At 56.2% G+C, this 57,671-nt stretch carries 44 protein-coding genes, 3 tRNA genes and 2 pseudogenes (1 of these 49 running past the window's edge); 25 read left to right on the forward strand and 24 right to left on the reverse strand.

Annotated elements, in window-relative coordinates; genetic code table 11:
• Window positions 1–240: 240 nt before the first annotated feature.
• The 7 genes from uvrY (at window position 241) to nadB (ending at window position 5,609) form a co-directional block, all read left to right on the forward strand.
• Window positions 241–891: a UvrY/SirA/GacA family response regulator transcription factor gene (uvrY, locus tag L1249_RS07095; protein WP_058576295.1), complete on the forward strand. Its 651-nt coding sequence runs from the start codon at window positions 241–243 to the stop codon at window positions 889–891.
• A 46-nt stretch (window positions 892–937) separates the two neighbouring features.
• Entirely contained in the window at window positions 938–2,752 is a 1,815-nt protein-coding gene (uvrC, locus tag L1249_RS07100) for an excinuclease ABC subunit UvrC (protein ID WP_228168701.1), read from the forward strand.
• 99 nt (window positions 2,753–2,851) lie between these two features.
• Window positions 2,852–3,400 (forward strand): CDP-diacylglycerol--glycerol-3-phosphate 3-phosphatidyltransferase, encoded by a 549-nt coding sequence (pgsA, locus tag L1249_RS07105; protein WP_044628106.1) that lies wholly within the window; start codon window positions 2,852–2,854, stop codon window positions 3,398–3,400.
• 99 nt (window positions 3,401–3,499) lie between these two features.
• A tRNA-Gly gene (locus L1249_RS07110) sits at window positions 3,500–3,574 on the forward strand.
• A gap of 25 nt (window positions 3,575–3,599) precedes the next feature.
• Window positions 3,600–3,673 (forward strand) — tRNA-Cys (locus L1249_RS07115).
• A 39-nt stretch (window positions 3,674–3,712) separates the two neighbouring features.
• Window positions 3,713–3,799, forward strand: a tRNA-Leu gene (locus L1249_RS07120).
• A gap of 202 nt (window positions 3,800–4,001) precedes the next feature.
• Entirely contained in the window at window positions 4,002–5,609 is a 1,608-nt protein-coding gene (nadB, locus tag L1249_RS07125) for an L-aspartate oxidase (protein ID WP_228168700.1), read from the forward strand.
• 370 nt (window positions 5,610–5,979) lie between these two features.
• On the opposite strand, the gene L1249_RS07130 is transcribed toward nadB, so the two are convergent.
• Window positions 5,980–6,273 (reverse strand): FAD assembly factor SdhE, encoded by a 294-nt coding sequence (locus tag L1249_RS07130; RefSeq protein WP_044628108.1) that lies wholly within the window; start codon window positions 6,271–6,273, stop codon window positions 5,980–5,982.
• A gap of 220 nt (window positions 6,274–6,493) precedes the next feature.
• Here L1249_RS07130 and L1249_RS07135 point away from each other — a divergent pair, with 220 nt between their 5' ends.
• The 3 genes from L1249_RS07135 to lapB all read left to right on the forward strand — a co-directional run bounded on the left by L1249_RS07135 (window position 6,494) and on the right by lapB (window position 8,395).
• Entirely contained in the window at window positions 6,494–6,790 is a 297-nt protein-coding gene (locus L1249_RS07135; RefSeq protein ID WP_044628109.1) for an integration host factor subunit beta, read from the forward strand.
• Window positions 6,791–6,889: 99 nt separating this feature from the next.
• Complete coding sequence (locus L1249_RS07140) at window positions 6,890–7,195, forward strand: LapA family protein (RefSeq protein ID WP_044628110.1); 306 nt, start codon at window positions 6,890–6,892, stop codon at window positions 7,193–7,195.
• Window positions 7,196–8,395 carry a lipopolysaccharide assembly protein LapB gene (gene lapB, locus L1249_RS07145; protein ID WP_044628111.1) on the forward strand — a complete coding sequence of 400 codons (1,200 nt, stop codon included), beginning with the start codon at window positions 7,196–7,198 and terminating at the stop codon, window positions 8,393–8,395.
• On the opposite strand, the gene pyrF is transcribed toward lapB, so the two are convergent.
• Window positions 8,396–9,100, reverse strand: a complete 705-nt coding sequence (gene pyrF, locus L1249_RS07150) for an orotidine-5'-phosphate decarboxylase (RefSeq protein WP_058576291.1) — start codon at window positions 9,098–9,100, stop codon at window positions 8,396–8,398.
• Between the two features lie 283 nt (window positions 9,101–9,383).
• Between pyrF and L1249_RS07155 the strand changes: the two genes are divergently transcribed.
• Entirely contained in the window at window positions 9,384–9,668 is a 285-nt protein-coding gene (locus L1249_RS07155) for a ComEA family DNA-binding protein (protein WP_044628113.1), read from the forward strand.
• Between the two features lie 69 nt (window positions 9,669–9,737).
• On the opposite strand, the gene prpF is transcribed toward L1249_RS07155, so the two are convergent.
• The 5 genes from prpF to L1249_RS07180 form a co-directional block, all read right to left on the reverse strand.
• Window positions 9,738–10,916 carry a 2-methylaconitate cis-trans isomerase PrpF gene (gene prpF, locus L1249_RS07160; RefSeq protein ID WP_044628114.1) on the reverse strand — a complete coding sequence of 393 codons (1,179 nt, stop codon included), beginning with the start codon at window positions 10,914–10,916 and terminating at the stop codon, window positions 9,738–9,740.
• A 79-nt stretch (window positions 10,917–10,995) separates the two neighbouring features.
• On the reverse strand, window positions 10,996–13,635 hold the full coding sequence (gene acnD / locus L1249_RS07165; RefSeq protein ID WP_044628115.1) for a Fe/S-dependent 2-methylisocitrate dehydratase AcnD: 2,640 nt from the start codon (window positions 13,633–13,635) through the stop codon (window positions 10,996–10,998).
• Window positions 13,636–13,666: 31 nt separating this feature from the next.
• Window positions 13,667–14,794, reverse strand: coding sequence for a bifunctional 2-methylcitrate synthase/citrate synthase (gene prpC, locus L1249_RS07170; protein WP_228168699.1), 1,128 nt, complete (start codon window positions 14,792–14,794; stop codon window positions 13,667–13,669).
• Window positions 14,795–14,873: 79 nt separating this feature from the next.
• Complete coding sequence (gene prpB, locus L1249_RS07175; protein WP_058576287.1) at window positions 14,874–15,776, reverse strand: methylisocitrate lyase; 903 nt, start codon at window positions 15,774–15,776, stop codon at window positions 14,874–14,876.
• A 14-nt stretch (window positions 15,777–15,790) separates the two neighbouring features.
• Window positions 15,791–16,534 carry a GntR family transcriptional regulator gene (locus tag L1249_RS07180; protein WP_044628118.1) on the reverse strand — a complete coding sequence of 248 codons (744 nt, stop codon included), beginning with the start codon at window positions 16,532–16,534 and terminating at the stop codon, window positions 15,791–15,793.
• A 250-nt stretch (window positions 16,535–16,784) separates the two neighbouring features.
• On the opposite strand from L1249_RS07180, the gene pabB reads away from it, so the two are divergent.
• Both pabB and L1249_RS07190 read left to right on the forward strand, forming a co-directional pair.
• A complete protein-coding gene (pabB, locus tag L1249_RS07185; protein WP_054640880.1) occupies window positions 16,785–18,143 on the forward strand; it encodes an aminodeoxychorismate synthase component I in 1,359 nt (452 codons plus the stop codon).
• Window positions 18,144–18,261: 118 nt separating this feature from the next.
• Window positions 18,262–18,882 (forward strand): phosphoadenosine phosphosulfate reductase domain-containing protein, encoded by a 621-nt coding sequence (locus L1249_RS07190; protein ID WP_044628120.1) that lies wholly within the window; start codon window positions 18,262–18,264, stop codon window positions 18,880–18,882.
• A 71-nt stretch (window positions 18,883–18,953) separates the two neighbouring features.
• Here the strand turns inward: L1249_RS07190 and cysB are convergent, their stop codons facing one another.
• Window positions 18,954–19,928, reverse strand: coding sequence for an HTH-type transcriptional regulator CysB (gene cysB, locus L1249_RS07195; RefSeq protein ID WP_062375744.1), 975 nt, complete (start codon window positions 19,926–19,928; stop codon window positions 18,954–18,956).
• 267 nt (window positions 19,929–20,195) lie between these two features.
• Between cysB and L1249_RS07200 the strand changes: the two genes are divergently transcribed.
• Both L1249_RS07200 and trxA read left to right on the forward strand, forming a co-directional pair.
• Window positions 20,196–21,452: an ISL3 family transposase gene (locus L1249_RS07200; RefSeq protein WP_193061152.1), complete on the forward strand. Its 1,257-nt coding sequence runs from the start codon at window positions 20,196–20,198 to the stop codon at window positions 21,450–21,452.
• A gap of 123 nt (window positions 21,453–21,575) precedes the next feature.
• Window positions 21,576–21,959: a thioredoxin gene (trxA, locus tag L1249_RS07205; protein ID WP_074210775.1), complete on the forward strand. Its 384-nt coding sequence runs from the start codon at window positions 21,576–21,578 to the stop codon at window positions 21,957–21,959.
• A 60-nt stretch (window positions 21,960–22,019) separates the two neighbouring features.
• Here the strand turns inward: trxA and L1249_RS07210 are convergent, their stop codons facing one another.
• Complete coding sequence (locus tag L1249_RS07210; RefSeq protein WP_228168698.1) at window positions 22,020–23,153, reverse strand: AI-2E family transporter; 1,134 nt, start codon at window positions 23,151–23,153, stop codon at window positions 22,020–22,022.
• Window positions 23,154–23,534: 381 nt separating this feature from the next.
• Entirely contained in the window at window positions 23,535–24,395 is an 861-nt protein-coding gene (locus L1249_RS07215) for a hypothetical protein (RefSeq protein ID WP_137094483.1), read from the reverse strand.
• A 672-nt stretch (window positions 24,396–25,067) separates the two neighbouring features.
• Between L1249_RS07215 and L1249_RS07220 the strand changes: the two are divergent.
• Window positions 25,068–25,198, forward strand: a pseudogene (locus L1249_RS07220) (IS1380 family transposase); the annotation flags it as partial.
• Window positions 25,199–25,265: 67 nt separating this feature from the next.
• On the opposite strand, the pseudogene L1249_RS07225 reads toward L1249_RS07220, so the two are convergent.
• The 4 genes and pseudogenes from L1249_RS07225 to L1249_RS17675 all read right to left on the reverse strand — a co-directional run.
• A pseudogene (locus L1249_RS07225) lies at window positions 25,266–25,913 on the reverse strand (IS630 family transposase); the annotation flags it as partial.
• 504 nt (window positions 25,914–26,417) lie between these two features.
• Window positions 26,418–27,593: a porin gene (locus L1249_RS07230; RefSeq protein ID WP_228168697.1), complete on the reverse strand. Its 1,176-nt coding sequence runs from the start codon at window positions 27,591–27,593 to the stop codon at window positions 26,418–26,420.
• Between the two features lie 224 nt (window positions 27,594–27,817).
• Window positions 27,818–28,036: a di-heme oxidoredictase family protein gene (locus L1249_RS17670; RefSeq protein WP_390903883.1), complete on the reverse strand. Its 219-nt coding sequence runs from the start codon at window positions 28,034–28,036 to the stop codon at window positions 27,818–27,820.
• Window positions 27,991–28,143, reverse strand: coding sequence for a di-heme oxidoredictase family protein (locus tag L1249_RS17675; protein WP_197746112.1), 153 nt, complete (start codon window positions 28,141–28,143; stop codon window positions 27,991–27,993). Before L1249_RS17675 ends, L1249_RS17670 begins: the two co-directional genes overlap by 46 nt.
• A gap of 1,172 nt (window positions 28,144–29,315) precedes the next feature.
• On the opposite strand from L1249_RS17675, the gene L1249_RS07235 reads away from it, so the two are divergent.
• The 3 genes from L1249_RS07235 to L1249_RS07245 all read left to right on the forward strand — a co-directional run bounded on the left by L1249_RS07235 (window position 29,316) and on the right by L1249_RS07245 (window position 33,745).
• A complete protein-coding gene (locus L1249_RS07235; RefSeq protein WP_235253467.1) occupies window positions 29,316–31,457 on the forward strand; it encodes a TonB-dependent receptor family protein in 2,142 nt (713 codons plus the stop codon).
• A gap of 268 nt (window positions 31,458–31,725) precedes the next feature.
• Complete coding sequence (locus L1249_RS07240; RefSeq protein ID WP_044628127.1) at window positions 31,726–32,397, forward strand: response regulator transcription factor; 672 nt, start codon at window positions 31,726–31,728, stop codon at window positions 32,395–32,397.
• 25 nt (window positions 32,398–32,422) lie between these two features.
• Window positions 32,423–33,745: an ATP-binding protein gene (locus L1249_RS07245; protein WP_054640873.1), complete on the forward strand. Its 1,323-nt coding sequence runs from the start codon at window positions 32,423–32,425 to the stop codon at window positions 33,743–33,745.
• Between the two features lie 52 nt (window positions 33,746–33,797).
• Here L1249_RS07245 and L1249_RS07250 read toward each other — a convergent pair whose 3' ends face one another.
• The 3 genes from L1249_RS07250 to L1249_RS07260 are packed head-to-tail and all read right to left on the reverse strand — an operon-like array spanning window position 33,798 to window position 39,535.
• The gene (locus tag L1249_RS07250) at window positions 33,798–36,995 is read right to left on the reverse strand and encodes an efflux RND transporter permease subunit (RefSeq protein WP_062359136.1); all 3,198 of its coding nucleotides are present in this window, start codon (window positions 36,993–36,995) and stop codon (window positions 33,798–33,800) included.
• Between the two features lie 14 nt (window positions 36,996–37,009).
• The gene (locus L1249_RS07255; RefSeq protein WP_062359137.1) at window positions 37,010–38,293 is read right to left on the reverse strand and encodes an efflux RND transporter periplasmic adaptor subunit; all 1,284 of its coding nucleotides are present in this window, start codon (window positions 38,291–38,293) and stop codon (window positions 37,010–37,012) included.
• 21 nt (window positions 38,294–38,314) lie between these two features.
• Window positions 38,315–39,535, reverse strand: a complete 1,221-nt coding sequence (locus L1249_RS07260) for a TolC family protein (protein WP_235253468.1) — start codon at window positions 39,533–39,535, stop codon at window positions 38,315–38,317.
• A gap of 251 nt (window positions 39,536–39,786) precedes the next feature.
• Here L1249_RS07260 and L1249_RS07265 point away from each other — a divergent pair, with 251 nt between their 5' ends.
• Window positions 39,787–40,617 (forward strand): SIMPL domain-containing protein, encoded by an 831-nt coding sequence (locus tag L1249_RS07265; RefSeq protein ID WP_137094479.1) that lies wholly within the window; start codon window positions 39,787–39,789, stop codon window positions 40,615–40,617.
• Here L1249_RS07265 and serS read toward each other — a convergent pair.
• Window positions 40,559–41,836: a serine--tRNA ligase gene (gene serS, locus L1249_RS07270; RefSeq protein ID WP_137094477.1), complete on the reverse strand. Its 1,278-nt coding sequence runs from the start codon at window positions 41,834–41,836 to the stop codon at window positions 40,559–40,561. The two genes, L1249_RS07265 and serS, sit on opposite strands and share 59 nt — an antisense overlap.
• Window positions 41,837–42,082: 246 nt before the next feature.
• Here serS and L1249_RS07275 point away from each other — a divergent pair, with 246 nt between their 5' ends.
• From L1249_RS07275 to ydiJ, 3 genes are all read left to right on the forward strand, one after another.
• Window positions 42,083–43,336 carry a dicarboxylate/amino acid:cation symporter gene (locus L1249_RS07275; RefSeq protein ID WP_044628133.1) on the forward strand — a complete coding sequence of 418 codons (1,254 nt, stop codon included), beginning with the start codon at window positions 42,083–42,085 and terminating at the stop codon, window positions 43,334–43,336.
• 111 nt (window positions 43,337–43,447) lie between these two features.
• Window positions 43,448–44,038: a DUF4202 domain-containing protein gene (locus tag L1249_RS07280; protein ID WP_137094475.1), complete on the forward strand. Its 591-nt coding sequence runs from the start codon at window positions 43,448–43,450 to the stop codon at window positions 44,036–44,038.
• Between the two features lie 88 nt (window positions 44,039–44,126).
• Complete coding sequence (gene ydiJ, locus L1249_RS07285) at window positions 44,127–47,228, forward strand: D-2-hydroxyglutarate dehydrogenase YdiJ (protein ID WP_235253469.1); 3,102 nt, start codon at window positions 44,127–44,129, stop codon at window positions 47,226–47,228.
• Between the two features lie 42 nt (window positions 47,229–47,270).
• Here ydiJ and trpC read toward each other — a convergent pair whose 3' ends face one another.
• The 5 genes from trpC to L1249_RS07310 form a co-directional block, all read right to left on the reverse strand.
• The gene (trpC, locus tag L1249_RS07290; protein WP_044628136.1) at window positions 47,271–48,074 is read right to left on the reverse strand and encodes an indole-3-glycerol phosphate synthase TrpC; all 804 of its coding nucleotides are present in this window, start codon (window positions 48,072–48,074) and stop codon (window positions 47,271–47,273) included.
• Window positions 48,075–48,082: 8 nt separating this feature from the next.
• Window positions 48,083–49,102 (reverse strand): anthranilate phosphoribosyltransferase, encoded by a 1,020-nt coding sequence (trpD, locus tag L1249_RS07295; protein WP_044628137.1) that lies wholly within the window; start codon window positions 49,100–49,102, stop codon window positions 48,083–48,085.
• 36 nt (window positions 49,103–49,138) lie between these two features.
• A complete protein-coding gene (locus L1249_RS07300; RefSeq protein WP_058577632.1) occupies window positions 49,139–49,744 on the reverse strand; it encodes an anthranilate synthase component II in 606 nt (201 codons plus the stop codon).
• Window positions 49,745–49,830: 86 nt separating this feature from the next.
• The gene (gene fdhF / locus L1249_RS07305; RefSeq protein WP_235253470.1) at window positions 49,831–52,647 is read right to left on the reverse strand and encodes a formate dehydrogenase subunit alpha; all 2,817 of its coding nucleotides are present in this window, start codon (window positions 52,645–52,647) and stop codon (window positions 49,831–49,833) included.
• Window positions 52,644–54,380: an NADH-ubiquinone oxidoreductase-F iron-sulfur binding region domain-containing protein gene (locus tag L1249_RS07310; protein WP_235253471.1), complete on the reverse strand. Its 1,737-nt coding sequence runs from the start codon at window positions 54,378–54,380 to the stop codon at window positions 52,644–52,646. Before L1249_RS07310 ends, fdhF begins: the two co-directional genes overlap by 4 nt.
• A gap of 291 nt (window positions 54,381–54,671) precedes the next feature.
• Between L1249_RS07310 and L1249_RS07315 the strand changes: the two genes are divergently transcribed.
• Window positions 54,672–55,589, forward strand: a complete 918-nt coding sequence (locus L1249_RS07315; protein WP_044628194.1) for a metal ABC transporter solute-binding protein, Zn/Mn family — start codon at window positions 54,672–54,674, stop codon at window positions 55,587–55,589.
• Between the two features lie 3 nt (window positions 55,590–55,592).
• Here L1249_RS07315 and L1249_RS07320 read toward each other — a convergent pair whose 3' ends face one another.
• On the reverse strand, window positions 55,593–56,261 hold the full coding sequence (locus tag L1249_RS07320) for a phosphoglycolate phosphatase (protein WP_044628195.1): 669 nt from the start codon (window positions 56,259–56,261) through the stop codon (window positions 55,593–55,595).
• Between the two features lie 134 nt (window positions 56,262–56,395).
• Between L1249_RS07320 and L1249_RS07325 the strand changes: the two genes are divergently transcribed.
• Window positions 56,396–57,671: the 5' portion of an NAD(P)/FAD-dependent oxidoreductase gene (locus L1249_RS07325; protein WP_062359145.1), read on the forward strand. 23 nt of this gene lie beyond the right edge of the window; 1,276 of the gene's 1,299 nt are visible here — the first part of the coding sequence; its start codon is at window positions 56,396–56,398; its stop codon lies off the right edge, out of view.

The raw sequence follows: 57,671 nt of genomic DNA on the forward strand, positions 1-57,671 counted from the left end.
GTTCATGGTGTTAGGGGTAACAACATGATACCGGCGGGAAAGCCCCCGATCTCGTTGATAGCACTGAAATTTTCAACGCTATTCAGGCAGTTACAGCACCACCTGTGGAAAAGTGGGGAGACGCTAGTTAAAGCAAACCAGCATCATCTAATTCTCCTTTGCTGAGAGCTGTGGCACTCTATAGGTTCGCAGCGTGCGTATCGCTTGAGTCCACGATGATTACCTGCAGGAGCCAGACCTTTGATCAACGTTTTAATTGCCGATGATCACCACCTGGTGAGAACCAGCATCGCCCACCTGCTAAACGAAGAGTCCGATATTAAAATTGTGGGCGAAGTGGATGATGGAGAGAGCGCCGTCGCCCAGTGCCGACAACTAAAGCCCGACATTGTCCTCATGGATATTCGTATGCCGGGTATCGGCGGGCTAGAAGCCACACGGCGTATTCATCGCACCCTGGCTGACATTAAGGTTATCATTCTTACCGCCCACTTAGAGGACAGCGTCCTGAGGCGCATGCTTGAAGCCGGTGCATCGGGCTTTTTAAGCAAAGGGGCTGATGCGGTGGAAATGACCGATGCCATTCGCCAAGTCTTCCGCAACGGGCGCTATATAAGCCAAGAAATTGCACAGCGGCTAGCACTCGCCCACTTCACTGACGAAGATAGCCCATTTAACCAGCTCTCTGATCGCGAGCTACAAATTGCTTTGATGATCGTCAACTGTCAGCGAGTACAAGATATTTCTGACCGTCTACACCTTAGCCCTAAAACTGTTAACACTTACCGTTATCGCTTGTTTGATAAGCTACATGTCACCAGTGATGTCGAGTTGACCCATCTCGCCTTACGCCACGGTCTAGTCGAAGGTTTTGACGCCACTATGGGATAGACCTACCATCGCAACTTCTGCCGTTTAAGAGCTCCAATGCCCAGCTATGACTTTTGATGCCAAGCAGTTTTTAAGCTCTGTCAGCACTTCACCCGGTGTTTACCGCATGCTGGATGAGGAGCAAAACACGCTCTATGTCGGCAAAGCGAAGCGTTTGAAAGCACGACTGGCAAGCTATTTCCGCGGCCAGCTCAATACCAAAACCCAGGCGATGGTGGCACGCATTGCCGATATTCAAATTACGGTCACCCGTAGCGAAACCGAAGCACTGCTGCTTGAACAAACATTAATTAAGGAGCTTCGCCCGCCCTACAACATCCTGCTACGGGATGATAAATCCTACCCGTTTGTGTTTGTCACTGACCGCCACCCCTACCCCGCTTTGGAATATAAGCGAGCACGCCAGCGTCGCGACGATGGCCGCTACCTGGGTCCCTACCCCAGCAGCGGGGCCGTAAAAGAGAGCCTGACACTGATGCAGAAAATTTTTCGCATCCGTAACTGCGAAGACAGTGTTTTTGCCCACCGCTCTCGCCCTTGCTTGCAGTATCAAATTCAGCGCTGCAGCGCCCCTTGTGTTGATTACATCTCAGAAGAGGAGTATCGCCGGGATGTGGAACATGCGGTGATGTGCCTAGAAGGCAAAAGCGAGCACGTGACCCAGCTATTAACCCAAGAGATGGAAGTAGCCAGCCAAGCGCTCCACTTTGAAGAGGCCGCACGCCTGCGTGACCAAATCCAGCAGCTACGCCAGCTGCAGCAGCGCCAGTTTGTGGATAACGAGAGCGGCGACGCAGACGTTTTCGCCTTAGCCCAACGCACTGGCGCACTCGGCATCTCCATATTGAGCGTGCGTGATGGTCGTCTACTGGGCGCTCGGCACCATACGCCAAAGAATGATCTAGACCTGCCGCCAGAAATGCTGCTGACCGAAGTGGTTAGTCAATACTATTTTGGCCAGCCGCATAACGTACCCCGAGAAGTAATTACTAGCCTCCCGCTGGAAGATAGCACTCTGATTGCCGATACCCTCTCTCAGCAAGCAGGCAAAAAAGTCAGAGTAGCAAGCCAAGTGCGCGGGCATCGCGCCCAATGGCAGCACCTCGCCATGACCAACGCCGAGCAGCAGCTTGCATCACAGCTGGCCAATAAAACCCAGCTCACTCAGCGGTTTGAGGCACTGCAAAAAGCGCTGGGACTGGAAAAACTGCCAGAGCGGCTTGAGTGTTTCGATATCAGCCACAGCCAGGGCGAAGCCACCGTGGCGTCTTGCGTGGTGTTTGACCACCAAGGCCCGCGTAAAAGTGACTATCGCCACTTCCGCATTGAAGGCATCGCAGCAGGGGATGATTACGCCGCCATGCAACAAGCGCTGACGCGGCGCCTGAAGCGGGTAAAAAACGGAGAAGCAGTGGCCCCCGATATTCTGATTGTGGATGGCGGCAAAGGGCAGCTCAATATGGCACGCGAGGTACTAAACGACCTTTCGGTCACCAACATCATCCTACTAGGCGTTGCCAAAGGAACCACTCGCAAGGCCGGGCTGGAAACTCTCTTCTTAGAGACCAGCGATAACCCGCTACCTTTAGATCCGGCTTCGCCGGCACTGCATTTAATCCAGCATATCCGCGATGAGTCCCACCGCTTTGCGATTGCAGGCCACCGGGCAGCGCGAGACAAAGCGCGACGCACGTCTACTTTGCAGGATATTCCTGGCATAGGCCCTAAACGGCGGCGTGAACTTCTGCGCTTTTTTGGTGGCCTACAGGGCGTACAAAAGGCCAGCCGTGATGAACTAGCCAGGGTGCCCGGAATTAATGCAGCCCTCGCAGAGACCATTTATACGGCACTGAATGGATAAACTTGTTCTTAACATGGATGCAATGCGCTAAGGGGGATAGAATAACCCGCACATTACACTCCGACTTTCATGATTCTCCGGCAAGGATCGCGCCCTGCGATGAATATACCCAACATACTTACACTGGCAAGAATCGTCTTTATCCCTCTACTGGTAGTACTGTTTTATCTACCTTTCAGTTGGAGCATGCCGGTTGCCGCTGGTTTATTTGCCCTAGCATCGGTCACCGACTGGCTCGATGGCTACCTGGCCCGCCGCTGGAATCAGTCGACACCCTTCGGCGCCTTTTTAGACCCTGTGGCAGACAAACTTATGGTCGCCGTGGCGCTTGCACTGTTAATTGAGCGTTTCGACACGCTGATCCTGACGCTGCCCGCACTGGTGATTATCGGTCGTGAGATCGTTATTTCAGCCCTGCGGGAGTGGATGGCCGAAATGGGTAAACGCGGCATGGTGGCTGTCTCTTGGGTTGGCAAACTAAAAACCACGCTGCAGATGGTCGCCATTCTGGTACTGCTGGCCTTCCCGCCAGGGCACGAAATCGCGCTACTGGGCGTGGTTGTTCTGTACGCTGCCGCTGCTCTCACGCTTTGGTCAATGGCTCAGTATCTAAAAGCTGCTTGGCCGCACCTTAGTCGCTCAATGTAGGCAGCATAAATGTCAGCAGCACAGTAGCTCTTTGAACCCGTTGATAAATTGATTGTTTGACAAGCGCGCAGCGATGCGTATAATTCGCCCTCGAGTCGAGCGGGAATAGCTCAGTGGTAGAGCATCGCCTTGCCAAGGCGAGGGTCGAGAGTTCGAATCTCTTTTCCCGCTCCATTTGGTTAACGCCAATGACTTGTTAGGCTGGATGGCAGAGTGGTTATGCAGCGGACTGCAACTCCGTGTACGCCGGTTCGATTCCGACTCCAGCCTCCATTGTCAGTGTAGCGATTGCTGCTAAAGCGCCGATACACTGCCCGGATGGCGAAATTGGTAGACGCAAGAGACTTAAAATCTCTCGGGGGCAACCCCGTGCCGGTTCAAGTCCGGCTCCGGGCACCATGAATTGTTAGTAAGAACATGACGCTGCGAGATCTTCTGATCTACGCGGCTTTTTTGTGTTTAACGCCCACCCGATCAGTTACCTTTCGCTTTTTTGCCTACACCATCGCTAAGCGCCAGTGGTCACGCTATGATGCCATCCTCCCTGTGAAAGCGTGTTGCGCGCGCAGCTTTTGATAGCAAAAAGAAGGAGCGGGCCCCTATGAGCACGCCAACAACCGACCTACTTATTATCGGCGGCGGCGTCGCCGGCCTCACCCTAGCGCTAGAAGTTGCTGACCACTTGTCAGTCACGCTGGTACGTCCGGCACTGGATGATCAAGGAGCCAGCCGCTGGGCACAGGGCGGCATTGCGGCAGTGCTCTCTCCGGATGACAATCTCGACGACCATGTACGCGATACCCTCATCGCTGGCGATGGACTATGCGATGAAGACGCCGTTCGTTTTACCGTCACCCATGGTCCTGAGGCGATTCAATGGCTCATTGACAACGGTGTGCCGTTTACGCCCGACCCGGACCCAAGTGCCCGCTACCCCTACCACCTGACCCGAGAAGGTGGGCACAACGCGCGACGCATTATTCATGCCGATGACGCCACCGGTCGTGCGGTAGTTGAAACCTTGGTCAATAAAGTCTCCGCCCACCCTGGCATTACTCAGCGCAGCGACCTGACCATTCTCACCCTGCTGAGTAACGCTGAGGGCCACTGCATTGGCGCCCAAGGTGTCGATAGCGAGCAGCGCCGACAAGCGTTTTATGCCCATCACACCGTTCTCGCTACCGGCGGCGCAAGCGGGTTATACCGGCACACCACCACCCCAGCACCCAGCAGCGGCGAAGGTATGATGATGGCGGCTGAGCTGGGAGCAACGCTTGCCAATCTTGAGTTTCAGCAGTTTCACCCTACCTGCCTATTCGACCCGGATGGCCCAGCCTTTCTGATTAGCGAGGCGGTGCGCGGTGAAGGCGGCCACCTGCTTAACGAAGCTGGCCATCGTTTTATGCCCGACCTCGATCCACGTGCCGAGCTAGCGCCTAGAGATGTGGTGGCCAGAGCCATTGATGCACAGATTCAGCAAGGCACGCTGGGGCACGTCTGGCTAGATATACGCCACTTAGGGGAAGCCTCTATACGCCATCACTTCCCTACAATTTTGGCTCATTGCGCCTCGCGGGGAATGGATATTACGCGCCAACCGATCCCCGTTGTGCCCGCCGCCCATTATAGCTGTGGCGGCGTCGCTACCGACCACGCTGGCGCTACCGACGTTGCCAACCTTTATGCCATTGGCGAAACGGCCTACACCGGCCTCCACGGCGCAAACCGTATGGCTAGCAATTCGCTGCTTGAGTGTTTGGTTTATGCGCGTAGCTGCGCCCGGCATCTGCTCTCCTTGCCCTCGCCACCCAATGAGCCGCTGAATACAGGGGGTGATCATCAAGCACCTATCATTCAGCCCAGCATTAACGTGGAACTAGAGGCACTTAGAAAGCTCCGCTTTAAGATGCGCAGCGTCATGAGTCAATACGTATCGATAGTAAGAAGCGACCAAGGCCTTGCTGCCGCCAGTGAAGCACTGGCAGAAATCAAAAAAGAATTGGAAAAGCTAGATAAAGCGATGTCGCACCCAGAAAGTATGCGACTAAGGCAAGCCATTATGCTTGCTCAACTCACTGTGCTGGCCGCCTCTCAACGCCACGAGTCTCGGGGCTTGCATTACTCTATTGACTGGCCAGAACATCAGGCCACCTCCAGCCCTTCTCAGCTGACACTAGATAGTTTACGTTTAGCAGGGCTTCCGCACTAACGCCCTGCCAAACTATCGACCAGGCCGATGGAAACATCGGCGCAGGGCGCGCTGACTGTCGCCTGGGAGACTGTCTGGCCATAACCAGAGACGCTGTGATCCCATACGAAGCCCTACTAGCCAAGGCCCTAGATAGTCACAGCTAACTCCTAATGTCGGCCCCGCCTCTCCAGTGGCTAGCAACCAGCATCCCTCTATCTGGCTGCCGTTCTTGGTGAGCTGCAGCGCCCCACATGGCTGCGCACTATAGGAGCAATACACTAACGCCATTCCAATGCTTAGCGTTAATCCCCCTAACCAATGGCCTATCGCCCAACCTATTAGTATCGCCAGCCCCAGCACCAACGCCCCGTAAAGCCCGCCTGCCAGCTTAGAGCGTGCGATAAGCAGTGTTATCGGTGGTTTCAGCATGCTCAACGATCATTTGCACAAGATGGCGCAAGTCCGGATCTTCAGGCCACTCACGATGCATCAGCCAAACGAACAAATCTTGATCCTCTTCTTCAATCAAACGCTGATACGTCAACTGCTCCTCTTCGCTCAGCGTGTCGAAGCGTTTTTCTAAAAAGGGAATTAACAGCAGATCCAGCTCCCACATACCGCGCCGGGAGTGCCAGTAAAGCCGCTTACGAAGCACAGCGGCGGGGGAAGTATCGTCGCTCAACGTCAGCCTCTCCGAGTAGATGAAAATGAAAAGCCAGTATACCGAAGCTGTGGGGTCGCGCCAGGGCCAAGCTTCGCCTATGCTGTTAATCAGCTTCGTACTAACTTGCCTAGTACCTTGTTTTATCTGAATTGTTTTATGCGGTTATGCGCAGTATGCTGATTTCAAAGTTATCGAGGTCGCATGTGCATTACGGCCTTTAAACGCAGGGAGCCAACCGATGACCAAGTCTGAACTAATCGAACAAATTGCGATGCGTCAACCGGAGCTATCCGCCAAGGATGTCGAAACAGCGGTGCGTATTATCCTAGATGATATGACCGATGCTCTCGCCACTGGAGGACGAGTAGAGATCCGTGGTTTTGGCAGCTTTTCGCTTCATTATCGCAAGCCGCGCACGGGGCGTAATCCTAAAACCGGCGACCCGGTAGATTTAGACGGCAAATACGTACCGCACTTTAAACCGGGCAAGGAGCTGCGCGAACAAGTCGATGCGAGCCGCGCTTTAGGTTACTAAAGCGAGTTAATAGCGCCATCCGACCTTCTGCGGGATGACGTCGCGCCCAGACTCAGACACAATAGCATCATCGTGAACGTCACTGATTAGGAAACTCTCATGCGTTGGATCAAAGGGCTGATTCTGGCCGTCATTTTATTGGTAGTGATGCTGGTGGGCATTCTGTTTGCTGTGAATAACCAGCAAGCCATTGCCTTAAACCTAATTTGGGCTGAACTGCCTGCCGTATCACTCTCCGTATGGCTACTAGCCACCCTAGCGGTGGGCGTCATTGTCGGCATGCTGGCCATGCTGGGTGTTTATGTTCGCCTGAAAGCACGGCTTGCCCGCAGTGAGCGTCACAATAAACAGCAGCGCAAAGAGCTAGACCGGTTACGCACTCAGGGGTTGAAGGAACTGGCGTAAATGCATGATGCTGTGCTGCTAGGCGTACTCTTGGCAGCCATTGCCATCGGCTTTGGCCTAGGCATCCGTTACGCCTACCGCCGCCAGCAGCACTCCCCCGCCTCGCGTACTCCCGGCTTATCACGGGAATACTTCGTCGGGCTGAACTATCTGCTGAACGAGCAGCCCGACGAAGCGATTAACACCTTTATCCATGCATTGGATGTTAATAGCGACACCATTGATACTCATATTGCCCTTGGCAAGCTTTTCCGTGCCCGCGGTGAAGCAGATAAAGCCGTTAGCATTCATCAAAACCTGCTAGCCCGCCCAGCACTCTCTACCACGACTAATGAAATCATTCAGCTTGAGCTCGCCCGCGACTTTATCGCCTTGGGTGTGCACGACCGAGCCCAGCGGCTACTGCGCAGCCTGCTAGAACACTCGGTGAACGAAGCGCTCCGTCTAGAAGCGAAGCGGCTGCTGATTGATTTACTTGAGCGAGAAAAAGAGTGGCAAGACGCGCTAGACGTTGTTCAACCGCTGATTAAGCAGCAACCCGCCATGCGCCGCCCTGCATCACACTGGCTCTGTGAACTTGCCCAACAGGAAATTGATCAATCTAGCCGCGCAATGGCGCGTAAGCACCTCAAAAAAGCGCTCCAGTTGGATGAGCGCTGTATTCGCGCCACCTTAATGCTGGCTGAATTAGAGATGGATAATGGTCACTATGCAAAAGCTATCGAGCGGCTTAATCATATACCCCAGCAGGATATCGCTCACGTACCGACCATGCTACCAGCGCTCCAGCGCGCTTATACCCGCAATAACAACTTACCCGGTCTGGAAAGCCACCTGTATAAACTACTAGGCCAAGCGCCGTATACCAGCGTCATTGTGACGCTAGGGGAACTCGTTCATCAAAGAGATGGAGTAGACAGCGCTATCGAGCGAACCGGCGAGTGGCTGAGTGAAGCGCCCAGCCTAGGAGGGCTTGATTACCTAGTTGATCTCTACCTGGAAAGTGAACGGCTCGCTGGTAAAGCCACACCGGATACCCGACTCCTCTTACTAAAACACCATACCGATGCCCTGCTGAAGGGACGCCCCCGCCATCGCTGCCGCCGCTGTGGGTTTAGTAGCGACAGCCTGGCTTGGCAGTGCCCCAGCTGCCGCCGCTGGGGCACTATTAAACCAATTACCGGCGTCGAGGGCGAATAGCTATTGCCCACCTACCAGCTCGGCCTCAATAGCCGCTAATGCTGCCATAGGGTCTTCTGCTTGCGTGACCGGACGACCTACCACTAAATGCGTGCTACCCGCCTGCATTGCGTCAGCAGGCGTCATGATGCGCTGTTGATCGTTCGCCGCCGCAAAGCTAGGACGAATACCGGGCGTTACTTTTAAGAATGCGCTGCCGCACTGCGCCTCGATCTGCGCCGCCTCCTGCGCCGAGCACACCACGCCGTCTAATCCGCTTTGCTGGGCCAGGGCTGCCAAGCGCATGACGTGCTCAGCAGGGCTTGCAGTAATGCCCACATCCGCCAAGTCTTCCGCCTGCATGCTAGTCAGCACCGTGACCGCAATTAAGTGCGTAGTAAGCTGATGGTCGGATAAGCGCTTTGCCGCTGCCTCCATCATTTTGCGCCCGCCAGAGGCGTGAACGTTTACCATCCAAACACCCTGCTCTGCCGCCGCCTGAACAGCACTGGCCACGGTATTAGGAATATCGTGAAATTTAAGATCCAGGAACACATCGAAACCACGTCCATGGAGCGCTTCCAGTACGGCAGGGCCACTTCGCGTAAACAGCTCTTTACCGACTTTGAGACGGCACCGAGTAGGGTCAAGCTGGTCTGCCATGCACAGAGCTGCATCAAGCGAAGGGTAATCCAGGGCAATAATCAGTGGGGAATCGGTGGACACGCGCTTACTCCGTGTTCGTGAACGCTTAAAGGGAAATTGCGCCATTGACGCGATGGGTATTGATTAGTGTACCAGCCCCACAGAGCTTGCAGTGTAAGCGATTGGCCATTTCCCTGTAGCAAAAGGCTTACAAAAACCATCGTCGATGACTTACAGCATTCACTGTTCTAAATGCTAATTTCAACTAAGGCGGCGAATAAAGCTTCACTCCTATCGCTGCGCTCATGGCCTTTCGTGCTGAGTACGCGACTGGCTCAATGGAAAAAACAGAAGGATGTTAACGATGCAGACAACGTTTAAGCGTATCGCAGCCGCACTACTTATTAGCCTCAGCCTTGGCCTATCAGGAACAGCGATGGCTCAAGCCATTGCGCCGATTAACGTCAACAGTGCCGATGAGGAACTGCTTGCTGAGCTGCCCGGTATTGGCCCAAGCCGCGCGACAGCGATTATTGAAGAGCGCGAAGCCAACGGTGCCTTTGAAAATGCCGATGACCTGACCCGCGTGAACGGCATTGGGCCAGCCACCGTTGACCGTATGCGTGATCAAATCAAATTTGAAGAGTAAATTTAAAAAGCAACCCACCACATGCCACCGCACGGTTACACATCGGCGGTGGCGGTGCTGACAAGCCGCTTAAATTGTATCGCCGGGCACTCGCACTCGCCCTTCCATTAACACTCGTGCACTGCGGCTCATTACCGCCTGATCAATCTGCCAGCGCCCGTCTACCAGGCTGGCTTTCGCCCCAACCCGAAGTGACCCTGAAGGATGGCCAAACGTCACCGCTTCACGCTCAATGCCACCGGCCGCTAAATTCACCAACGTACCCTGAATCGCCGCTGCCGCGCCAATAGCGACCGCCGCCGTGCCCATCATGGCGTGGTGTAGCTTGCCCATCGAGAGCGCCCGCACCACTAGGTCAATATCTTCAGCATTGACGGCTTTCCCACTCGATGCCATATAGCTAGCTGCGGGGGCCACAAAGGCCACTTTGGGAGTATGCTGACGGCTGGCAGCCTCCTCCACATGGCTAATCAGCCCCATGCGGACGGCCCCGTGGGCGCGAATCGTTTCAAACATCTCCAGCGCCTTGGCATCCCCGTTAATCGCCTCTTGCAGCTCACACCCGGTGTAGCCCAGCGCCTCAGCATTGACGAACACCGTTGGAATACCGGCATTAATCAACGTTGCTTTCAGCACACCAACACCCGGCACCTCTAGGTCATCGACCACGTTACCGGTGGGAAAAATCGCGCCCTCACCATCGGCAGGGTCTATAAACGCGACGGGGATTTCTGCCGCCGGAAAGGTCACGCCATCCAGCTCGAAATCACCGGTCTCTTGCACTTCACCCTCCGCCATGGGTACTTGGGCAACGATGGTTTTCTGAATATTGGCCTGCCAAATACGCACTTCCGCGATGCCGTTTCGAGGCACCTTAGCGGGATCGACCAAGCCATTGGCGATAGCGTAAGGCCCTACCGCCGCGGATAGGTTGCCACAGTTGCCGCTCCAATCCACAAAGGGTTTATCGATCGAGACTTGGCCGAATAGGTAATCCACATCGTGATCGGGCGAGTCACTCTTCGAGAGAATCACCGTTTTGCTGGTGCTGGACGTGGCGCCCCCCATGCCATCAATTTGTTTTTCATAAGGGTCGGGGCTGCCTATCACCCGCAGCAGCAGCTTATCCCGCGCTTCACCCGGCACCTGAGCGGCGGTGGGCAGGTCACTCAAAGTGAAAAACACCCCTTTACTGGTGCCGCCCCGCATATAGGTGGCGGGAATACGCATTTGTGCTTGATGAGCCATGACGCACCTCTTAAACAATAGCCTGGCTACGGCCAGGCTATTCGCTATTCATTACCCCCTTACCATCGCGCTGAGACGACTAGGCAACGGAGGATTCCAAAAAGTCCTGAGCAAAACGCTGCAGCACGCCACCGGCAGAATAGATGGTCACTTCTTCGGCCGTATCCAATCGGCAAACCACTGGCACGCGCTCGGTGCTACCACTGGTGCGGTGAATGACTAGGGTGAGCATGGCGCGCGGTTCGGGCGTGCCTTCCACATCGAAGACTTCCGTGCCGTCCAACTCTAGGGTTTTCCGCGTGGTCCCTTCCTCGAACTGCAGCGGCATAACACCCATACCGATCAGGTTCGTGCGGTGAATACGCTCAAAGCCCTCGGCGACGATGGCCTCTACCCCCGCAAGGGCAACGCCTTTGGCCGCCCAGTCACGGGATGAGCCTTGGCCGTAATCCGCTCCGGCAATAATAATCAGCGGCTGCTTGCGGGCCATATAGGTCTCGATGGCTTCCCACATGCGGGTCACTTTACCCTCCGGCTCGATCCGCGCCAGCGACCCCTGCAGCACCTTGCCCTGCTCGTCGTGGACCATTTCGTTGAACAGTTTCGGGTTCGCCAACGTTGCCCGCTGGGCGGTCAGGTGATCACCGCGGTGGGTGGCGTAGGAGTTAAAGTCCTCCTCCGGCAGGCCCATTTTGTGCAAGTACTCCCCCGCTGCGCTATCGAGCATGATGGCATTGGAGGGCGAGAGGTGGTCGGTGGTGATGTTGTCCGGCAGAATCGCCAGCGGGCGCATGCCCTTCAGCCCACGCTCTTTCGCCATGTTGCCTTCCCAGTAGGGCGGGCGGCGAATATAGGTGCTCTGGGGCCGCCATTCGTAGAGCGGGCTTACCTGCGTGCGCGCACTTTTATCCAGATCGAACATCGGGATATAGGTTTGGCGGAACTGCTCGGGCTTCACCGACGACTTCACGATGGCATCGATTTCGCTATCGTCGGGCCAGATGTCCTTGAGGGTGATCGGATTACCCTGCGTGTCATACCCCAGCACGTCTTTTTCGATATCAAAGCGAATGGTGCCTGCGATGGCATACGCCACCACCAACGGCGGTGAGGCCAAAAACGCCTGCTTGGCGTAGGGGTGGATACGCCCGTCAAAGTTTCGGTTGCCGGAGAGCACTGCCGTGGCGTACAGGTCGCGGTCAATGATTTCCTGCTGGATGTGCGGCTCCAGCGCACCAGACATCCCGTTACAGGTGGTACAGGCGTAGGCCACCACACCAAAGCCGAGGTTTTCCAACTCATCCATCAAGTGCGCTTCTTCTAAGTACATCTTGACGGTTTTGGAGCCAGGGGCCAGCGACGACTTCACCCACGGTTTGCGGGTCAGCCCTAACCGGTTGGCGTTGCGAGCAATCAACCCAGCCGCCACCATATTGCGCGGGTTAGACGTGTTGGTGCAGCTGGTGATGGCGGCAATAATCACCGCACCATCCGGCATTCTGCCTGCCTGCTCATCGGCCCGGGCTTTATCCAAGTCGATGGCGATACCCCGCTTTGCCAGCTCGGAAGTAGGCAGGTGGGCATGGGGGTTAGAAGGGCCAGCCAACGTGCGCTCCACGCTTGAGAGATCAAACGTCAATACCCGTTCGTAATAGGCACTCTTGAGATCATCTGCCCATAGCCCAGTATGCTTGGCATACGCTTCCACCAGCGCGACTTGCTCATCTTCACGCCCAGTGAGCTTGAGATACTCAATGGTTTGGTTATCGATGTAGAACATCGCCGCCGTAGCACCATACTCCGGCGTCATATTGGAAATCGTGGCGCGGTCGCCCACGGTCAGCGCGTCAGCGCCTTCGCCGTAGAACTCTAAGTAAGCGCCCACTACGCGCTCTTTACGCAGAAACTCGGTAATCGCCAGCACCATATCCGTGCCGGTAATCCCCGGCTGTAGTTTGCCGGTAAGCTCGACCCCGACAATATCCGGCAGGCGCATCATCGAGGCGCGGCCCAGCATCACGCTTTCCGCCTCCAGGCCACCGACACCTACGGAGATCACCCCTAGCGCATCCACCATCGGCGTATGGCTGTCGGTACCCACACATGTATCTGGATAGGCAATACGCACGCCCTGCTCATCAGGGCGGCACTGCACCACTGGGGACATCTTCTCCAGGTTGATCTGGTGCATGATGCCGTTGCCGGGGGGAATCACATCGACGTTTTCAAATGCCAGCTTGGTCCAGTTAATAAAGTGGAAGCGGTCGTCGTTACGACGATCCTCTACTTGGCGGTTTTTCTCGAAGGCATCCTTCTCAAAGCCCGCATGTTCGACGGCCAGCGAGTGGTCGACGATAAGCTGAGTGGGCACGACCGGGTTGACCTTGGCCGGGTCACCGCCTTTATCGGCAATGGCATCACGCAGGCCAGCTAAATCTACCAGCGCGGTTTGGCCAAGAATGTCGTGACATACCACCCGTGCCGGGTACCAGGGAAAATCTAAATCCTGCTTGCGCTCAATGAGCTGTTTTAGAGCATCGGTGAGCAGCTCAGGGTCACAGCGACGTACCAGCTGTTCGGCCAATACACGCGAAGTGTAGGGCAGTTTGGCATAGGCGCCGTGCTGGATATCCTCGACCGCTTGGCGTGCATCGAAGAACTCTACCGGCTCGCCCTCTACCAGAACGCCCGGTAGCGGCTTGCGATAATTCGTGTTCATAACGCCTCTCACTTAGTCACCTCGCAACCGATCAGTCGCGCGCTTCGATGGGTACCCATTCGTTCTTCTCAGGGCCGATATAATCAGCACTGGGGCGAATAATTCGATTATTGGCACGCTGCTCGAACACATGCGCTGCCCAGCCAGTCACCCGGGACATCACGAAAATCGGTGTAAACAGCTTGGTCGGGATATCCATGAAGTGGTAAGCGCTGGCATGGAAGAAATCGGCGTTGCAGAACAGTTTCTTCTCACGCCACATCACCTCCTCACAGCGAACGGACACCGGATAGAGCACGGTGTCGCCAACATCATCCGCCAGCTTCTTCGACCACTCTTTGATAATGGCATTACGCGGATCCGACTCCCGATAGATCGCATGGCCAAAGCCCATGATTTTCTCTTTACGCTCCAGCATACCGAGCATTTCCCGCTCTGCTTCCTCTGGCGATGCCCAGTTCTCGATCATCGCCATGGCCGCTTCGTTGGCGCCACCGTGCAGCGGGCCGCGCAGTGAGCCAATCGCGCCGGTGATACAAGAGTGCATATCGGAAAGCGTAGAAGCGCATACCCGAGCGGTGAAAGTTGAAGCATTGAACTCGTGCTCGGCATACAGAATCAGCGAGACGTTCATCACCCGGGCATGCAGTTCGGAGGCGGGCTCGCCGCGTAGCATATGTAGGAAGTGGCCACCTACCGAGGCATCATCGGTTTCGGTATCAATACGCACGCCGTCATGGCTGAAGCGATACCAGTAGCAAATAATCGAGGGCAGCACCGCTAGCAGGCGATCCGCCACGTCCTGCTGCTCGTCAAAGCTCTCTTCAGTTTCCAGGTTACCCAGCATGGAGGCCCCCGTACGCATCACGTCCATCGGGTGAGCGTCTTTAGGAATCTGCTCCAGCACGGTTTTCAGCGCATCAGGCAGGCCACGCAGGCCTTTTAGCTTGGCAATGTAGTGGTCAAGCTCCGCCTGGTTGGGCAGTTTGCCTTTCAACAGCAGGTAGGCGACTTCTTCAAATTTGGCTTTTTCAGCCAGCTCCTTAATATCAAAGCCGCGATAGGTGAGGCCGGAACCGGTTTTACCCACGGTACATAGGGCCGTCGCACCTGCGCTCTGCCCCCGAAGTCCTGCGCCTGCTAGCGGTTTATCAGCCATGTTATCTCTCCTGACGTACTTATTAGTTTTATAAGTGTTGTTAGTAAATTAGCGCTGTTAGCTAAAGAGCTCGCTTTCGTTAAACGTCTTTTTGCTCGGCAAACAGCGCGTCAAGCTTTTGCTCAAAGTCGTGGTAATTCAAAAAGTCGTACAGCTCATCGCGGGTCTGCATGGTGTCGACCACCTCACGTTGATGACCGTTATCTAGAATGCTCTGGTACACCTTCAACGCGGCGGCATTCATGGCCCGGAACGCCGAGAGCGGGTAGAGCACCATGCGGCAACCCACTTCACCCAGCTCCTGCTGGCTAAACAGCGGCGTCGCGCCGAACTCGGTAATGTTGGCCAAAATGGGAGCATTTACTCGCTGGCAGAATGCCTTATAGTCATCCAGCGTATGTACCGCTTCGGCAAAGATAGCGTCGGCACCTGCTTCCACGCAGGCGTTCGCCCGCTCGATGGCAGCGTCCAGCCCCTCTTTTTGGAACGCATCGGTGCGTGCGATGAGGTAGAAATCGGGGTCCAGCTTGGCATCGGCGGCGGCTTTGATGCGGTCTACCATTTCCTGCTGCGAGACAATGGCTTTGTTCGGCCGGTGGCCGCAGCGCTTTTGCGCTACTTGGTCTTCCAAGTGAACAGCCGCCACGCCTGCCCGCTGCATCTCTTTCACAGTGCGGGCAATATTAAACGCACCGCCCCACCCTGTATCGATATCCACCAGCAGCGGCAACTCAGTGGCGCCACAGATGCGGTGTGCATCTTCCACTACGTCGTTCATGGTGGTCATACCTAGATCCGGCAGGCCAAACGATGCATTCGCCACACCACCACCCGAAAGATAAATGGCTTGATGGCCTACACGCTCAGCCATCATGGCCGTATAGGCGTTGATGGTGCCTAAAATCGGCAGCGGGCGATTGGCTTCAAGCGCGGCACGAAACCGTGCCCCAGGGGTAAGCTTGGATGATGGTGTGGTAGACATGGGCGTTAGCTCCTTTAGTCGGCAGATGTTGTTGATTGTTGTTCGAGAATGGCGGCATAGCGGTCAGCGACATTGGCACGAGAAGCGCTGACATGGCGGCGCATCAATAGCTCGGCAAGTTCAGCGTCACCGGCTTCAATAGCGTCCACAATACGGTGGTGCTCTACAAATGCCCGCTGGGGGCGCGTACCGCTGGCACTAAACTGGGTACGATAGAGGCGCACTAGGTAGTAAAGGTCATCGCAAAGCAGGTTCATCAGCATCTTGTTGTGGCTGCCTTGAACAATGCAATAATGGAAATCCAGGTCGCCTTCACGCTGGTAATAGGCTTCACCGCGCTTTAAGTCGCCCTGGCTTTCATGCACCGCCAGTACATCGCGTAAGCCCTGAATCTCCTCAGGCGACATATGCTCGGCGGCCAAGCGGGCAGCCATGCTCTCTAAGGCTTCGCGTACGTCGAAGAGCTCCAGCAGCTCTTTCATGGAGAGTTTGACCACCCGCGCGCCTACGTGGGGCACGCGTTCAATCAAGCGGTGAGCTTCCAGGCGTCGCATGGCTTCACGCAGCGGCCCACGGGAGATACCGTAGGTTTTGGATAGCCCTGGCTCGGTAATTTTACTGCCTGGCGCTAGCTCGCCGCGCACAATGGCGCTTTGCAGCTGATGAAACACGCGCTCTGCGAGCGTACGCACCTCAGGTGAGACCGGCTCGGACGAGGCTTCATCGGAAGGCGAGGATGTTGTAGCAAGTAACGTCATGGCTAATTGTCGACAATTAAGGAATAGAGGAACTTTAGCCCTCTCTATTTCCCTCGTCAACCATGCAAAATAGGCGTTTTTATACGTCTTTCGTTGCAAGCGGGTATGGACCCGGGAAACAACTGTCAACAATCAAATAAATTAGGATAGCTCGCACCTCAAGCGTGAGAAAGTCGTCGATGGCTTCTGCTGGTGCGATGGTGGTACGACCTATAAAATATGGCGCCCTCACTGGCCTGGCGTTTGCTTCATGACAACGGCGTTGACGATTACAGCCCTGCCCTACTCTTCCGACCCTTTGGCACTGTTTGCCAAACTCAGGCAACGCCCCGGTGCGGTGTTGCTCGATAGCGGCCGTCCGAAGGCCACAACCGGGCGTTACGACATCCTTAGCAGTGACCCCCTCGCTACGCTAAAAATATCGCCAGATGGCCACACAGCGTTTGAGTCTGACACGCTGACACTCCCCCCATCGTTGATGGGCAACAGCCATGCACAGCAGCAGTGGCTTTTAGAGCAGCTACCCACAGCCAACCTCAAGAGCGAGCTCCCCTTTTTAGGTGGCCTGATGGGTTACTGGAGCTATGACCTTGGCCGCAACCATGCAGACATACCCAGCCAGCACCCGCCCGTCACCCAGTTACCTTTAGCGCGTTTAGGGCTGTTTGATTGGTGTATCACATTTGACCACGTCATCGAACAAGCGTGGCTGGTAGGCAGCGAACAGCGGCGCAAGCAGGTAATGGAGTGGTTAAACGAACCAGCAACACCTAGCCACGCCTTTCGGCTCACACAGCCGTTTATAGCCGAACTTAGCCAGGCAGAATATACCGAGCGTTTTGCGGCGGTACAGCGCTATATCCTTGCGGGGGACTGCTACCAAATCAATTTGGCCCAGCGCTTTTCGGCCCGCTATCAAGGAGACGAGTGGCAGGCATACCTTAAACTGCGTGAAGCAACGCCTACGCCCTTTTCAGGCTTTATGGCATGGGGTAGCCAAGCTGTTTTATCACTCTCTCCTGAGCGCTTTATCCAGTGCCGTGACGGCTTGGTGGAAACCCGCCCGATAAAAGGCACCCGCCCACGAGGAAGAACCCCAGAAGAGGATCGTGCCCTGTCGGACGAGCTGCTCAGCAGTACTAAAGATCGCGCGGAGAACGTGATGATTGTGGACTTGCTGCGTAATGACCTAGGGCGCGTATGCACACCTGGCTCTATTCGCGTGCCGCAGCTGTGCCAGCTTGAGAGCTATCCCAACGTGCACCACTTAGTCAGCGTGGTACAGGGCCAACTTGCTGCCCAGCACTCACCGCTTTCGCTGCTCACCGCCGCGTTTCCTGGCGGCTCGATTACCGGCGCGCCAAAAATACGGGCGATGCAGATTATTGATGAGCTGGAACCCTGCCAGCGCAGCGTTTACTGCGGCAGCCTAGGTTATATCGATGTTCGCGGCAGCATGGACACCTCCATTGCCATACGCACAATGGTGGCTGACGATGGCGCTCTCCACGTGTGGGGTGGCGGCGGGCTGGTGGCGGATTCAAAAGCAGATGAAGAGTACACCGAAACGCTGGATAAGATCCGCCACTTAATAGACGCTTTGGAATAAGCGATCAACGTTCTTACATCAAAAAGAAATATAAAAGCCTAACCAAACGGTATTGGGGAGAAGCCCCCCGCCTTTGGTAGCCTAGGGGCATTGCACACTTTTTCACTTAGGAGGCCGCATGTCCTCAACGCTTGAACAGATTAATCGCGACTTTGCCAACAACCCTCAAGAACTGATTGAGTGGGCGTTCAGCCAGGGCGAACGCCCTATCTGCACCACCAACTTCCGCCCCTTCGAAGCGGTCATTCTGCATATGGTGACGCAAGTACGCCCTGATATCCCCATTGTCTGGATGGATAGCGGTTACAACACCGAGGCGACTTACCAGTTCGCCGATGCGCTGATCCAGCGCCTCAACTTAAACATTGTCAGCTTTTTACCAAAGCGCACTCGCGCCCACCGCGAAGCGCTGGAAGGTCCCATGCCCGGCATTGATGACCCGCGCCATGATGCCTTTACTCAAGAAGTGAAGCTTGAACCATTTGAGCGCGCACTACGCGAGATGCAACCCGATGTGTGGTTTACCGCGCTACGTGCCGAAGACACGCCCGAACGGGCTAAAATGCAGGTGGTTAGCCGCAATAGCGACGGCTTACTAAAAGTCGCCCCACTGCTGCAGTGGACCGCTAAAGATATGTACTACTACTTAGAGGCCCACGACCTACCCAACAACTTCGACTACTTTGACCCCACCAAGGTAGAAGAGAAACGCGAATGCGGGCTACACCTTCAGCACTAAGCTACCAATAAAGCTACCAATACCCAGCACGACGCCCAGGCTTCCCGCCTGGGCTTAAAATGAAATAGCACTTAATACTCAGGCAGTTCTACACCCTCAAACAGCGCTTGTTCAAAGCGCGGCCCGGCCATGAGTGCTTCGTCCACCCGGTCACGGGTTAAGTGAGGCGCAAAGCGAGCCAGGAAGTCGTACATGTAGCCGCGCATAAAGGTGCCACGCCGAATGCCGATTTTAGTGGTGGAGCTGGCAAATAAATGGCTGGCATCCAGAGCCACTAGGTCACTATCTAGCACCGGATCTACGGCCATGTGAGCGACAATGCCAACGCCCATACCTAGGCGAACGTAAGTCTTGATCACATCGGCATCGGCAGCGGTTAGTACCACATTGGGTGTTAAGCCCTTCGCTTTGAATGCATCGTCTAACTGTGAACGCCCGGTAAACCCGAACACGTAAGTCACCAGCGGATGCTCGGCCAGGGCCTCAAGCGTTAGCGGGCCATCCAGCGTTGCCAGTGGGTGCTCTTTGGGCACCAGTACGCAACGGTTCCAGCGGTAGCACGGCAGCAGCACTAAATCGGTAAATAGCTCTAATGACTCCGTCGCAATAGCAAAATCTGCCAGCCCTTCGCTCACCATCTGGGCAATCTGCTTAGGCGTGCCTTGCTGCATATGCAGCGCCACTTCGGGGTATTTCAGAGTAAATTCACTGATAATCGGCGGCAGTGCATAGCGAGCTTGAGTATGGGTCGTGGCAATCGCCAGGCTCCCGCGGCGCTCGTCGCTATGCTCTTGCGCCACCTGCTTGATATTTTCGGTCAGCTTAAGTACCTGGCCTGCTAGCTCGATAATCGACTGCCCAGCAGGAGTGACGCGGGTTAAATGTTTGCCACTGCGAGCAAAGATTTCAACGCCTAGCTCATCCTCCAGCAAACGAATCTGCTTTGAGATACCCGGTTGAGAGGTAAACAAACTCTGCGCCGTTGCCGAGACGTTCAGGTTGTGTCGATTGACTTCCCAGATATAGCGAAGTTGCTGTAGCTTCATATCCTCACCCTATAATCTATGCAGGAAGCACGTAAAAGCGCATCCTCACGCTGCCACTGTGTGCTTAGCCAAGCGCGCGGTTTCGTGGCTCAATTTCATGGCTCAATGAGCACATTTTTGAATAAAAAAACGCCTCGTAATTCACTTATAATATAAAAAAATAGAGACTATGAACATCTATTAATTTTTGGCTCTTCGACGTTGGGTGTGGAATTCGCCCCCTGAGCTGGGCCAGAATATGACCTCCACAGCGGCAGGAGGTATGACATGGACGGCACCCAGATTCTAACACTCGGCCTGGGCTTGGAAGCGCCCTGGATCCTCAAGAACCAGTACCTGGATACCGCCGTGTCGCCCCACCGCCTGGACCTCTATGTCGAGGCGGAGCGAGGCAGTCTCTATCCCTGCCCAGAATGTGGTAAGGCCTGCCAAGCTCATGACTTTGCCGACAAAACCTGGCGGCATCTGAACTTCTTTCAGCATCACTGTTACCTGCATGCTCGCGTGCCGCGCACGAAGTGTCCTGACCATGGCGTCAAGCGCATAGAGGTGCCCTGGGCCCGGCCGGGCAGCGACTTTACCCTGCTGTTCGAGCAAGCGGCCATGTCACTGGTCAAGGAGATGCCGGTACTGGCCGTCTCCCGCCAGTTGGAGATTTCCGACAAACGACTATGGCGCATCGTGCACCACTACGTTGGCCGCATGTTGGGGGAACTGGATCTGTCCAAGGTGGTGACGGTCGGCGTGGACGAAACCGCCTCCCGGCGCGGTCATCGCTATGTCACGGTGTTCCTCGACATGCAGCGCAAGCGGGAACCGGTTATCTTTGCCGTCCCAGGCTGCGGCAAGGATGCCATCCAGGCTTTCAGCGCCTTCCTGGCGGCCCATGGCGGCGACCCGAATAATGTGGTCGAGGTCGTCTGCGATATGTCGCCAGCCTTCCTTAGCGGCGTGACCGAGCACCTTCCCAAGGCCGAGGTAACGGTCGACTGGTTCCATATCGTACAGACCTTCACCAAGCGGCTGGACGAGGTACGCAAGAAAGAGCGCCGGGAGCAGGGGCACCCCAAGTCGCTGCGCTGGGCCCTGCTGAAGAACCTGGATAACAAGAACCTGACACCCAAACAGCTTTCGGCGCTCCAGGAGTTGGTGGCCGATCAGAGCGCCACGGCCGATGCCTGGGTGATCAAGGAGAAGCTACGCTGGATCCAGAAGGCTCCAACGCCCAGAGCGGCTCGGTGGCGCATCACGAACTACCTCAAGGTCATGCAGGCGGCGGTGTCTGAAAAGTCACTGCTGAAGCCGATGGGGAAAGCCCTGGCGACGCTTGAGCGGCACGCCGACGCGGTGGTCAGACGCTGGCTCTCGGGACTGACGAACGCAAGACTGGAAGGAATGAATGGTCTGTTCCAAGCGGCTCGGTCACGGGCACGTGGCTACCGGAACGAGGCCAACTTTATCGCCATGATCTACCTGATTGGCAGCCCGGTGGGTCGCCTATTCGATCAGGCCAAATCCACGTGAAGTGACGAAGAACCTAATTTTTTCTATTTAAGGACAAATCGCATCAAGAATTTGCCAGCACCCTTCGCGCACGCTAACATCTGGCAAACTTGGCGCGGTGAAAATGCGCTAATATTTCGCGTAATGACCGTTGCTCCACTTGAGGCAACGAAACAGCAAGAGCAACGCAAACGGGAGAAGCAAATGGCTAACAATGTTGATGTCACCAACGCCAATTTTGAGCAAGAAGTCCTCAACGCCGAACAGCCTGTCCTGCTGAAGTTCTGGGCCCCCTGGTGCGGCCCGTGTAAAGTCATGGCACCTGTTGTTGATGAAGTGGCCGCTGAGCGTGGCGATAACCTGAAAGTCGTCAGTGTGAATGTTGACGATGCACCTGAAATTGCCGCAGAACAAGGCGTCCGCGGTGTACCCACCGTCATGCTGTTTAAATCCGGCACTAAAGTCGCTTCACTGGTTGGTGCGCAATCTAAGTCGCAGTTGACCCAGTTTATCGACCAAAACGCCTAAGCTGGTAACGTTACCGCTGGCACTGCCAGCGGTATCTCTGTTCTTATTGGCATTGCCTGCCTAAGCGTCGCTTTCTTCTCGCTTCGCCCACTCACCCCGCTTCCAAGGCGGCCGACGCGCGTCTCCAGGGCGTCTCATCTGTACATTACGCTGCTTACCCGGCCCTAATAGATGGGCTATCCAGCGCGTTTGAGGGTGGCTATCCAGAGCAATCTTTAGCGTCATCGTTAGCACCACCGACAGCAGCATGCCCGCCGTGCCAAAGACCCACCCCCACACCACCAGTGAAAGAAACGCCACAAAGGTGGATAACCCCAGCGCCTGCCCCATCACTCTAGGCTCAATCAAATTGCCCAAAATAAAGTTGATGACCAAGTACGCCGATGCCAACAGCAACGCCTGCAGCACACCGCCATCCTGAGAAACCAACAGCAGCAGTACCGGCGGAATCGCAGCCAACGCCGAGCCAATATTAGGAATAAAGTTAAGCGCAAATGCCAATACGCCCCACAGCAGCGGAAACTCAACGCCCACCAGCAGGCACGAGAGCCAGACCAACACACCGGTTGCCAAACTAATCACGGTTTTAACCGCCAAGTAGCGTTTTAGCGTTAGGCTAAATTCACTAAACCGCTCCAAGCTCGGTGCCGGATTTTCAAGCGCCCGGGACACCTTATCGCGAAAATTCAGCGTCTCGAACAGCATGAAAATCACCAGCAGCGCGACGATACTGCCCTGCATAAACAGCGAGCCAATCTCACCCAGCAGTGTGGCCACCCAGGAGCCGTTCTCCTCCATGGCAAACATCGAACTGAGCTGGTCGGGGTCGATAGCCAACCCATGAGAGGCCAGCGCATTGAGCAAGTCCCAGTAGTGCTCGTAAAGCCTGGTTTCAATATCAGGCAGCGCTTCAACAAAGGTACTGAAGCTATTGACCACCAACAGGCCAATCAGCGATATAAAACCCACCAACACCAGTAGCGTAATCAACGCCGACATCCGCCGACTCAAACCGCAGCGATGCAGCCACTGCACGGGTGAGGTGCACACCACGACAATAAACACCGCCAGCAGTAGCGGCACCAACAGGTCCGCGCCCACTTTCATTCCCGCAATAATCACTACCAACGCGGCAAGCGCCAGTGTGGCATTGAGCGGGATACTTCGATAATCCTCATCCGACAACTTCGACATAGCCCTTTCCTTAGCGTGTTATCCATACATAATGGCTGCTTGCCTGTTATTGCACAAACCATGCAAACATTAAGGAGTCAACTGATCGCTCACTACAAGCTTTAGCAAGGCCAGGGGTTTGTCAAAGATGGGGAAGCGGCCATTTTGCCATGATTCCGGCGTGCCCGGGCGGATTGTTGGCCGTGCGACTGCCCATATCGTCAGGGCCGATAAATATCAACCCGCCCGGCGCCTTTCGAATCCGGGCGGGTTTTTGTGTTTTCTCCAGGTTACATTTTGTCATCCATCGGAAGAATGGCAAGGAATGGCCGTTCACTGTGGGCACCCAGAACGATATTCCACTGCAGCAATACTTCCATGCCGCTGTCGCCGCCATCAACGTCAAGACGACGCGCCTGCCTGTACCTGCAATCGTGCATGGGGCGAGTAATACCAGCTGTAATGCGCCGAATAAGCCCTGGACGTCAGCGATTTATCCAGTCGCCCCTGAGTGTATTCGGCACCCGCGCCCAGATGATGCGCAGGTTTGAATTGGTAATCCACGAGTGTCCAGGCGCCGTTGGCGTTGTTGCTGACGCCAGGGGCGATTTCCCGCTGGTTGAACAGGACCTCGCCCATCCAGGAAAAACGTGCCGGGTAATCGTAGCCCCGGGCAAATTCCGGTTCGAGCAGGACGCGGAAATCCAGCGCCTGTATATCGGTTGTACCGACCGTATCGTTCTTGCCGGTCAGGGCACTGAGACCTAACTGGTAGGCCGTGTCACTGGCCTGACGACCAAAATAGAGTTTGCCGCCAAAGGCCTTGTCACCGGACTGGCCGGCATCAAACGCCGCATCGTTGTCGGAATTGAACACGGCGCCGCTGATGCCGGCACGGTAGCCGTTGCCCAGATCGGTGAGACGACCCAGGGTGACAGCCGTCTCCCGAAGCTGTTCTTCGCCGAGAAACTCCTCCACTGGCAAGGGAAGTGAGACTTGTGGCCGTTCCGGTTCATGAACGGTGTTGAGCAATCCGAACTCGTTACGATACTTCCCTGCTTTCAGCCTGAACCCTCTTCCCAGGTCGGCGATCACTGCGGCCTCCTCGACACTTATGTCCTCATCGGACGGCCGGGTCAGGAATATCATCCCATAGAGCCAAGGATTGATCTGCGATTCCAGGGAAACCTCCACTTCACGCAGGTCAAGCACCTGGCGGTTCATATCAGCACCGAAATCCCGGGCTTCGGCGATCAGATCCATATTGGCGCCCACCCGCAGGTCCCCCACTGTAGGCAAGCGGAACAGCCCCTGCTGTTATGGATAAGCCGAGCATTACGATGGCTGCCGGCGATAACCGGTTATAGTTGCCAATCATTACGTATTCCTGAATTGATTTATCGTGCGAATCCCCGAGCAGGCACGCAGTAACCGTGCACTGCGCACTTGCTCATCAATTAAACGGGTAAACAGAGACAGATCAGAACAGGGGTGGTGCGCGGGCCAGCCAGGGGTGGATAAAAATCCGGTGGAAGTGTTGGCTGTACGGTATTTCCAGAAACAGCGCCGGAATCAGTAACGGAAGACCGGGTAATGGCGGGGATAACTGAGCATAAGGCAGGTGATTGAGCAGACATTCCTGATGCCCGACCGGGCCCCCGCCAGCACCATCGATGTCATGCATGGCAAGGTGCTGCGCGGCGAGCAGCAACGAAAGTATCAGCAACAGCCTGAATAGGCAATTGCCGTGCCGTTTTCCTGTGAGTAGCTGATTACGCACTACTTTATCGACGGGCCAATATCCTGGGGTAATTACAACATCCTTCTGCTCTTAAAATGGCCCGGATTTCTCATAGGGGACAAAAGAAAACGGCTGCAGGTGCTATAATTTCAAGCTCCTACACGCGAAACCAACACCAACCGCCGCTGCCCGGGATTATACCTGAAAAACTTCCCTTCGCTCCACCGTCCGCCGCCAGATTGAAACCGATTACTCCGGCGGCCATATCACCTCCGATGCCGGATTGCCTGGCCTTAGGAAACCCGATAGGCAACATCGCCTGACCGGTTGCTATGGGTTAATTTCTTGTGGCATTTGGGGAGCTCTGCTAGTGTCCCGTCTGGGTAATCCGTTTATTTATTATCAATAACACTCAGCTTTGCTCGCGTCACTGAAGTCATAATCGATTCTGCACTCTTGTGCCAGCGGAACGGCTTTGCCAGTTTCTCATTATGAGTTTGGATAAAGCGACGAATCGCCTTCTTAAGTTCGCCGACACTGGTAAAAATGCCACGGTACAAAGCGCGGCGTTCCAGTTGACCAAACCAGCCCTCCACGGCATTCAGCCAAGAGGCGCTGGTGGGTGTGAAGTGAAGCTTGAACCGGAAATGCTTTTCCAGCCAGGCCTTCACTTCTGGTGTTTTGTGAGTCGAGCTGTTGTCCAGAATCAGATGAAGGTCCTGCTCTTTCGGTGTTTCTCGATCAATTTGTCGCAGAAAATCGAGAAACTCTTTGGCGCGGTGGCGTTGTGTAATGCGCCCAATCACTTCGCCGTTCAGGATATTCAGGGCCGCGTATAAGCTGGTCGTCCCGTGCCTCTTGTAATCGTGGGTACGGCGCTCGATCTGGCCGGGTTTCAGTTGCAGCTTTGGTTGAGTGCGATCCAGTGCCTGGATCTGCGTTTTTTCGTCAACCGACAGCACCAGCGCGTTATTCGGCGGATTCAGGTACAGGCCAACGACATCGAAAACCTTCTCAGCAAAGTCTGGATCGTTGCTTACACATTAAGTGACAAGCATCTGCCAGAGAAAGGAAAGTTGAGCGGGGCTGCGTTATATCATAACAGTCGGCACGGGGCACGGTAGAGTTTTTCACCTCCGAGCCTCATTGCTGCCGGGATTTCCACTGGCGAAACTGTTTCCATTCCAGCCATTTCTCAAATTCCCTGTATTCTTGTGAGTCTGGGTCCATCCGCCTGAAGGCTTCGAAGCTTCTGTAGGTGTCAGAGTCCGGGGCCGCCTTCCCTCCGGCGCGTTGACTGGTCGCACAATCTGAGCAACGACCCGACAGGATAGAATATCCCTCCCGGGCGCTGTCATCGGGACTGCTGGCAAACAGGCCTGGTCCATCAGGCAGGCGGTCTTCTCCCGGCATCGGCGTCGTGTCAGCGGGTCGGACCACATTAAGTCCGCAGCCCGACAGAGCTACTACCAGCACGGGAATTATCCATAACCGCAGTTTGTGCATATTTTACTCCTGTCTGTTATTCAGGTCAGACCCGTTGGTTAAAAGGCGATCCGGATACCGGCATAGAGCTGGCTGATATCGTTGGCATCGCCCCATCCTTCAGCGGTCTTGACCGACGAAGGCAGGTCAAGCGAATACAGGTGATACGAGGAGTACAAGCGGACCGCGCTCGACCAGTCGTACACGTATGCCAGACCAATCTGGCTTCCCTTGGTTCCCTCAACAATCAGATCTTTGGTCTCGCCATAGTTGACTGCAAAGTGATGAGCGCCAGTCGAGTAGCCTACCTGACCGAATAGGTTGGTCGCATCATAGCCTTCTTGATTAGCCTGCCCCGCATTGGCCATTGCGTCGGTTTCCTCATTACCGTAGGAGACGGTAAAGTTCAGGCCACCGTCCAGCAACAAAGACGCCGAAGCACCAAGGACTTGCTTCTCTTTGAATTCCGACCCAGGGGTGAGTGGCTGTCCATCGGTGGGCGAGGTCGGAATCTCCAGATCATTAGCATCAACCCAGCTCAGCCCCGTGGCCAGTTTGGCACCCGGAAAATCTACGTGGTACCGGGCCGCCAGTTCATAGGCATTGCCGTTGTCGAGACTGGTCGACAGCACCAGACCGCCGATCGACGGGCTGTCGTAGCGGATACGCTCTTGTCGACCAACGGCATTGAAGACGCCGTTGGTTTCACCAATTCTGTAAAGTTTGTTGCCGTTATCATCGACAAAACTGATGCCGGAAGAATAAAGGGTATACCAGGCACCGCCACCGAAGTAGAGCGTTTCGGAGTAATCCATCATGTTGGCGTAGTAGCCAGCACCATCGCCTTTGCCGAAACTCACCGTACCAAAGTCACCCTCGAGATAGATGTCAATTTTCCGGGTATCCAGGTCAACGCCACCCTCACCCCCCCCGGAGGTATTGTTGCCGATATCGAACTCCGTGGATCCGTACTGAACAACTGACATTTCATAGATAAAACCGAGGTTCATGCCGTTGGCCATCATCTCATTGCCAGTGAACCGGAAACGTGAGTTGGAACCGATGCTGTCGACACTCGCGTAATCAGTCTCATTCCCGTTATCCGCGACGGTGATCGCACGATTCACCTGGCCGGACACCTTGAATTCCATGGCGTGACCCGGCGAAGATAACCCCGCCACCACCAGTGCGAGCGCTGAACTCAGTGCCGCTTTTTTATTTGCCATTAGCATCATAACCCCCCCTCATTATCATTGATTTATTACTGAACGTGTCATATTATCATTGATTTATTACTGATTTATTACTGAACGTGTCATGCGTATTACGTCCATTATCTTAAAGTGCTGTGCCCTCCTGTCCCGAAACTCAAGTGGCTTCAGGTCTTGCGTCAGCACTGGGCACAGCAACAATATTGACCACACTGATAGTAGCACAAGCCCGACGACTGAGAAGTCAATTAACATGAGACTTTAGTGCAACCGGGAGCCTCTTCAGGCACTTTCAGGAAGGCAATCAGCACCGCACGTTCAGTCCTGAATCGTGCCTTGAACTGTTCCCTGGATATCTCGGCTTCGCCCCCGTGCCACAAAATGGCTGGGCCAGATCGTCTGGTCGCTGAGGTCTGGCCGGTCAGCGACCAGACCGGTCGTGCTTTGGTGTGTGGCAGGCGGCACACCCCGTGTTGCTAACGAGTCTGGCGCCTTGCTGCACTTCCGGGTTTTCCATGGCGCGACGGGCGGGAACTGCAAGGCTGCTGGCGTAGAAGGTGATAAAGCCTGCCACTTTGTCGCTGACTTCGGGGTCGCCGCCATTAGCAAACTGGCCACAATCTTGCGTCCACTACCTCGCCAAGAACCTCGGCCGTTGTCACCGCATCCTGGAACGTGGCGTGCGCCAGATCTGCATAATGGCTAACAACGTCAGTTTTGGTCGGCGTGGATGCGGGTGCCTTATCTGCCGTTGGCTCTCTGCTGTGTTGTGCGTTGGCAGCGTCCTGATTGCCGCTGCATCCGGCCATCAAAAGCAGGGTGATTGACAGGGCCAGAGGTCGCGGACGAGTATTGACGTCATGTGCAAATCCTTTGAGGTAAATTAAATATAAATCATTATTATACGCATTAGAGATTGATGGGCGTGTATTGCATGAGTTAAACGACACAAGACTGCGGACCTGTAATAATTCATGGCTGATAGCGGCGGTTGCATTTAATATTGTGTCAGCAACAGTACTAAAAGCCCGTAAAGCGCCGCGCCCCCAATGCGGTCAATGTTCACTGTTGTTGACAGTTGGGGGAGGTCTGAGTTGTCGGGGGCGGGATGAATAGGGCAATCCGGCGCCGCAGCATTCCTTTGTGGTGGTTAGCATTAGCAGCGGCGTTAAGCCTGCTGCTCACCATTCATGATACGTTTGTCATTGCTGTCTTCGAAGGCTACATATCCTGGTGCATACCCTACTGGGACAGTTGCACCAGTATCAGCCGTACAGGGCGTTACTGGCGGTGGGAATTCTCTCCGTTATCCTCACTGCCGCAGTACCTGCCTTGTACAGTCAACTAGACAATGCCTTTGAATGGGTATTGGCGCTACTCCATGCGCTCTGGGTTGCGCTGCTCTGGCGGCAAAGCTCTTTCCGGGCAAGATTGTGGACGGAGTAAGGGATCGAACCGGGTTACCATGATCACCGACATTGCGAGCAGACCACCGGCGGCTTGTTTGGCCTTCAGAAAAGCTGGCCCCGGATTGCGGGCCAGCTGATACCCTCACCCTCCGCCCAACCCGCTCCGACCTCCGAATTGCCCGTTTGAGAGAAATTCAACCTTTTCAGCCTGGTGACACTCTCTCATTATCATTAACATTGGTTATTGACTTGATTATGAGAAGTCCTTAAATTCGTATCCGCAAATGGAACGCGTTTCTATTTAGAATTTCAAATACGAATAATTGCGGAGAAACACATGTTTAAACCTTCCCGCTTATCACTGGCCGTGGCTGTCAGCCTTGCCCCGGGCGCCAGTTGGGCAGTCGGCGATGATCAGCCCCAGATGCTTGAACCCATGGAAATCATTGGCGATGCGTCTGCCGCCCAGACCTTGCCGGGGTCAGGCTACGTTGTTGGCGATCAACAGTTGAAAACCGAGGTTGAGGCCGACATCAACCAGGTACTGAAAACCGTCCCGGGCGTGTATGTACGGGAAGAGGAGGGTCTGGGCCTGCGCCCTAACATTGGCATTCGCGGTGCCACGGCCGAGCGAAGCAGCAATGTTACCCTGATGGAAGATGGCATTCTGATCGCGCCGGCCCCCTATTCTAACCCGGCCGCCTATTATTTCCCGACGTTCAAGCGCATGTCCTCGCTGGAAGTACTCAAGGGTGCCCCGCTGCTGCGCTATGGTCCGCAAACCACCGGCGGCGTGATCAACCTGATTTCCACACCCATTCCCGACGAGCAGAAGGGCTACGTCGAAGCCGTCACCAACGAGCGCGGCTCCACCGACGTTCATGCAACCTATGGCGACACGAACGGTGACTGGGGCTATCTGGTTGAAACGGTCCAGCGCTCAGCGCAAGGCTTCAAGGACATTGACCGAAGCAACCGCAACAGTGGCTTCGACATCAGTGATTATGTCGGCAAGCTACGCTGGCAGGGAGATCGCCAGAGCGTAACCGCCAAGCTGCAGTATTCCGAGGAAACCTCCAACTCGACCTATGTCGGACTGACGGATGCGGACTTCAACCAGGACCCCAACCGGCGCTACGGGCTTTCCAGTCCCGACCAGATGGATAATACTCACTCCGGTGTCAGCCTGACTCATCAGTTCGAGTGGAGCGACAATGTAAGCAGCACCACGACTCTCTACCGCAACGACTTCAAACGCAATTGGTACAAGCTCAGTGGCGCCGGAAACATCATCGACCAGGCCAACCGCGGCGACGCCAATGCCCAGGGTATTCTGGACGGCACAATTGACGCCAGCGGTCTGGAATACAAAAACAACGCCAGGGACTACCTGTCCCAGGGCGTGCAGACAAACTTCGATGTAAACATTGGCAACCACGAATTCGACTTCGGCGCCCGCATCCACGAAGATGAAATGGATCGCTTCCAGCCGGTGGATGTGTACGACCAGGTCAATGGCTCCCTGGTGTTCCAGAACAGCGTGGCCCCAACGGGCAGCAACAACCGCTTTGAGACCGGCGAAGCCCTGAGCTTCTGGGCACTCGACAAGTGGCAGGCGACGGACAAGCTCAATATCAACCTCGCTCTGCGCTACGAGGATGTACAGACCAGCCGCACCCAATACGCGGATCCCGGTCGCACGACCGTCGACAGCACCCGCGCCAATGACAGCGCCGAACTCCTGCCTGGCGCTTCCTTTACCTATGACCTGTCCCAAAGCTGGCAGGTTCTGGGTGGCGTGCACCGGGGTTTCTCCCCTCTCGGAGGTGGTGCCAGGGCAAACGAAGATCCGGAAACCAGCAAGAACTGGGAAGCCGGCGTCCGCTACTTTGGCAATGCGTTCTTCGCGGAAGTGATCGGCTTCTACAGCGACTTCTCCAACAAGGCTGAAAACTGTTCAGTGGGCTCGCCGTGCAGCAATGGCGCCACTTCTGGCAGTTTCGTAGCCGGCGAGGCTGAAATTGCCGGTGCGGAATTCCAGCTCCAGACCGGCACCGAGGCGGGCGAGTTCTACCTTCCGGTCAGCCTTACCTACACCTTTACCCAGGCGGAAATCAGCAAGGACAATGCTGCCTCTGGCCTGAAAAAAGGCGAGCAACTCAAAGACGTTCCGGAAAACCAGATGAGCCTGCGGGTCGGCATGGAGCACCCGAGTGGCTGGGACAACTACCTTGTGGCCACCTACGTCGATGAGATGTGTGTCAGCGCAGGATGCAACAACACCGCGACGAAACTGGACGAGACCGAATCCCTGTTCCTGGTCGACTTCATCAGCCGTTACGCGCTGACCGCCAGTGCCGATGTCTTCCTGAAAGTGGACAACCTGTTCGATGAGCAGCAAATTGTCTCACGTTGGCCCGATGGCGCCATGGCGAACCTGCCGCGCACCGCTTCACTGGGGATCAGCGTTAATTTCTGATGAGTGAACGGAGATTGCTGAAAATCCGGCTTCCACTCATCGGGAGCCGGATTTTTGGATCACTCCGATAATCCTTTTTTCACACTCAGGCGCCACTTCGCCTGAGAACGTCGCGCCATTGATGATCTGGACCGCAGCGTCGCCAACCTCGGAAGAGCCAATCTGGACAACGCTAACAACCGGCTTTTCTGATCCTGATTCCTTCGTTACTGTTACAATCAACAGAGGACGAGCGAAACTTTCCCACCACGAAAAACGGCGCTTACAAATGAAAATTCTGATTGTTGAGGACAATGCGGTACTTGCCAAAAGAATATCGGACTGGCTTGCGCAGGCGCACTACACAGTCGATATCGCCAAAACCGGCAAAGAAGCGGACTCGTTGATTGAAACAAGCTCCTACCAGGCCGTTATTCTCGATATCGGACTGCCCGATGAAAATGGACTTTCTTTAATGCAAAGATGGAGAAAAAACGGGAAAAAAGAGGCCATCCTTATTCTGACCGCACGCTCCAACTGGACTGAGAGAGTAGAAGGGTTGAATGCGGGAGCTGATGATTACCTTCCCAAACCGTTTGAGTTTGATGAACTGAAAGCCCGGCTCAGTGCGATTATCCGAAGAAAGGACGGCAGAACGACAGACCAGATCAGTGTTGACGGATTCAGTCTCAACGCCACCTACCGAACGCTTACCACGCCCGACCAGAAAGAGTTCAGACTGACAGCTACGGAATTCCGCCTTTTACAGTGTTTCCTCCGTTCACCAGACAGGGTATTTTCCCAGGACGAACTGGTTGAAACCCTCTACAACATAGAAAGATGCCCCACCAGAAATGTTGTTCAGGTCTATATAGCCAGGCTCAGAAAAATAATAGGGGGCAATAAAATCAAGACTTTGCGTGGCCAGGGCTACTTCTTCGAAAAAGATCCTACTGGCTGAACGCCCGAACGAACCAGGTCAACATATGCCAGCTCCAAAGAGTATCCGAAGAACAGCCATTCAGTATGGGGCTGTTTTCAGCCTCGTCTATTTCACCCTGATATTCTTTTCACATGCCTACGTGATAAAACAACTATCGGACGAGTCCAGGAAACAACACCTGAGTAAAGAGCTGGAAAACTTTCAGGCAATCATTGAAGCCGAGTCCCCGACAACTGACGACCTCAGGAACATGATCCATCAGTTTGAAATGCTTCTGGGGCATGCCATCATCATCGAAACGGCAGGCGGGAGCGTCCTGACGAGCAACAACTTTGACCTGAGCCAAATGCAGGGCGTTGTGGATAAGCCCGAGGGTTTTATTCACATAGCGCAGGGCGCGAACACGCTTTTTGGGCTTAGACGTACGTTCACTGCTACTGGAAAGCTGGCCTCAATCACCGTTCTTGAAACCGAGGGGGCGCTCTCTGAACGACCGCTGAAGGCCCACCTGACATTGCTCGGTGCCTCGGCCGTTCTTCTGGCGATACTGCTGGCACTGATTGGAACCACCACACATCTGACGTTAAAGCCCATCAGTAGGATAAAAGAGGACCTGAGACGGCTCCAATCCGGGAAACAAAGTCGTCTGAACCCTCACGTGCCGGAAGAGTTTCGTCCGCTGATCCGGCAGCTCAATGATTTGCTCGAGCTGTCAAACCGGCGGCTGGACCGCCACCGCCGCCTGAATTCCGATCTCTCTCACCTGGTCAAAACCTCTATTTCTGCCAATCTTGCCATTTTGTCGGATATCGATACCTTGCCTCCGTCCCGGGAGGATGTTGTGTTTATGGCCTCTAACTTGCGGGAGCTTGACAAATCCCTGAAATACCGGATGAGCAAAGCAGACATATCAGGCAGACAGATGGGACGGACGTGCATGCCGGTTGAAATCACGGCAAGTGTCATCACCGTTATGGAAAAAATCTTCCCTGACACGGTTTTCCGCCTCCACACCACCTTACCTGAAAACTTCAACTGGCCAATGGAACGGCAGGATCTTTCAGAGCTACTTGGCAATTTACTCGAAAATGGCGGGAAGTGGTGCCAGACAACCGTCGACGTTACAATCGTCCGCACGTCATCAGGACTCTCCATAGAAGTAGCGGACGATGGCCCCGGAATTTCTCCCGAGGCGGCAGCCACTGTCATGAACAGGGGTACCAGGCTGGATGAAACGGTCGCCGGTTTTGGGCTCGGATTGTCCATCGTGTCCGAGATTGTCGAAGACAACCTCGGACAGATGAACATGGGTACCTCAAAAAACGGAGGAGCCAGCATTGTCATTCTACTGCCACTTCCGGATTAGAAAACCTCCAGAAAGGCAACCGTCGATGACGCAGCGCGGCTTCTCCCATTTTTTACCGTTGGATATCACTCACCTTGGCTCTTGAAAAGCGACCGAACAGAACCGGCAAAACAAAGAGTGTCAGGAAAGTTGCAGTCACGAGACCACCAACAATCACGCTGGCCAGTGGCTTCTGGATTTCCGCTCCCACGCCCGTCGACAACAGCATCGGTATCAAGCCGAGCGCCGAGGTTATTGCTGTCATCAAGACAGGACGTAAACGGGAGACGGCACCTTCAAACACCGCGGTATCCACGTTCAACCCATCCTGTATTCGCTGATTGATGCTTTCGACCATAACGACCCCGTTGAGCACCGCCACACCAAACAAAGTGATAAATCCAACGGAACTGGGCACTGAGAGATACTGGCCGGAGATCCAGAGTGAAAAGACGCCACCAATGACAGCAAGCGGCACGTTGACCAGAATTAACAGTGCCTGACCGACCGAACTGAAAGCAAAGTACAGCAACAGCGCGATCAGGCCCAGAGATACAGGTACCACAATGGTCAATCGTTTCTGAGCTCGCTGCTGGTTTTCGAACTGACCACCAATATCCACCGAATAGCCGGGGGGAAGGTTCACTTCTGACGCGATGGTATCCTGAATATCGGCAACCACACTGCCCATGTCACGACCCTGCACATTGGACTGAATGACCACACGGCGCTGAACGTCGTCGCGGCGCACCTGGGGCGGGCCGGACTCAATAGACACATCGGCCACATCACCGAGTCTCACCCAGGCTCCGGAAGGCGCCTGCAACCTGAGATCAGCAATGGCATCCCGGTCTTCCCGGAAACGTTTGGCCAGGCGCACATAGATATCGTACCGCTCATTTCCGTTGATGATCTGGCCCGCGGCGGCACCACCCAGTCCGTCCCGGACGACACTCATCACATCAGACACGGCGAGTCCGTACCGGGAAATTGCCTGACGGTCTGGCTGAACCACCAACTGCGCTTCACCGGCAATCTGCTCCATGGCCACGTCCCGGGTTCCCTGAACTGTTCGGACCGCCGCTTCGATCTGCTGGCCTTTCTCCGCCAATACATCGAGATCCGGGCCAAAGAGTTTGATGGCCAACTGCGCACGAACACCTGACAACAATTCATCAACCCGGGTCGCGATAGGCTGAGAAAAGTTAAACAGTAGCCCCGGGTGCTGTTCGAGCTTCGCCTCAAACAGGGCCTGCAATTCATAGCGATTACTGGCGCTGGTCCACTCCGAAGTTGGTTTTAAGCCAATATAGATCTCTATATTGTTAACGGGCTCCGGATCCCCGCCTATTTCCGGTCGGCCCGCCCGGGACAGGGCGTAGGTCACTTCTGGAAATTCCATCAGCATGGCTTCCAGTTTTGGCGCCACTTCAAGCGCCGTATCAAGGCTTGATGAAGGGGCCAGGGTCACCCGGAGGTTAATCGTTCCCTCTTCCAGTTCAGGAACGAACTCCGTGCCGAGTCGTGGCACAACCAGCGCCGCCAGCACAACAAGAACAGCCGCCGCGCCAACAACCACGCGGCTATGCTTCAGTGACCAGGCAAGCCCCATGCGATAGAGCTTTTCCAGGGGTTTTAGAATGAAGCTTTCCCGCTCCCGGATACCCTTACGGAACATGTATGACGCCAGCGCGGGTACAACCACCAGAGCGACGATCACAGCGGACACAATGGCCAGCATGATGCTGATCGCCATTGGCTGGAACAGCTTGGCTTCCACACCTTCAAAGCTGAACAGAGGCATGAAAACGACCAGGATAATCGCCGTCGCGAAAAAGATCGGCCGCGCCACTTCCCGGCCCGCTTCCTGCAGTCGAAGTGCAATGCCACGATCATCGTGCGATGCATCCAGCGGATCGGGGTCGCCTTCAGCCAACTCATTCCGGTGGGCGTCATGCTCAGCATCGGGATGGGTCAGATGCTTGAAAATGTTCTCAACCATAACAACAGAGCCATCCACCAGCATGCCAATTGCCACAGCAATACCGCCCAGAGACATCAGGTTGGCCGAGAGACCGAACCAGGCCATGATCATCAGGGCAATCCCGATGGAAATCGGTATTGAAAGCAGCACCAGCGTTGTTGCCCGCAGATTCATCAGGAACAGGGCAAGCACGATCGCAATAAACACAAAAGCCAACAGAAGCGCATTGGTCACCGTCTCTACGGCCTTGGTCACCAGATCCGCCTGGTTGTAATAGGGCTCAAAACGAACCCCACTCGGAAGCGCCTGATTTATGCGATCAATGCGGGCCTCGATGCCGTCGATGGTGGCTTTTGTGTTGGCCCCCATTCGTTTGAGTACAATGCCAGAAACCACTTCACCCAGTTGTTCAACCTGACCGGCTTCATCCTTCCGGGTCATGGTTACCGCACCCTGGCGAATTTCAGTGCCCAGCGCTACCTCGGCGACATCGTTCACTGTCACTGTAATGCCATCACTGGTTTTAACGGGCACCTGACGGATCTGCTCGAGCCCCTGCTCGCCATTACCCAGCCAGCCCATACCGCGAATAACCAACTGCTCCTGCCCGCGGCCCATATACCAGCCCCCAACATTGGAGTTGTTGTTCTCCAGGGCTTCCATGACATCGTTCTGTGATAAGTCATAGGACAGCATTCGCGCCGGGTTCAGGTTAACCTGGTACTGGCGGACCTCTCCGCCAAACGACAGGATTTCCGTAACCCCTTCAGCCGGTATCAGCAACAGTTTGACCAGCCAGTCGTGCAAGCTGCGCAATTCCATTGCGTCGTACCCCGAATCCGGGTCCGCTATCAGCAAGTACTGGTAGACCTGGCCAAGACCGGACGTATTCGGCCCCATTTCAGGCACCCCGACCCCGTCCGGAATCAGCTCCCGCGCGGCCTGCAACCGCTCGAAAACCAGTTGGCGCGCGAAATAGATATCCGTGCCCTCTTTAAAGACCACGGTGACACCAGACAACCCGGTTTTGGAGATGGACCGAACCTCCTCAACATCCGGCAACGCATACATCACCGCTTCAATGGGATAGGTGATCAGCTGCTCGACTTCCTCAGCCGCAAGTCCGGGCGCCTCTGTATTAACAGCGACCTGGACGTTTGTAACGTCGGGGAAAGCATCAAGATTCAGTTTTGGTATCTGAAACGCGGCCGTGGCGATAAGCACTGCAAGCGCAATAAGAACCAACAGGCGGTTCTGAACCGCCAAGTCGACTACTCGGTTGAACATAATGGCTCCCGGAATCAGTGGTTGTGCGGATCAAAGCCGCCTTTGGCAATCTCAGAGGCCACAAAAAATGCGCCCCGCAAAACGACTCGTTGGCCCGCAGCCAGGCCGGAAACCTCACGGAGCCCGCCAATTGAGCGGCCCAGTTCCACTTCCACGGGTTCATACTCGCCTTCGGCCTCTTCCACATAGACCGTCCAGTCGCCGTCCGCGCCACGCATCAATGCAGTCTCCGGCACGGCAAGCACCGGCTCGCTGGTCTTAAAACGAAAATACACATCTGCGAACATTCCTGGATGAAAACGATCTTCAGGATTGTCCAGCTCAAGCCTGACAATCCGCGTGCGGGTCACAGGATCAATGGTGTGGGCTTCCTGGGACACCGTTGCCACGCCCACACGACCCGCTGCCCTGACTTCGGCTTCCGCGCCCTTCTCTAGAACAATGTCGGAGCTTGCTGGCAGATGGGCTTCTACCCAAAGCTCACTCTCATCAGCAAGAGTCACCAGCGGCTGGCCAGCCTCAACTCTTTGTCCTTGCTCAAACTCATCGGTCAGTACTGCACCATCCACGCGAGCCCTGAGCATGTATTCACCGAGACTATCCACCCCGCTGGCCTTCAACGCACCAATGTCATCATCGTTCAGCCCGTAAGCAAGCAGAGTCGCCCTTGCTGCTTCAATGTTGGCTTTCGCTGTATTGAACCGCTGATCGCCAACCACGGAACGACCCAGCCCGCTGATTCGCTTCCATTCAGGAAAAGCTTTCCTGTAATCCGCCTGCGCCTGTGCCACCGTCTCACTGAACAGGGTTACCAGCGGCTGGCCCTTGGTTACGTGCTCACCCAGTTCCACGTGACGCCGCAGCACCACTGAGGCAACCCGGGGGGACACGTGATAGCTGGTATAGCCGTTGGTCAGCAGCTCACCGGGAGCGTAGATTTCATAGTCAACGCGCTTGCTCTCAAGGGTTGCTACTTCAATGCCGGCGAGCTCTTTCTGTTTGGCATTGATGCTTGCGGTGGCCGCTTCTTCATGGCCACCGTTCTCGTCTTCGTGGCCGTGCCCCCTTTCCTCTTCATGATCACCTTCCTCCTCATGCTCACCTTCCTCCTCATGCTCACCTTCTTCACCATGATCTTCCTTATACTCGCCCTCCTCACCGGTGACTTCCTGATGATCGTCGCCACTGGCAGCATGATCATGACCGGCTTCCTGATGAGCATCTTCCTCTGCCTGTACAAAAGAAAGTGGGGCTGTAAGCAACGTCAATGCGAATACAGAAATCAGAGTTTTTTTCATAATGAATATCCAGTTTCCAGACTAGTATTGGAAGAGGGTGATCAGTTCGCCAGACTGGCTCAAGAGCTCAATCAGACCCAACTGCGCCTGCTTTTCCAGTTCAATACCGGTTTTCAGGCTCTCCGCGCGCTGGCCCAGCGCCTGGAGATACTCAGAGGTGGAGAGGTCGCCGACCTGCCACTGCTTCTCAAGCAAATCAGCACTTCGCTGTACACGCCCCTGGGAGAGTTCTGTCCATCGGCTGAGTTGGGTGTCGTATCGCTTCCAGGAAGCGCGAGCGCCTGCCAGGTCATATTGTTGTTTCCGGTAGAGCGCCTGAAACCGCGCTTCGGCCTCCAGAGCCCGTCGATTCGCGGCCCGGATTTCAGCGCTGTAGTTATTACGGACGTTCAGAGGGATCGAGAATGTCAGGCCAACCAGGTTCTCACCGCCATCACGCCCTCCGCTCAGCCCGACCGTGGGAGATGCCGCCGCTCTGCGACTGACCACCTCGGCTTCGCTCCGCAGCACCTGCCACCTCGCGCGGGCAGCAGCAATTGACGGATGATCCAGCAAATTGTCGTTATCGACCCTGGAAGCAAGAGCCGGCCAAATGTGCCCGGGGATTCCCCCATCCTGAGGCCTCCAGTCCGGCAGACGTTCTCTAACTTGAGTTTCTGCTCGATCAACTGCGGCCTTTGCCTGGGCGAGTTCACTGAGCTGCTGAGAAAGGCTTAAAAAAAGCAACTCTGCATCGGTACTCCCCAGGTCGCCCGCCTGCTGGCGTTGCTCAACCTGCTCCAGCAAGGCATTCAGACGGTGTTGCTGGGATTCCGCAATTTCTTCGGCACGCGTCGCCGCGCGCCACTCGACAAGCGCAAACAGCGACTCGGACGTTTGTGCCAAAACCGCCTCGTTCAAATCAGCTTCAGCGGAAAGCCTGATCAGCTTTGCCTTGTCCTTTAGCGCACCCTGTTGATCAGACCAATCGATCGTTTGTGATAGCCCTGCCACAAAGTTGTTGTCACTGCCCGTTCTGTCTGCTCCAACAGACAGCTCCGGGTTATACAGCGGTTGTTCGCTTGCCTCAGCATCCTGATTCCGGGCTGCCGCCTGCTCTGTCGCCGCCATAACATCCGGATGTTTGCTTATCTGGCCAGTGAGCCAATTTGTCCAATTCACAGTCTCCGCTTGACCGAACAGAGGAATGGACAATAGTACTGAACACAACAACGCTCTGGGCGAGTGCTTGCTTGCCTTCATCGACTTTCTCCCGAAGGGGTAAATAGCCACAATTCATGGGCGCGAGGCGTCCATGACAAAGTAGGAACAGGCTAGGATAGTAAGTGAAAAGGTTAAAATGAACTTGAATTCGAAGCGTCATCCACAAAAAGCAACTGTTTTCCGTCTACTCTTTGCCAGCGAACTTTATGGCAACCTTTCCTTCCAAACAGCGATACACAATATTAGTTAGCCTACTCTGCTCATTGGCTCTCTTAGCAAGGAAGTGACCTATGAATACAGCAATGCAACACTTTAAACGCCTCCGCTACGGCATCGTGGGTAGCGCTTTGTTTGCCCTATTGACTACCCCTATGGCTTACGCCGCGCCGCCTGCTCCGCCAAGCCTTCACGTTCAGGCGCAGTCATGGGTGGAAGTTGAACCCGATAAAGCCACGCTCTCTGCACGTTTGTGGGAAAACACCCCAGCGGTTTCAACCTTAGAAGACACCGATAGCGAAGCCCTGGGCAGCGCCCGCGAGCGGCTTGAGCAGCGTGCCAGCGAGCTGATTGCCGCCATGGAAGAGATCGGCATTGAGCAACGCGCCATCAATGCAGGCTCCCTGAACGTGTATCCTGAGCATGTCGCAGGCCCGCGCAACGACAACGGCGAACAAGAGACGCTGATGCGCACCCGCTTAGAACGCCCCTTCAGCGTTGAGCTAACTAATATAGACCAATTAGGCGATGTGCTGGACGCTTTGATTGACGCTGGTGTAAATGCGTTAGATGGTGTGCAGTTTGACCTGCAGGATCGCGACGCCGCCACCGACGAAGCACTGACAAAAGCGTTAGAAAAAGCCCGCCATAAAGCCGACCTTATGGCGAGCACGCTAGATGTCACGCTTGGCCCTGTTCAACACATTGAAGAGACCCAAGCGCCGGTTTTTCAACCCCGCATGATGGCCATGCGCGCCGAAAGTGACGCCATGGGCAGCGGTTCAGCCAGCGACTACCGCCCCGGCACCATTCGCATCGATGCCGGGGTGAACGTCGAGTGGGCGCTTAGAGGGCAAGACGGTCGAGGCCGCCCAGATAGGGCTGCAGGGGAGCCGGAACAGTAATCGACCCATCCGCCTGCTGGTGGTTTTCGAGCACCGCCAGCAGGCAACGCCCTACTGCTAAACCCGAACCATTGAGCGTATGCAGTAGCTGAGGCTTTTTGGAATCAGGGTGGCGGTAACGGGCTTGCATCCGACGCGCCTGGAAATCTTCGCAGTTAGACACAGAAGAGATTTCCCGGTAGGTGTTTTGGCTCGGTAGCCACACTTCCAAGTCGTAGGTTTTTGCCGCGCCAAAACCCATGTCACCCGTACACAGCGTCACCACCCGATACGGCAACTCAAGCGCCTGCAGAATGGCTTCTGCATGGCCGCGCATCTCTTCCAACGCGTCGTAGCTCTTCTCCGGCTCTACAATTTGCACCATTTCGACTTTATCGAACTGGTGTTGACGAATCATGCCACGGGTATCGCGCCCATGGGAGCCCGCTTCCGAGCGGAAACACGGCGTGTGGGCGGTCAGCTTCATCGGCAGCGCCGCTAATTCTACAATCTCATCGCGCACAAAATTCGTCAGCGGGACTTCTGAGGTGGGAATCAGATGATACTCACGCTCATCGTCAAGCTTGAAAAGATCCTCGCCGAACTTGGGCAGTTGGCCCGTGCCCATCAGCGAATCGCGATTCACCATATAAGGCACATAGCACTCTTCATAGCCGTGCTGCTGGGTTTGCATATCCAGCATAAACTGCGCCAGCGCGCGATGCAGGCGAGCGATGGGCCCGCGCATCACTGCAAAGCGCGCGCCGGTTAGCTTGGCCGCCAGTTCAAAATCGAGATAGCCGGATTTCTTACCCAAATCCACATGGTCTAGCACCTCAAAGTCGAACTCACGCGGCGTGCCCCAGCGGTGCAGCTCCACGTTATCGTCTTCGCTCTTGCCTTCCGGCACGCTCTCATGGGGCAGGTTGGGAATACCGCTAATTGCATCATCCCACTCAGCCTGCACCTCGGCCAGCTCGCGCTTGGCAGCATCCAAACGCTCACCTAAGTCGCTCACCTCATCCAGCAGCGGCTGAATATCTTCGCCATTGGCCTTGGCCTTACCAATCGATTTGGAGCGCGTATTCCGCTCGTTCTGCAACTGCTCGGTCTGGGTTTGCAACTCACGACGGCGCGACTCCAGCGCCTGCAGTGCCGCTTTATCGAGTTCGAAGCCCCGGCGGGCCAGTTGTTGCGCAGTTGCATCAAGATCGCCGCGCAGCAGTTTCGGATCGAGCATGAGTTATCCCTTGGCCAGAATTCAGTGAAACACGGCAATCAAAGGCCGTGGCAAAGGGGCCTATTGTAGGCAAAAGCGCGAGTTGGGGCTATGGCAGCGCGCCACCATGCTGAACTTAGTCGTTGGCGGGCATACACCATGCCCCTTCCGCATATACCTCCCCCCTTACTTAGCCAAAAGTGATAGAGTGCCCGCCGCTTTAAAGCAAGAATCACTAACAACGGGTTATAGAAAAGGAGAAAGTTTATGCAGGAGACCGCAACGCAAGAAAAATTTGGTTGGTGGCGACGTATCGCTCTATGGCAGAAAATCCTGGCAGGTTTGGCGCTCGGGGTGTTGGCAGGCGCACTGCTCGGCGAAACAGCGAGTGTATTTAAGCCACTGGGCGACATCTTCATCAACGCCATTATGATGCTGATTGTGCCGCTGGTCTTTTCGACGCTGGTGGTGGGTATTACCTCCATGCGCGATCCACAGAAGATGGGCCGTATTGGGGCTCGCACCATTATCCTTTACTTGGTGACCACTGCCTTTGCCATCAGCATTGGCCTTGTGCTCTCTACCCTGCTGCAGCCTGGGGTGGGTGTCGGGCTAAGTTTCGACGCTGAAGTCTCGGCTAACGAAGCACCATCGCTAATGTCGATTCTCATTAATCTCGTGCCGCGCAATCCGATTGATGCCCTGGCTAATGGCAACATTATGCAGATCATTGTGTTTGCCATTGGCTTGGGCATCTCGCTAACGCTTATCGGTGAAAAAGGCGAGCCGGTGATGAAGGTCTTCGATAGCTTCGCGGAAGCCATGTATAAACTCACTGGCCTCGTGATGGCGTTTGCGCCATTCGGGGTGTTTGGTTTGATTGCCCATGTATCGGGCCAGTATGGCTTAGAAATTTTGCTCCCACTCGCCAAACTGATCGGCGTGGTCTATCTCGCCAGCATTTTACATGTGCTTGTTATCTACTCTGGCTTTATTTCTCTGATGGGACGTTTGAACCCGGTGCGCTACTTAAAAGGCAGCCTGGATGCCATCGTGGTGGCGTTTTCTTCTGCTTCCTCAGCAGGCACCCTGCCCGTCTCAATTCGCTGCGCACAGAAAAACCTGGGCGTATCGGAAGGGGTGTCCGGCTTTGTACTGCCCGTAGGCGCCACCATCAATATGGATGGCACCGCACTGTATCAAGGCGTGGTGGTGCTATTTATTGCTCAGATGACCGGCACTGATTTGAGCATGATGGATTACGGCATGATCGTAGCCACCGGCACGCTGGCCTCGATTGGTACTGCAGGCGTTCCTGGTGCAGGCCTGATTATGCTCTCCATCGTGATGGCACAAATTGGCCTACCCCTTGAAGCTATTGCCGTGGTTGCGGGTATTGACCGCATTCTGGATATGGCGCGTACCAGTGTTAACGTCGCAGGCGATCTGATGGTCACCACGCTGGTAGGTAAAAGCGAAGGCGAACTCAACGAAGAAATCTACAACACCAGCCGCTCTTAATAATCGATTAGGCTATCCCTCGCGCTCGCTGCCCTTGGTAGCGGGCGCTTTTTTATACCGAACTACAAGCTGCTAGGATGTCACTCTGACCACTGAACCAAGCGAGCCGATATGTCTTCTGCCTTTGAACACACCCTTGCCGCTATTGATGCGCTCCATGCTCAAGACCCACGGCCAACCACTCTCGCAGATGGCACTTCTCAGCCACAAGAACTTATCTATGCCCAGCGTATGAGCCAGTGGCTAGAGCGACTGCAGGAGACGCCGAGCGAACTGTTGCGCATTGCCGTGCGCGCCCAGCATCTGCAGCGCTGGCAGCTGCCGCGAAGCGATTACCCAGAAGGTCGTATTGGCTACTTAACTTGGCGGCGGGACCAAAGTGCCCAGGCAGGCGATACCACGGCAGCGATCATGGAAGAGGCGGGCTATTCCCAAGAGGAGGCCAAACGCGTCGCCAGCATGATTCGCAAGCAAGGCTTGGGCCGAGATAGCGATGTTCAAGCCCTAGAGGACTGCGCCTGCCTAGTGTTCTTGGAAAACTACTTCGCCGATTTCTCCCGCAAGGTGGAGCACGAGCACATGGTGCGCATTGTGCAAAAGACCTGGGGCAAGATGTCGCCGCAAGCGCATGCGCTGGCCCTGACACTGCCCATGAACGACGCCTGTGCAACGCTCGTCAAAGAGGCGTTAGACAGCCACTGAGATGCCCCATCAAGATGCACCGCCGCAGTAGCTGCGGTAAAGTAGCGCTATCCCCTATCCGCTTCCAGCAGTGACGGCTCAACCTCCTATGATTGCATCCTTGGATTCTCGCACGGCCCCTTTCGAACGAATTGGCAGCCACTACGTGCGTTTTATCGAAGACCTCCGCGCGCGCGGGTTCGAAGGTGAAATAGCACCGGATTACGCCAACCGCACTGTGCTGGCGACGGATAACTCGATTTACCAGCGCCTTCCCCAGGCGGCGGTGTTTCCGAAACACGCCGAAGACTTAGAGCGCCTTGCCAAGCTCGCCTCCGAGCTGCCCCACCGGGATATCGTCCTGACCCCAAGGGGCGGCGGCACCGGCACCAACGGCCAGTCGCTGACCGATGGCATCGTGGTGGATGTCTCCCGCCATATGAACCAAATCATTGAGATTGACGTGGAAGCCCGCCGGGTGCGGGTACAGGCAGGCGTGGTCAAAGACCAGCTCAACGCCGCGCTGAAGCCCCACGGGCTGTTTTTCGCCCCCGAACTATCGACATCGAATCGCGCCACCATTGGCGGTATGATCTCTACCGATGCCAGCGGCCAGGGGAGCTGCCAGTACGGCAAAACTCGCCACCACGTGTTAGAGCTGGATACCGTCCTTCTCGGCGGCCAGCACTTGCATAGCCGCCCACTTAGCGCAGAAGAGGAGCAGCAGGCGCTGGCCCAGGAAGGCGTGTTGGGCAAGGTACACCGCACCGCCGCGACGATTATCGACCAACAGCGCGAACTGATTGAGGCAAAATTCCCACCGCTCAACCGCTGTTTGACCGGCTACGACTTGGCGCATCTGCGCGAAGAGGGCCAGCTCAACCTGAATAGCCTGCTGTGCGGTTCGGAAGGCTCCCTGGGCTTTTTAAACGAAGCCGTGCTCAACGTCTTGCCGATCCCCAAGCACTCCACGCTGGTCAACGTGCGCTACCCGAGCTTTATGGATGCCTTGCGGGATGCCAAAGCGTTGATGGCCAGCAGCGCGAAGCCAACGTCCATTGAAACCGTGGACGACACCGTGCTGCAACTAGCGATGGAAGACTTCGTTTGGGACAGCGTGGCGGAATTTTTCCCGGCGGGCAGCACGCCCATTCAGGGCATCAACCTGATCGAGTTCAACGACGATGACCCGGAACAGCTCGCAGGGCGTGTAAAAGCGTTTACCCAGCACCTGAGCCAGGATGCCACCGTGGAGCGGCTAGGCTACACCCTGGCGGAAGGCCGCTCGCAGATCCAGAAAGTCTACGCCATGCGCAAACGCTCGGTGGGCCTGCTGGGTAACGTTCAGGGGGAGAAACGTCCGCTGCCGTTCGTGGAGGACACCGCCGTTCCGCCGGAACATTTGGCCGACTTCATTACCGAGTTCCGCGCCGCGCTGGATGCACGCAAGCTCTCCTACGGCATGTTCGGCCATGTGGATGCGGGGGTGCTACACGTTCGCCCGGCGCTGGATATGAAAGACCCCGCCCAGGAAGCGTTGATTCGCGAGATTTCTGATGAAGTCGCTGCGCTCACCCAGAAGTACGGCGGGCTGCTGTGGGGCGAACACGGTAAAGGCGTGCGCTCCGAGTACGGGCCGAAGTTTTTCGGTGAGCTTTACCCCTGCCTGCAGCAGGTCAAGGCGGCCTTCGATCCGCACAACCAGCTCAACCCTGGCAAGATCGCGTCACCTTCTGAAATTACCACGCTGATTGCGAAGGAGAGTGACCCGGAACTGCTCACCGTCGATGGTGTTCCTATGCGAGGCCAGCTCGACCGCACCATTGACGAGCGGGCCTGGCAGGCCTATGACGCAGCGGTGTACTGCAACGGCAACGGCGCTTGCTACAACTACGATGTGGACGACCCCATGTGCCCCTCGTGGAAGGCCACCCGCGACCGCCGCCACTCCCCTAAAGGCCGCGCCAGCTTGATTCGTGAGTGGCTGCGCTTGCAGTCGCAAGCGGGCATCGACGTGGTGGAAGAGTCGCGCAAAAAGAAAGCCGAGCGCAGCTGGGGCTTTATTAAAAGCTTCCCCAAGCGGGTGATGAACACCGTTAGCCGCCAGCAGCACCACGACTACTCCCATGAAGTCTACGACGCCATGGCGGGCTGCTTGGCGTGTAAGTCCTGCGCGGGCCAGTGTCCGATCAAAGTCAACGTACCGCAGTTCCGCTCACAGTTTTTAGAGGTGTATCACGGCCGCTATCTGCGCCCGCTACGCGACTACGTGATTGGCGGCACTGAATTTATGCTGCCCGCGTTAACCAAGATGGCTCCGCTGTATAACGCCGCCCTTGGCCAGCGCTGGGTAGAGCAACTCATGCAGAAAGGGCTCGGCATTAGCGACTCCCCCGCGCTATCTCGCGCTAGCGTGAAAAAGCAGCTGCGCGCCTGGGGCGTTGCGGAAGCCACGCCCACATCGCTTGCGCTACTCACCGAGCAGCAGCGGGCCAACAGCGTCGTGATTGTGCAAGACGCCTTCACCACCCACTTTGAAGCCAAGCTGGTGATGGATGTGGTAGAGCTGCTAGCGCGGCTAAACCTGCGCGTGTTTGTCATGCCTTTTTCCGCCAACGGCAAGCCGCTGCACGTACAGGGCTTTTTGGGTGCATTTGAGCGCACGGCAGAAAAGCAGGCCAAACGCCTTCGCGCGCTTAGTGAGTTCGAGGTGCCCATGGTGGGCATCGACCCCGCCATGACGCTGACCTACCGCCAGGAGTACGTCAAAGCGCTGGGCCCTGAGCAAGTGCCGAACGTACTGATGCTGCAGGAGTGGCTAGCCACCCGCGTCAACACCCTCTCCCCCGGCCAGCTAACGCTCAAAGACCCAGGCTTTAAGCTGCTTTCCCACTGCACCGAAAAAACCAACGCGCCGGGCAGCCCAAAAGCGTGGCAGCAGGTGTTTGCGGCGTTTGGTTTAGAGCTTGAGCTGATGGCTACCGGTTGCTGCGGCATGTCCGGCACCTACGGCCATGAGACCCGTAACGTCGCTACCTCCAAAACAATCTACGCTCAGTCGTGGCAGCCCCAGGTCGAAGCAGAGGAGAACAGCGGTAAGCTACTGGCCACCGGCTACTCCTGCCGCAGTCAGGTGAAGCGCTACTCAGCGCAAACCCTGCCCCACCCGCTGCAAGCTCTGCTGACCAGTATCAAACAGGCCAGCCGCTAACGCGGCTGGCCTGCTGGGGCTTGCTAGTATCCGTGTGGGCGTTTAGAAAAACAGCCGTTTGAGGGCCAAACCAGGGTCCTCTTCGCGCATAAACGCCTCCCCCACCAAAAAGCCATTGACCTCGTGGTCACGCATTAGCTCTACGTCATCACGCGTGTGAATGCCGGATTCGGTAATCACGGTCACGCCTTCAGGGATACGCGGCAGCAGGTCCAAGGTGGTATTCAGGCTGGTGTCAAAGGTGTGCAGGTTGCGGTTATTGATACCCACCAGCTTTAGGTTCAGCGCCAGAGCCCGCTCTAGCTCCTCTGCATCGTGAACTTCCACCAGCACATCCATCCCCAATGCGTTGGCCTGCTGGTTCAGGTCGCGCAACTGAGCGTCATTGAGCGCCGCCACAATTAATAGGATGCAGTCCGCACCGATGGCACGCGCTTCGGTGACCTGATAACCGTGGGTGATAAAGTCTTTGCGGATCACCGGCAGGTCGCAGGCATCGCGAGCGGCAATTAGGTAATCCTCGTGACCCTGGAAGAAGTCGGCATCAGTCAGCACGGAAAGGCACGCTGCGCCGCCCTGGGCGTAGCTTTTTGCAATATCCGCTGGGTGAAACTCTTCCCGCATCACGCCTTTAGAGGGCGAGGCTTTTTTCACCTCGGCGATCACTGCTGCGTCGCCTACCGCAATACGCTGATTCAATGCATCAATAAAGCCACGGGGCGCGCTCTGCCTCTCCGCCAGCGCGAGCAGATCAGCCTCAGATACCGCCTGCTGACGCTCAGCAACTTCCTGGCCTTTACGGGCCAAAATGCGCGTTAAAATAGTCGGCGTTGCCTGGTCACTCATTGGAAGTTTTACCCTTTAAAGACACTAGTGAAGTGCGAAAGCTCTCGGAGCTTCTCAAGCGGTAGTTTGGAGGCCTGGGCATCCTGGGCCACCATCACGCCCTCTTTCAAGCTATCGGCCACGCCCGCGCAGTAGAGCGCCGCCCCGGCGTTGAGTGCCACCATATCTGCCGCCGCTCCTTCACCGCTAAGTGCGGCTTTCACCAAACGCAGGCTATCTTCCGCGCTGGATGCTTTAAGGGTGGCGAGGCTTTGGCGCTCGATGCCCAGGGATTCCGGCGTAATGGTGTACTGGGTAATCTCGCCATCTTTTAGCTCTGCCACCAGAGTGGGCGCTGCCAGAGAGATTTCATCCAGTCCATCTTCAGAATGCACCACCATGACATGGCGGCTACCCAGCTTGCGCAATACCTCGGCCATCAGCGGCACCAGCTCCGCAGAATACACGCCCAACACTTGATTGGGCGCGCTGGCGGGGTTGGTGAGCGGGCCAAGAATATTGAACAGCGTACGCACGCCCATTTCCCGCCGTGGCCCAATGGCATAGCGCATGGCGGGGTGGTGGTTAGGTGCGAACATAAAGCCAACGCCGACCTGCTCAATACAGCGCGCCACTTGTTCAGGCTTGAGGTCGAGATAGATGCCGGCAATATCGAATAAATCAGCGCTGCCAGAAGAAGAGGAGACGCTGCGATTGCCATGTTTAGCCACATGGGCACCGCCAGCGGCGGCCACAAAACTAGACGCCGTGGACACATTAAACAGGTTCGCGCCATCGCCGCCGGTGCCGACGATATCCACCACGTTCTCGGTGTGTAGCTCGACGCGTTTCATTAAATCGCGCATCACCTGGGCGGCGGCGCTAATCTCTTCAGCGCTTTCGCCTTTCATGGCCAGCCCCACCAGCAGGCCGCCAATTTGCGCGTCGGAGGCTTCGCCGGTCATGATTTGGCGCATCAGTGCGTGCATCGCATTGAAAGAGAGGTCTTCGCGGCGCATCACCGCGTTAATTGCGTCTCGCATTTGCATGAGCAGGAAAGCCCCTAAAGCGTATGAATTTGGCGATCAGCCGCGTTGTAAAAAATTGGCCAATAACGCATGGCCCTGGCGCGTGAGTATCGACTCAGGGTGAAACTGTACCCCCTCCACATCAAGGGTACGATGACGAAAGCCCATGATCAGCCCGGGCGTTACGTCATCCTCGGCGGTCCAGGCGGTCACTTCCAGGCAGTCGGGCAGGCTCTCCTGCTCAACGACTAATGAGTGATAGCGCGTCACTTCCAACGGGTTTTCCAGCCCGCTGAACACTCCCTGCCCACGGTGTACCACGGCCGAGGTTTTACCGTGCATCACCTGGGGTGCCCGCACCACTTTGCCGCCGTACACCTGGCCGATGGCCTGATGCCCCAGGCAAACGCCCAAAATAGGCAGTTTGCCCGCAAAATGCTCGATGGCCGCTAGCGAAATGCCCGCCTCGTTGGGCGTACACGGGCCGGGCGAAATCACCAGATGGGTAGGCGCCAGGGCGTGCATTTGCTCCAGGGTAATCTCATCGTTGCGGTAGGTCACCACCTCGGCATTCAGTTCACTAAGGTACTGGACGATGTTAAACGTGAAGCTGTCGTAATTATCCAGCATCAACACCCGTTGCACTGCCTGCGCTTGCGCCATCGCCCCGCTTACTCCATCACATAAATAAAACCGCACAGGCGAGATGATACCCCAACCCAGACGCTCCTTGCAGGGGCAGCGCGCGCTTAGTGGGGCTGCGACACTGCTGCCCGCTCCAGTCGGCAGGCGGCGTACTTGAACTCGGGTATTTTGCCGTAGGGGTCCAGGGCCGGGTTGGTGAGCAGATTGGCGGCGGCCTCGGCGTAGGCAAACGGCACGAAGACCATCCCATCGGGGATTTTATCGTCCACTCTGGCGGTCAGCGTTATTGTGCCTCGCCGCGTGGTAATGGTGAGCTTCTCGCCCGGTACTACCCCCAGACGGTTGAGCTCGCCCGGTGAGAGGCTGGCGACCGCTTCTGGCTCTAGGGCGTCGAGCACCTGAGCACGCCGCGTCATGGAGCCCGTATGCCAATGCTCCAACTGGCGGCCGGTGGTCAGTACCGTCGGGTAATCATCATCCACCGGCTCGTCCGGCGGTAGCGGGCGCGTGGGGGCGAATTTCGCCAGCCCGCCAGCGCGCGGAAAGGCGTCGCTAAAGACCACGTCCTGGCCAGGGGCGTCCTCGGATGGGCAGGGATACGTGACGGAGCTCTCCCGCGCTAGCCGCTCCCAGCTAATGTGGTTGAACGAGTGCATTCCCTGCTGCATTTCGGCAAACACGTCTTGCGGGTGCTGATAGCGCCAGCCCAGCCCAAAGCGGTTAGCGATCTCTTGGATGATCCACCAGTCCGGCTTGGCGTCTCCTGGCAATGGTAATGCCGCCCTGCCCAGCTGTACTTGGCGGTTAGTGTTGGTCACGGTGCCGTCTTTTTCGGGCCACGCAGAGGCAGGCAGAATGACGTCGGCGAACTGGGCAGTTTCAGTGATAAACAGATCCTGCACCACTAAATGCTCAAGCTTACCCAGCGCGGCGCGGGCGTGGGTAAGATCCGGGTCGGACATCGCTGGGTTTTCACCCACAATGTACATACCACGCACCTCGCCTGCGTGAATCGCATTCATCACTTCCACCACCGTCAGCCCAGGCTCATCGCTCAGCGGCGTGTTCCATAGCTCTTCAAACGCGGCACGCAGCTGGCTATCGCCCACAGGCTGGTAGTCCGGCAGCACCATGGGAATCAGCCCCGCATCCGAGGCACCCTGCACGTTATTTTGACCGCGCAGCGGGTGCAGGCCTGTGCCGGGGCGACCGGTGTGGCCGCAGGCCAGTGCCAACGAGATCAAACAGCGGGCATTATCGGTGCCGTGGGTATGCTGAGAAATACCCATGCCCCAGAAAATCATCGCTTTCTCGGCGTTGGCGTAGCGGCGCGCCACCTCACGAATAGTGTCGGGGGCTACGCCGCACAGCGCACTCATGGCGTCCGGTGTGCTTTGAGCCACGCTCTGCTTGAGCGCTTCAAAGCCTTCGGTGTGGGCGTCGATGTAGGCTTGGTTATACAGGCCTTCCTCGATGATCACGTGGAGCAGCGCGTTGAACAGCGACACGTCTGCCCCCGGTGTAAAGCGCACACTCATGCTGGCGTAAGCGTCCAGCGACTGCCCGCGAGGGTCGAGAATGATGATCTCAGTACCCCGCTTGGCTGCCTGCTTGAAGAACGTCGCCGCCACGGGGTGATTCACTGCCGGGTTGCAGCCGGTGAGGATAACCACGTCTGCTTCCAGCGCCTGCATAAACGAAGCGGTCACCGCGCCAGAGCCTAAGCACTCCATCAGCGCCGCGACGGAGCTGGCATGGCAAAGCCGCGTGCAGTGGTCCACGTTATTGCTGCCAAAGCCGGTACGCACCAACTTCTGGAACAGCCACGCCTCTTCGTTAGAGCATTTGGCGCTGCCAAAGCCCGCCAACGCTTTGGGGCCTTGCGCCTGTTTAATCGCCATTAGGCCGCCCGCGGCGATTTCCAGCGCTTCGTCCCAGTTGGCCTCACGGAAGTGGCTAAATGGATTGGCAGGGTCAAAGGTAGAGTCGAGCGCCTTAGGAATACCCGGTAAGCGTATCAGCGGCTTGGTCAGGCGTGTCGGGTGGCTCACGTAATCAAACCCAAACCGGCCTTTCACGCACAGGCGGTTCTGGTTAGCGGGGCCGTTGCGCCCTTCCACATAGGCCAGGGCATCGTCGTTAATATGGTACGTCAGCTGGCAGCCCACCCCGCAGTAGGGGCACACGGAATCCACCTGTCGCTGGCTTTGAGAATCGCCCTGACCTGCGGTATTGACCACGGTGGCGGGCATCAACGCGCCGGTAGGGCACGCCTGCACGCACTCGCCGCAGCCCACGCAGGTGCTTTGGCCCATCGAATCGGCAAAATCAAATACCACGGTGGCGGCAGCACCCCGCTGCGCCATGCCGATGACATCGTTACTCTGCACCTCGCGGCAGGCGCGCACGCACAGGTTGCAGGTAATGCAGGCGTCCAAGTTGACGTGCATCGCCGGGTGGCTGGTATCTGGCTGGCTCACCGTAGGCATAGCCGCTGCATGGCTGACGGCTGCTTTGCGGCGTGGCGGCAGCCACGACTTAACGGCCGCTTCGTCGACCGCTAACTGGTCGGCTACTTCCCAGAAGTGGCTGGAGCGGTCAGGGCTTTGAGCACGGCTGGGCTGGTCGGCCATCAGCAGTTCCAATACCGTTTCACGCGCTTGTATGGCACGGGGCGAGTGGGCGCTGCGCACCACCATGCCGGGTTTGACCTCGCGGATACAGCTTGCAGCCAGCACTCGCTCGCCTTCCACTTCCACCATACAGGCACGGCAGTTGCCATCGGCGCGGTAGCCGGGCGCATCTTTAAAACAGAGGTGGGGAATGGCCTCTCCAGCGCGCTTGGCTACCTGCCAAAGGGTTTCTCCTGGGTAGGCAGTGACTTCTTGATCATCCAAGACAATAGTGAACGAAGCGGTCATGGTGCACTCCCTTCAGCGGCATCGCTGACGATAATCTGCTGCTGGGCGAGCGCAGGGCGGAAATCCTTGAGTAGCCCCAATACAGGATTTGGAGCCGCTTGCCCCAGGCCGCAAATCGAGGCGTCCTGCATCACTTGTGCCAGTCGAGTGAGCGCCTGCACATCCCATGTGGGTTGCTCTAGCAAGCTGAGCATTTTCTCGCTGCCTACCCGGCAAGGCGTACACTGCCCGCAGGACTCATCGGCAAAAAAAGCCAGCAGGTTGGTGGCCACCGCCTGAAGATTGTCTTGCTCAGACAGCACGATAATCGCCGCTGACCCAATAAAACTGCCGTGCGCCTGCAGCGTGTCGAAATCCAGCGGCACATCGGCTTTGCTGGCGGGCAGAATGCCACCCGAGGCGCCGCCGGGCAGGTAAGCGGCAAGCTTATGCCCTTCCGCCATGCCGCCTGCATACTCCTCTATCAACTCGCGCAGCGTAATGCCTGCTGGCGCCAAGTACACGCCGGGCTTGTTCACTCGCCCGGAGACAGAAAAACTGCGCAGGCCTCGTCGACCATTGCGCCCATGCCCAGCAAACCACTCAGCCCCTTTGTGCCAAATGGCAGGAATCCAATAAACGGTTTCAACGTTATTGACCAGCGTGGGGCGGCCCAACAGCCCCTGCTGGGCTACGTAAGGTGGGCGGTGGCGCGGCTTGCCGGGCTTGCCTTCCAAGGATTCGATCAGCGCCGACTCCTCACCGCAGATATAAGCGCCCGCACCCCGGCGCATGATGATGAATCCAGGCGCGACGATGCCCGACTGCTCAAGCTCTGCAATCGCTTCATGGAGCACACGGTGAAGGCCGGGGTATTCGTCGCGCAGATAGATATAGAGCGCCTCGGCCTCTATCGCCCAAGCGCTAATCAGCGCGCCCTCAAGAAACTGATGCGGCGCGCGCTCTAAATAGTAGCGGTCTTTAAACGTCCCCGGCTCGCCCTCATCAGCGTTAATCACGCAGTAGCGCGGCCCGGCGGCTTGGCGCACCGCCTGCCACTTTTTAAACGTAGGGAAGCCCGCGCCTCCCAAGCCTCGCAGGCCCGACGCTTCAAGCGCCTGCAGCACCTCATCAATGCTGATCTTACCGCTGCTCACATGGGCCAGTAACTGATAACCACCTGCCTGCTGATAGGCGTCAAGCCGCTGCCACAAAATCGCTTCAGGATGAAAGTGGCCGGTATCCACCACGGCTTCGACGCCTTCTGCGGTGGCATACAGCACATGGTGATGGCCCACTTCTGCCACCGGCGCGGTATCGCAGCGGCCCATGCAGGGCGCACGAATCACCCGTACACAGTCAGGATCGACGCGGGCTTCCAACGCTTTGTGTAGCGCACTGACCCCCGCTAATTGGCAGGAAAGAGAATCACAGACGCGAATTGTGGTATCCGGCGGGGGCGCTTGGTGGTCGTGCACCACATCGAAATGGGCATAGAACGTCGCCGTCTCGTACACCGCTGCCATGGGCAGGTTCATATAGGCTGCCAGGGCGCGCAGTTCCACAAGCGATAAGTGGCCGTGGGCATCCTGAATGGCGTGTAGATGCTCTATCAACAGGTCGCGACGCTTCAGGCTTGGCGTCTGGCGCTCATCGCCTAACAGGTCACGCAGCGCCGCCAGTGCGACAGGTGCTACATCACGCCTTTTAGGGTACCCGCGGCGGCGAGAGGATATACCATTTTGAGAGGTCATGACACGCTATCCAGAAAGCTGTTCAAAAGAGTGATTTAAAAAAAGCTACGCTTGTCAAAAGAGGACTAGGCTTAGGGCTAGGCGAACATAGATAGTAGCTATTTTGTCCACCATGTCGTTATTAAGCGGCATTTTTTTAAAGCATAGAGGTTAACAGGCGTGGGTGAAACCACTTCGTTTGCAGGAGTTGGCACTACGCTTTGCTCTAAAGCAAAGCGCGGCAATGGCTCTAGCAACAAAGCAGGACACTCTTTATGATTTGCCGTCATTTTAATAGGTTAGGAGCGTGGTATGGACAAGCGGACACCCTGGATAATCACGCTCTTATTAGTGGCGACATTCATCACCCCCCAGGCATTCGCGGCCACTTCGATTAAAGTGATAGCGTCATTTTCGGTCATCGAAGATTTAGTCAAGCGTGTCGCAGGCGATGATATCAGCATCACGACGATTGTACCGGTGGGCGATGATGTTCACCGCTGGGAGCTGACGCCCCCTAACGTACTTGCAGTGGAAGAAGCCGATATTGTGTTTTACAACGGCCACGGGCTAGAGCCATGGATCCGTCATGTAGAAGCGATGGCCAACGACACGCTAACGCTAATGGCTCTGGCCGAAAGCGCCAACTATGCGCCGCTGACGATTCCAGTGGGTCAGCATAAAGGCAATCCGGACCCCCATATGTGGATGGACCCCAAAGGAGCTGCCGCTTATATCGAGGTAATCACTCACACCCTAAGCGTACGCTATCCCGACAAAGCAGCCGCTTTTCAGGCTCGAGCGGTGCAAGCCAGGGAGGCGCTTGCCCTACTCGACCAGCAGATAAAAGAGCGCCTGGAGGGGATTCCGCAAACCAATCGTATACTCACTACCAGTGAAGCGGCTTTTGGCTATTTTGCCCACGCTTACGGCTTTGAGTATGCCGCGATTTGGGGCCTAGGCAGCGAGACACTGGGCAGCGCCCAGGCTATGGAAATCATGAGCAAACGCTTAACCGACAAACGTCCGCCCGCGCTGTTTTATGAAAGCACGACGCCCTATATCCATATGGATGCCCTAGCGCGAGAGGCTGGCCTTACGCTAGCAGGCCCGCTCTATGTGGATACGCTGAGTGATACCGATGGCCCCGCCTACAACTACCCGGCAATGCTGCGCCACAATGCCGAGCTGTTGCATGAAGCGCTGGGAGGTGCCAGGGCCGAGGAGTAGGCGCTAGCTAACCAGCTCGCGAAGCGATGCCACTATCAGATCCGGGTGGCTCTGCTCGATGGGGTCGCCGTGGTTATAGCCATATGGCAGTGCCACCGTCGTAAAGCCCGCCGCCTTACCCGCCGCGATATCATGGCGAGAGTCCCCCACCATCACGCTCGCCGAGGGGGCAATATCCAGCGTATGGGCAACATGCAGAAGCGGCAACGGGCTGGGTTTTTTCTCGGCTAGCGAGTCGCCGCCCACGGTAGACGTGAACAGCGCCAGCACACCAAAGTGGCTTAAAATAGGCGCAATGAACCGCTCGGGTTTATTGGTAATCAAGGCCAGCACAAAACCCGCCTCATGCAGCGCATGAAGCGCTTCAGACGCGTCCGGGTAGAGTTTGGTTAATGCATTGGGCGCGGCCCCGTAATGGCGCATAAACGCTTCGTAGGCGTTTTGTTGCAACGCTGCCTCCGGTGCGGCGTTGAGTGCCCAGGACAGCGCTCGCTCTACCAGTACCTGTGCGCCGTTGCCCACCCAATCGCGCACCTGATCTTCACTCGGCTGCGCCAGCCCAACTTCTTGCAGCGCCCGCTGCACGCCAACGGCCAAATCGGGCACTGAGTCGATTAACGTGCCGTCTAAATCAAAGGCGATTAACCGCTTTCCTTGCAAAATGGTATGCACGCGTGGCCTCACTTATGTGCTTAGGCTGCTAGTTGGCAACAGTGTCGATTAATTTGATCATCTTACCTACTTAGTTCTTCGTCATACACCGCATAAAGTTCTATGCTGTGGCTATATTTGACAAGGAGAGAGTAATGGCCATTCCCCGAATTGTGATTGTGGGCGGCGGCGCGGGCGGGCTAGCCCTAGCCACCCGTCTTGGACACACGCTAGGTAAAAAAAAGCGCGCTGAGATTGTCCTGCTTGACCGCAACGCCACCCACGTATGGAAGCCGCTGCTGCATGAGCTAGCCACCGGGGTGCTAAACTCCAGCATGGATGAAGTGGATTATCGCGGGCACTCCTCAGCCCACTACTACCGCTACCAGCGCGGCTCGCTCAACGGTCTTGATCGGGAACAGAAGGTCATTCACCTGGCACCTATTGAAGATGAAGATGGCGTGGAGGTACTGCCCGCCCGCCAGCTCACTTATGACTATTTAGTACTGTCACTTGGCAGTATCTCGAATGATTTTGGTACCAAGGGAGTCGCAGAGCACTGCCACTTTATTGACTCTCCCCAGCAGGCCAAAGCCTTCCAGCGGGACATGATCAATACCTTCCTGCGCTATACCGACCCCAAGCTGCGTCAGAACACCCAGCTCACCATTGGCATTGTCGGCGGCGGTGCAACGGGGGTGGAGCTTTCGGCGGAATTGTTAGACGCCTCGCGCCTGCTCAATGCCTACGGCGTCACGGCTGTTGATCACCAAACCATTAGCGTGCATTTGATTGAAGCGGCACCGCGCCTGCTCCCCGGTTTATCTGAGCGCATCAGCCAAACCGTTCAGCAAGAGCTGGAGAGCATGGGGGTCACCGTACATGTGGGCACGGCAATTCAAGAAGCTCAGGAGTATCAGCTGGTCACAGGCGACGGTGAGGTGATCGAAACCGATCTCAACGTATGGGCCGCTGGCATTAAAGCGCCGCCGTTTCTTACTGAGCTGGGCTTAAGCACCAACAAGCGCAACCAGATCAACGTCAAGCAGACACTGCAGAGCGTAGACGACCCGCATATTTTTGCAATGGGCGACTGCGCTTGCTGCCCCCAAGGCGATAATGCAACGGTGCCGCCTCGCGCTCAGGCCGCCCATCAGCAGGCCAAGCTATTGGCTAAAAACCTGGAGCATTGCCTGGAGAAGAAGCCGCTGCGCGAATTTCACTATCGCGATCACGGCTCGCTTGTATCCCTGGCCCGTTACGACGCGGTAGGTAACCTCATGCGCAGCTCCGCCTCTCGCGGGCTTTTTCTGGAGGGCTGGCTGGCGCGCCAAGCCTATGCATCGCTCTACCGCATGCATCAACTCTCTATTCACGGTGCGCCAAAAACCGGGCTTGCATGGTTGGTGGATAAATTAAACCGCTACCTCA

The sequence above is a fragment of the Halomonas sp. Cn5-12 genome, from assembly GCF_021532545.1.
GTDB classification, from domain to species: domain Bacteria; phylum Pseudomonadota; class Gammaproteobacteria; order Pseudomonadales; family Halomonadaceae; genus Vreelandella; species Vreelandella aquamarina.

Excerpts from the sequence above, each read along its gene's own strand:
- L1249_RS07315 (WP_044628194.1), top strand. The coding sequence starts at position 54,672 with ATGGACAAGCGGACACCCTGGATAATCACGCTCTTATTAGTGGCGACA.
- fdhF (WP_235253470.1), bottom strand. The coding sequence starts at position 52,647 with ATGACCGCTTCGTTCACTATTGTCTTGGATGATCAAGAAGTCACTGCC.
- uvrC (WP_228168701.1), top strand. The coding sequence starts at position 938 with ATGACTTTTGATGCCAAGCAGTTTTTAAGCTCTGTCAGCACTTCACCC.
- L1249_RS07240 (WP_044628127.1), top strand. The coding sequence starts at position 31,726 with ATGAAAATTCTGATTGTTGAGGACAATGCGGTACTTGCCAAAAGAATA.
- acnD (WP_044628115.1), bottom strand. The coding sequence starts at position 13,635 with ATGAACACGAATTATCGCAAGCCGCTACCGGGCGTTCTGGTAGAGGGC.
- cysB (WP_062375744.1), bottom strand. The coding sequence starts at position 19,928 with ATGAAGCTACAGCAACTTCGCTATATCTGGGAAGTCAATCGACACAAC.
- L1249_RS07265 (WP_137094479.1), top strand. The coding sequence starts at position 39,787 with ATGAATACAGCAATGCAACACTTTAAACGCCTCCGCTACGGCATCGTG.
- prpC (WP_228168699.1), bottom strand. The coding sequence starts at position 14,794 with ATGGCTGATAAACCGCTAGCAGGCGCAGGACTTCGGGGGCAGAGCGCA.
- L1249_RS07280 (WP_137094475.1), top strand. The coding sequence starts at position 43,448 with ATGTCTTCTGCCTTTGAACACACCCTTGCCGCTATTGATGCGCTCCAT.
- lapB (WP_044628111.1), top strand. The coding sequence starts at position 7,196 with ATGCATGATGCTGTGCTGCTAGGCGTACTCTTGGCAGCCATTGCCATC.
- nadB (WP_228168700.1), top strand. The coding sequence starts at position 4,002 with ATGAGCACGCCAACAACCGACCTACTTATTATCGGCGGCGGCGTCGCC.
- trpD (WP_044628137.1), bottom strand. The coding sequence starts at position 49,102 with ATGCAAATGCGAGACGCAATTAACGCGGTGATGCGCCGCGAAGACCTC.
- L1249_RS07155 (WP_044628113.1), top strand. The coding sequence starts at position 9,384 with ATGCAGACAACGTTTAAGCGTATCGCAGCCGCACTACTTATTAGCCTC.
- L1249_RS07180 (WP_044628118.1), bottom strand. The coding sequence starts at position 16,534 with ATGACGTTACTTGCTACAACATCCTCGCCTTCCGATGAAGCCTCGTCC.
- L1249_RS07190 (WP_044628120.1), top strand. The coding sequence starts at position 18,262 with ATGTCCTCAACGCTTGAACAGATTAATCGCGACTTTGCCAACAACCCT.
- L1249_RS07235 (WP_235253467.1), top strand. The coding sequence starts at position 29,316 with ATGTTTAAACCTTCCCGCTTATCACTGGCCGTGGCTGTCAGCCTTGCC.
- L1249_RS07275 (WP_044628133.1), top strand. The coding sequence starts at position 42,083 with ATGCAGGAGACCGCAACGCAAGAAAAATTTGGTTGGTGGCGACGTATC.
- L1249_RS07135 (WP_044628109.1), top strand. The coding sequence starts at position 6,494 with ATGACCAAGTCTGAACTAATCGAACAAATTGCGATGCGTCAACCGGAG.
- pabB (WP_054640880.1), top strand. The coding sequence starts at position 16,785 with ATGACAACGGCGTTGACGATTACAGCCCTGCCCTACTCTTCCGACCCT.
- L1249_RS07215 (WP_137094483.1), bottom strand. The coding sequence starts at position 24,395 with ATGGATCTGATCGCCGAAGCCCGGGATTTCGGTGCTGATATGAACCGC.
- L1249_RS07140 (WP_044628110.1), top strand. The coding sequence starts at position 6,890 with ATGCGTTGGATCAAAGGGCTGATTCTGGCCGTCATTTTATTGGTAGTG.
- L1249_RS07200 (WP_193061152.1), top strand. The coding sequence starts at position 20,196 with ATGGACGGCACCCAGATTCTAACACTCGGCCTGGGCTTGGAAGCGCCC.
- L1249_RS07255 (WP_062359137.1), bottom strand. The coding sequence starts at position 38,293 with ATGAAAAAAACTCTGATTTCTGTATTCGCATTGACGTTGCTTACAGCC.
- L1249_RS07210 (WP_228168698.1), bottom strand. The coding sequence starts at position 23,153 with ATGTCGAAGTTGTCGGATGAGGATTATCGAAGTATCCCGCTCAATGCC.
- trpC (WP_044628136.1), bottom strand. The coding sequence starts at position 48,074 with ATGAGTGACCAGGCAACGCCGACTATTTTAACGCGCATTTTGGCCCGT.
- prpF (WP_044628114.1), bottom strand. The coding sequence starts at position 10,916 with ATGGCTCATCAAGCACAAATGCGTATTCCCGCCACCTATATGCGGGGC.
- L1249_RS07230 (WP_228168697.1), bottom strand. The coding sequence starts at position 27,593 with ATGATGCTAATGGCAAATAAAAAAGCGGCACTGAGTTCAGCGCTCGCA.
- L1249_RS07300 (WP_058577632.1), bottom strand. The coding sequence starts at position 49,744 with ATGGCGCAAGCGCAGGCAGTGCAACGGGTGTTGATGCTGGATAATTAC.
- L1249_RS07310 (WP_235253471.1), bottom strand. The coding sequence starts at position 54,380 with ATGACCTCTCAAAATGGTATATCCTCTCGCCGCCGCGGGTACCCTAAA.
- pgsA (WP_044628106.1), top strand. The coding sequence starts at position 2,852 with ATGAATATACCCAACATACTTACACTGGCAAGAATCGTCTTTATCCCT.
- prpB (WP_058576287.1), bottom strand. The coding sequence starts at position 15,776 with ATGTCTACCACACCATCATCCAAGCTTACCCCTGGGGCACGGTTTCGT.
- ydiJ (WP_235253469.1), top strand. The coding sequence starts at position 44,127 with ATGATTGCATCCTTGGATTCTCGCACGGCCCCTTTCGAACGAATTGGC.
- serS (WP_137094477.1), bottom strand. The coding sequence starts at position 41,836 with ATGCTCGATCCGAAACTGCTGCGCGGCGATCTTGATGCAACTGCGCAA.
- L1249_RS07260 (WP_235253468.1), bottom strand. The coding sequence starts at position 39,535 with ATGAAGGCAAGCAAGCACTCGCCCAGAGCGTTGTTGTGTTCAGTACTA.
- trxA (WP_074210775.1), top strand. The coding sequence starts at position 21,576 with ATGACCGTTGCTCCACTTGAGGCAACGAAACAGCAAGAGCAACGCAAA.
- L1249_RS07245 (WP_054640873.1), top strand. The coding sequence starts at position 32,423 with ATGCCAGCTCCAAAGAGTATCCGAAGAACAGCCATTCAGTATGGGGCT.
- L1249_RS07250 (WP_062359136.1), bottom strand. The coding sequence starts at position 36,995 with ATGTTCAACCGAGTAGTCGACTTGGCGGTTCAGAACCGCCTGTTGGTT.